This is a genomic window from Flagellimonas yonaguniensis (genome assembly GCF_029193885.1).
Taxonomy (GTDB): domain Bacteria; phylum Bacteroidota; class Bacteroidia; order Flavobacteriales; family Flavobacteriaceae; genus Flagellimonas; species Flagellimonas yonaguniensis.
Map to the genome: position 1 here is coordinate 57,672 of NZ_JARFVB010000007.1, position 57,671 is coordinate 115,342.

Here is a 57,671-nt window from a genome sequence, read left to right on the forward strand (position 1 = left end):
TTGCCCGTTTTCACTCCCCTATCCTTAAGACTCAAATGCAGGTTAAGATTCTGGCCAATGGTATTGGCCAATCGAAAGGAAGCTTCCGTATGCCTTCCCCTACCCTTGGATACATACATTTCAATGCCTTGGGCTCCCTTCCTTTGGGCCTGGTTGCAATGGAGGGAAATATAGGCATCTGCTTTCAAGGCTTTGGCCAATCCGGTCCTATCTTTAAGAGAAACCAGGGTATCTGTATATCGGGTAAGATAAAGCTCCAAGGTACCGCAATGGATGTCCTGGTTCAACCGGACCATTTCCTGGGCCACCTTTAGTACAATGTCCTTTTCCAGGACCCCTTGGGTCCCGATGGCCCCGGAATCGGTGCCCCCGTGTCCGGGATCGATGGAGACTATGGGCAAATTATGGGTGCTTTGCCCGTAACATAGTGGTGGGTATACTGTAAATAGCAGAAATAGGATCCGTAGTGCGGTTTTCATTGCAATGGGTTTTGGATTTCCATTGCACAATTTTTACCGAATCCTCCATTTCGCTTTAAATCCTCCAAATTTTAACGCTCCGATTTGTTAATTTTTATGGGCTTTCCATGGAACCTTTCCAAACGCTGGAAATTCCGTATCGGAAATCAAACATTCATTAATAACCGGCCCTCATTCCCGAAGCATCGGGACGGGCAGTCAAAAAACGAACAGTCATGAAAAACCAAAAAAGAGCATTATTGCTTTGGGCCTGCCTCTTGGCGTCCCTGCCCATCTACCCTCAGATTGGGGGCATCGAGGATTCCGTCAACGACATCTCGGACACGATCCGGACCATCTTTCCCATCATCCTTGGGGTCATCTTCCTGATCGGGTTCCTGTTCAATGCGGGGCATTTCTTCGGGGAGAACGCCGACCTGAAAAAGGGGATTACCCGTGTCTTGGTCTTTGTATTGATCGCAGGGGCGGTGGTGGGCATCTTTACCTATCTGATCGGCATCGTGGTCTAACGCACACCGAGCGCTTTGGCATCAAATCCTTATGTAGCCGTATGAAACAGTATGAAGTCTATCGCCATATCCGTGGGCGTGCCCTGATCTTTGGGTTGCCCGTGGCCTTTTTTGCCCTACAGATGCTGGCCGTCATCGGCTCCCTGATGGCGGTCATCTTCTCCTTTGACCTGGTTTTGCTCTTTGGGGCAATGATGGCCAATGGGATACTCTATGGTTTCCTCCTCAAATGGGCCCAACGACCTGAATTGTTACCAATGGGGAATGTATTTCCCCAGATGATCTCCAACAAAAAAATCACCTTCAATGAAACATACGATGAACTTGCATGAGCGGTATCCCATCGTGGATGTGGACCAAAACAGGATCTTGGCCAACAATGGAAATCTGGCCTATGCCTACCGTTTGGAACTGCCCGAGATCCACTCGCTGTCCGAGCAGGATTTCGAACAGCTCCACGGCCTGTGGTGCCAAGCACTAAAGTCCCTTCCGGTGGGTACCTTGGTCCATAAACAGGATATCTACCGAAAAACGGCCTTTGATACCAAGGGCTTGCCGGACGATACTTTTTTGGCCCAAGCCACCTGTAAACATTTTCAGGGTCGGGAGCACCTGTCCCATGAATCCCTGCTCTTCTTTGTCTGGCCGAAGAACAGGGCAGTGAACAGTTCCAATCTGGTCAATCCCTTTGCCCATATCCCCAAAAAGCTGCCGGAGAGCCTTGGGGAAAAGGCGGAGGAGTTCGGTAAAGCGGTACGGGATGCGGTGGGCTTTTTGAACAATGGCCCCCACCTTTCCCTATTACCGTTCAACCAGGCTTCCATCATCCAATACACGGATGCCTATTTCAATGGGTTCAACGAGGGCTTTGACACGGATATGGTCTTGGGCAGGGACAAGGTCAAGATCGGGGACCATTTTTTCGGCGCCATGGCCGTGAACAACGAGGCCTGTTTCGGGGATATGGTGAAGACCAGTAGGCCCAATGAAAAGTACACCGCTGATGGGTTCCTGTTCCATCAGGGCTTTATCGATGGGCTTGGACTTACCTTTCCGGGGAACCACATCGTCAACCAGATCATCCATCTGGATGACCGGCACAAGTGGCGAAAACTGTTGGAAAAACGTCTGGAGGAACTCTCCAAGAGCAGCAATTTTGGGACGTGGAACAAGGTGCTGTACGACAGGGTATCGGACACCTTGGATAAGATCAACAACGATGATTCCGCCCGGATCGTACGGGGCCAATTGAATGTGGTCCATTGGTCCAGGGATGAAAAAGGATTGGACCATACGGTCTCGGAACTGGTGGCCCGGTTCAAGGAACTGGACATCCAGCCGTACCGGCCCGAGGGGCAGGCCCGCATCCATTACCTGCTGAACAGCTTTCCGTTGTTCTCTTCCAATTTCTCGGACAGCGACCTCTACGTGACCGATCTGAAGCATGCCCTTTGCCTGATGGTCAACACCACCAACTACCGCTCTGATGGCGAAGGGATCCTTTTCAATGATCGCTTGGACAACATCCCGGTGCTGAAGGATGTATGGGACGAGAGAAAAAAGCGCATCAAGGCTAGGAACTTTGCCATTTTTGCCCCTACAGGGGAGGGCAAGTCCTTTTTGGCCAACAACATCCTGCGGCAATATTTTGAGCAGGGGGTCCGCTTGGTGATCATCGATTTGGGGGGCAGTTATGCCAAGTTTGCCCAACTCTATCCGGACCAGCACATCATCCTCAAATACGAACAAGGCAAAAACCTCGGTATCAATCCTTTCTATTTACCAAAACCCCACGATGTGGGGGCGGAATGGTTGGAGGATCTGACGGTCTTTTTGATGGAGCTCTATGGGTCCCATCAAAACGTGACCAAGGCCCAGGAAGTGGCCTTGAAGAAAATATTGCGCCATTATTATGGAACGGTCCAGGAGGGCCACAGTCTTGATGGACTGTATGCCTTTATTACCGATAACAAAGATTCTCTGTTAAGGGAACTGGGCATCGACCCAAGCTATTTCAACCTGACCCATTTCCTGCACATCCTTTCCGAATATGTGGGCAATGGCCTCTACAGCTTTCTCTTCAAGGTCGGGGAAGACCGATCCCACCGTCTGGAGGACAAACGCCTTATCGTCTTTGAACTGGACGAGGTCAGGGACAACAAGGAATTATTGTCCGTAATGCTGAAGCTCATCAAGTCGGCCATCCAACGGACCATCTGGCGGAACCGTTCGGAGCGGGGCATTATCCTCTTCGATGAGTTCGCCAAGCAGCTCAAGTTCGACAATGTGTTGGAGAGCGTAGAGTTCTATTACCAGGCCATCCGCAAACAGAACGGGGCCATCGGCATCGTTCTACAGTCCATCAACCAATTGCCCGAGAACCATACCTCGGCCACCATTTTGGAGAACACCCAGGTCATCTACAGCCTGCGTAACGAAAAGGGGTACGATGCACTCCAACAGCGGCTCAACCTGAGCGCCCACGACCTGAACCAACTCCGTTCGATCCAAAACGACCTGAAGGGCGAGCGCAAGTATACGGAGATCTTTATCAAGATAGGTTCGGAGAGCAACGTCTACCGCTTGGAAGTGCCCCCGGAGGCCTATGCGGCCTACTTGACCGACGGTACCGAAAATGAGGCCATTATGGCCCTTTATGAAAAAAACCAAGATATGGAGCAGGCCATCAAGGAATTTATCGCTACAACCCAAAAATCATCCATCAAAAATCATGAATCATGAGGAAAAAACTCACCAAAACACTCATCATCGCTCTGTTCATCCTAATACCAAAAGGCCACTGTGTGGCCCAGGGGATGCCTGTGTATGACAATACCAATTTTATTTCCCTTGGGAAACAACTGATCGAATCCGCCAAGCAGACTGCGGAACTGTTAAAAATGGTGGACGAGCTGGGTGCCGTCCGGGAAAAGATCGAGAAGGTCAACAATGCCGTCAAGCAGTACCAGGCCGTCCGGGACATCACCCGCAACAACGAACAACTCTTCGAGATGGTCCGGGATGACCTGAGGGAAATCTTGGACTCCCCCTATATCCATGGCGATGAAGTGGAGGCCATAAGCAATGCCTTCAATGGTATCATCGAACATTCCCTGGACCAACTTGATTTTATGGGCCAGGTGCTCAGCAGCGACATCTTGAACTTGACCGATGCGGAACGCCTGGAAATCTTGGAGGCCCAACGGGAGGCATCCCAAGCGATGGTGGCCGACATCCAACTAAAAAAGCGGCGGTATGATAGGATCATTTCGTTCCGGAAAATGCAGGCCCTTATCAAGGACCGGAAATTAAACTATTAAAGGTAAGTTATGGGACTCGAATATGTGGACGCGGTCTTCCAGACCATCAAGGACAGCAGTTTTGCCACCTACACCATCGGGGGCATGAAGGCCCTGGCCGTACTGTTCTTTTTGGTCAACATCCTCAAAAAATACTATGAGGGCGGGGCGACCCGTACAGGACTTACTTGGGGGCTGACCCCCACCGATCTGATCAAGAACTTTGCGGTGGTGTTGGTGGTACTGTTCTCCACGGAGGTACTGGCGGCCTTTGATGGTATTTTGGTGGCCATTGAGGGGCAGTACCGGGACACGGCCCCCGATCTCTTGCCCTTGGGCCTACAGGAGGTCGAAATCGAGGAGGAAACGGGCCTCTTTGATGCGGCGACCAAGGCCATGGCCCTGCTGTACGAATGGCTGGCGACCCCATTTTTGGGACTGCGTACCCTGGCCTGGGGCGGGGCGTTGGTCCTCTGGGTCCTGGACCTCTTCATCTATCCGCTCTTTTTGGCTGAACGTTATTTTATCCTGGGGGTGATGCAGGCCTTTTTTCCGCTGGTGATCAGCATGGCGGTCTTTGAAAAATTCCGGGAAATGGGCTATCGCTTTTTTAGGCTCTATGCGGCGGTGTACATGATTGTGCCGGCTTTCTTTCTGGTCAACGTCTTTGTCAATGCGCTGTACCAGGAGGTGACGGAAAACTTTTGGCCCAACCTGTTCGGGACGGACTATGGGAGCGAGCTGTTCGAGCCCTTGATCGAACTGGCGGGGATCGGTTTTATCGTACTGTTGAAGTTCAAGCTCTACCAACGGGCGACCTCGTTCACCTTCCGCCTCTTCAGTGGTGCATAATGCACATTAATTTATTTAAATGGAGTTATATGAAAACAACTTATAAGAACATCACCGACATCCTCCGTCTTAACCGCTTTATCGTTTTGGCGGTGGTCAGTCTCTGTCTGTTGACAAGTGGGCTTTCCCTAGGATTGCTCTACCATTATCAGGAAAAACTGTTGAACGCTGCCTTTGCCATCCAAAGCGATGGCACGGTCCTGCCCTTGGAACTGGTGGACCAACGGGAAAACCGGGAAGTGGAGGCCCTGGCCCATATCGAGCGCTTCCACCGGCTCTTTTATGGGATCGACGGGACCAATTATCGCGCGCGGTTGGAAAAGGCGCTTTGGCTGGGGGATGCCTCGGTGGATGCGGTCTATCGACAAAAACGCTCGGATGGGGTCTATAACCGCCTCTTGCAGTTTTCGCTCCGACAGGAAGTGGTGCAGGTGGACATTGAACTGAACCTGGACCAAGAACCCTATAGCTTTCGGGCCAGGACGGTATTCGAAGTGAACCGGGGCACGGTCACGGACCGTTACCAGTTGGACACTTCCGGGGAACTGGTGCCCGTGGACCGGAACTTTCCGCACAACGCCCACGGGCTATTGATCACCAACTTCTTTGAGGATGCCTTGCGCAAACTGGAACCACAACCGTAAAAGCTGTTATCATGAAACCTGAAAAGAACAAGATCGTATTCATTGGATTATTATTGGCCATTGCCATCTTTATCGTCCTCTATGCCATTTCCCTGAACAAGGAAGATGAGCAGCCTAAACTGAAGCAGCCCAAGGTACCGGAATTGAAGGATGTGCCCGAGGAGTACGGTTCCAAACTGGAGGCGGTGGATGCCATCAAGGAACAGCGGGAGATCCCCAAGCCCAGCCTGTACGGGGAAGGCCGGATTGATTCCACCGGGACCTATGATCCCCTATTGGGGGAAAAGGAGCGGCAGCGCATCGTGGACAGCATCTATCGGGAGGGCCGCATCGATTATGGGGAGGGCACCTACCGAAAACCCCAAAGAATGATCAGGAAAAATGAAGATACCATTCCCAAAAGGTCCGATCCACCTATAGAACAGGAGCCCGAACTTGTCGATTTTTCAGAGGCCCATCGGGACTTCTTTGGCCATACCAAAACGGATACCCATACCGAACCGCCCATGGCGGTGGCGGTGGCCATGGTCAATGGGGAGCAGACGGTCCGGGCCAACAACCGTTTGGAACTGCGGCTAAGGGAAGCTGTGGAACTGGAGGGAAAGCGATTTGAGCGGAACACCCTGCTCTATGGCTTTGTCAGTTTTCGGGCTAATCGGGTCTTTGTGGCCATCGACCATATCGGTCCCAACCCTGTTTCCCTGAAAGCCTATGATTTTTTGGACGGTGGGGAGGGCATCTATGTGGAGCACAGTTATCGGGAAGAGGCCACGCGGGAGGTGCTGGACGATGCCGTGCAGGATGTGAACCTGCCCGGGGTGCCACAGCTGAGTGGGATCCAACAAGTGTTCCGCCGTTCCAACCGCACCGTCAAGGTGACCGTCCATGACCAGTACCAATTGATACTCAAACCATAACATTCCATCCTATGAGAACTTTCCCTTTATTCCTATTTAGTCTTTTGTCCTATTTGACTCTACGGGCCCAAACGGACACCCTGTATGTCAACGATACCCATACCTTGGCCCTGGTATTACCCAACCCCATCACAAGGGCGGTTACCGGACATCCCCATTACCAATTCGGATATGATACCAACTCCCCAGGGAGGCTTGGGCTTTTACAGGGGCATCCCGGTACGGACAGCAACCTGTTGGTTTTGACCGAGGATGGCCGGGCCTATTCCTTTGCGCTGGCCTACCGGAAAGAATTGCAAGAAAGCTACCGTTTTGTGCATGTGGACAAAAGCATTGGAAATGTCCGGCCTGTGAAACCTATGGATTCATTGGTCCAAAACCCCATGCCCTCGTTGGGGTCGAACAGTCTCCAGTACCGAAAGGCCAGCACCTATTTTTTGGAAAAGGCCCAAACGGTACTGCGATCCAAACGGAAGGATGGGATTATCCTTCGGCTTCGGGACGTTGCCTATTATGGTACGAGTACCTATCTCGTTATGGAAATCGAGAACCGTTCAGATATTGATTTTGAGGTGGACTTTGTCCAGGTCTTCAAGGCCCATGGGAACCCTCGGAAAAAGTCTTCGTACCAGAAACTGCCTTTGGAACCCGTTTACAAACATCGTATGCCGACTATCGTCACAGTAGGACAAAAACAACGCTTTGCCTTTGTGGTGCCCAAGTTCACTTTGGGGGATAGGGAAAAACTGATGGTGGAGCTTCGGGAGAAAAGGGGGAGCCGGAGAGTGATGTTAAACTGGGATTGAAATTCCGTGCTTTGTTGCACAGATGACTATTAGACTTTTCAAAGTGTATGTGGAAACGATTTGATCAAAAGCGTCTCCGACGGTATTTTGTCCTTTTTTTGGCCAACATTTGATTTGCCCTCCGGTTTAGGGCCATCTGGTTTCTTTTTCGAACGTAGTTCTGATATTCATAGATCAAGAGAGTGATATTTCCTGTCACCTCTTCCAAAGAACCATTGACACAAATATCAATGAAATAATCCCGGGCTATACGAACCACATAGGCCCTGTCCATGGTTGACTTCGGAATCAAAAACCATAATCTCTCCTGTTCCCCGAAATCAAAGAAAACGGGCATGTCACAGTTGACCCATTCCTTTAGGATTCGGGATTCTTCAGGGAAATCCGTGTAAGATATTCTTATGTTCTTAAGCGGTAATGTGGAACCCTCTTGGATAACTTTGATAAAACGGGATTTGTCCTTAGTTCGTCTTGTACCGTCAACGACCCAGGCAATCTTAGGATAAAACGTATTACGGGAACGACGTTCTTCCGGATTCAGGTAGGAATGCTGGAATTCCAGTACCAAACCAGTTTCTGTTTTGACATCCGCGATATGCTTTTCACCTTTTTCATCGAACTGTACCACTTCTTGCCATTCCTTAGGAAAGTGTCGCTTCCATGCACGGTGCCATTCCGTTTCATTTTCCCACCACTGGTCACAAATCCTGTTCCCCTTATGTGCCCAATGGTGGGTCTTAAACTCCCCGCATTTCGCTATTAACAGCGCGCTACAGCTTGGACAAAATCCGCGTCCTCCTTTAAAGGCTTCTGTTTTCTGACCGTTAACTAGGGCAAATTTCATTTATGATGGTTTCGAGTTTTATTTGCTGGCCAAGGCCAATTTCAGCAATTTTAATTCAGGTTAATAATGTGACTGAGTAAATCTCATTTATTTAAAATCCCTTCAAAGAACTCGCGATAAGGCATGTACAATCTATCCAGTCCATTGAATAAAACTACACAAACTTTTACAATTTGGATGCCCCTGTGTTCCGCAACGGGTATTTTTAAGAATTTTTCCGCAATGTAGGTTTCCTTGCCATCCATTCTTACTTGTTTGCCAATCAAAGGTTTATTCTTCTCACAAAAAGTATCAAATTCACTTTCCGGCATATTGGAATGGATAAAATTGATTTTGGCCATGTCGGGTTCGCCCAAGTCCTCCCACATATAGGGATTGTCTATTTGGCATTCGGCTACAAAAGCGGTGCTTTCATCTACGAACTTCTCAGCAAATTCTTTTTCGGTAATCTTCCCATCCGCAAGCTCCTGCTCCAATCTCCCTTTTATTTCCGTCAAAACAATGTGGAACCTCATGTCGAAGTCCCTGTCCACCTTTCTTTCGAACAACTGGTTTGCCATTTTGGCAAAATCCACTTCCCTTCCACTTCCTTTCTTCAAGACAAGGGATAGTGCTGAAGTGTCAAGTTCAACTGTCCCGGTCAGTTTCTCGCCGGTAATCGCATCTTGGTAATATTGAAATTGTAGGGGGTCCCCTGAATAATCGCTCCCAAGTACCAATAGAGCACAGACCACATTAAAGAGCTCAATATAACAGTAAATCGTACCGTCTTCCGACCACAATTGGACCAAATGGGTTATTTCGGCTGACTGAATTTCACGGACGGGCTTTTCTGGATCACAGTAGAAAACATTTTGGGATGATTCATCCAGATCTCTGATTTTTAGCGCAAGTTGACCGATTCCCGGTGTATGTATTTTGTTGAAGGCTGCATATTCAATGGCAATCTTGTTCAAGAGCAGGGCCAACTTGGGAGACGATTTAAATTCGGCCTTAATTCTTAGGGGTTCGATACCGTATTGGCCTCTCGTCTTTGAAGCCAACACTTTGCCTCCCCTTTTTTCCAATTTTTCCACCCTTTTTTTAAAAAGCTTCATGGTGTTCTTGACATCGCCCTTAATTGAAATAAGCGTTCTCCCTTGTATCTTGATTTCTTTCATCTTGGGCCTCCTTTGAACTACCTGGTTATCCTTTCTCAAAAGGTAATCATCTTCACCTTCAAGGTTTTCGGCAATCATTCCCGATGCATTCTTGAGCCCTAGGACCAGTAAAATAGGATTAAAGAATTCCTTTGCAACTGTATCCAATTGAAGGCCAAAAAAATTGTTGCATGCCGAGCATATGATCTGTTTTGAGTGCAGTCTGCCATTTAATGACTTTAGGATGATGTGCTCATCGGAACCATCCAATTCATTTGAACAAAAAAAACATTTCATGGAATAGGTTTTAATTTCAGGCCATGGGGCCATCTCACTTTTTCTTTCGTTTTGATAAATGCGAGGTAACGGTACAATTGCCTTTGGTCAAATTGAAAATCATGTTTTGTTTGCTTTTCCGGACCTGGTCACCCTTTGACATTTGCATCTCCCGAAAAAAATCAAAGATTTCATCCACCTTGGGGTCATAGAGGATTTTCCCTTTCTCCATATTGAAGGCCTCTGTCCCGAATGAAGCCATTACGCTATCGGTGGGGACATCGCTGGACATTGGTGAGGCTTCTTTATAGTCCTCCAGCATAAACCGTGTTTCCACACCGATCAAATCGTATTTATCGAAAACAAGGTCATTTCTCAATGCAAAATTATGTCCATATTTTTTCCTTTTAACGCTAGGATAAATTATGGCCTCAATATTCTTATCAGAGGGAACGGGATAAAAAAGCAGTTCGGAGGAGAGCAAAGAGCTGAACAAATAATCCCTTGGGCGATTCCAATCGACCTCTAGGCTATAGACATCTATGAAAAACTCTTCCAATAAATAGAAGACTTCCTTGAAATGGTTCGACGGATCTGGGTTTTCCATTTTGTCATGGGCGATCAACGAACAATTTGCCTTAGCCCCTTCCTTTTTCCGATAATGGGAAATCGTAATGACATCCCCTAATTGTGGCTTGGTTTCCCAGAATGCAGAAGCCATATCCACCGCACAGTACAGCACTTGCTGCTCCGGTAGGTTACAGCGACCAAACTTACAGAACTCTATCGGTGGGGCAAGCAGTTGGGAAATATCGGTCAGGTAACTGAGTGCCTTCCCCTGCCCTGCAAGAATGCGGTTATTGTTCGAGATCCTGACCAACCTTTCAGGAATATCATTTCTTAATTTAACGGGCTTGACATTGAAGAACTTTTTGATTTCAGCGGTGAGGTTGACAAACTCCTGTTCGGATAAGTTATGTATTCTTCCAAAAAGAGCCCTAAAATGATTAAGTTTTTCAAGGATGAGATGGGGAGGGTTCAATCGAAGGGGCTCCGTATTATACTTATTGTTAGCAACCTTTTCTATCATACCATTAATTCTTTGGTTCTTTAAATGCTTTGGAACCCCATGCCTGCCATTTCATAGTGGGAAAGCTATCATCATCCATCAAATATCGAAATTCTTCAACAATTTGCTGTACCGTACCACTATCTGAAATACGAATCCGGGTTTCATGGTTGTTTTCCGTCCCGCCCAAAGTAAAGTTGAGTGACCCTAGATAAGCGATATGCTCATCTATGATATACATCTTGCTGTGCAGATAGGTGGCTCTTTGCCCAAAGGAATTGTTTGGTTTGATGACCTTTAATGGAAAGATGGGCTCATACGAATAGGAAAACACTCTTTTTTTTTCGAAGGGCAAAGCGCAATAGCAAAAACACTACTACCAAAAATGCCATTACGGCCAGGGTATGCAGTAGTTCAGGAACCTTTTCTTGGCTAAAGAAAAGCCAAGCCACCAGAACGCCGGTGCCCAAAGATATACCACATCCCAAAAGTATATGTTTTAGGCGTTTTCGTTGATGATGTGCTCTCCAATCTACATGGACCCTTTGTATGATAAGTTTATGGTGAAATCCATTATTTTTAAGCTCCGACTCCGTGGTAATAAGTTCAACTTCGACACCTTTATGGTATAAATGAACCAGTCCCTCAACCAATTTTGCAGAAAGGAATGGGGATACGATTCTTATGGATTCTCGAGCCTGAGCTATCTCCTTCATTAATTTCTTCCCAGCCCCAGTGCCGATATAGACATCACATTGGGAGTTGTTAAAGTACATGGGCACTCATTTTTGAATTGATTTTTAAAGTTATCCCTTCCCAAAACCTTGGGCAACTCGATTCTGTACGCAACGGATTAGTTATTAACAAATTTCGAAGGAATTTGATGGAATCATGCAAGGGGCTTTAGAAAGGTCCCGTTCCCTAGGGCTCTGAATTCCTAGCATTTTTCCCTATGCTTTTGGATGCGCTCCTTGGTACGCTTGATCAGTTTTCTGGCAATCTGCCGTTGCTCCTTTTCGATGTCCGCAATGGGCATGGTGGGAAAGATTTCGACCAGTTTCTTATTGCTACAACCTAATAGAACTAAGGCTACACTTATGAAAAATACTTTTTTTAAGAAAAAGCAAAAGTCTCAAACCATCGTCCATTATTGAAATTTGATGTAAAAATCAATGTTCAGTTACGCAGGAAACATTTGCTTTTTTAATAGCCAAGCGCAATATTATTTAAGCTTATGCCTCATATGTACATATAGCCTTGATGTATTGATTTTATTTTTAAGAATTTTTTTATCGACACCCATCTCCACCAAAAATGCGACTGCCATAATAACTTTAAGATATTCTGAAAATTTATGTGTTTTCAAATATTTTTTGCCTCGGGATGTCAAGGGATTGGAATGGGTAAAATCATTCCTGAAGTTTTTAATATTCTTTGCAAAAATTGGAATACTGACAATCTTTAATGTAGGATTATATATCCTGGAATTGGATTTAACGACTTTTTTGCATCTATCTACAAAACTTACATGGGAACCATTGATGAAATCCCTGTGATATGCTTCAAGCGATCGAGATAAGTTTAAAAATTTATCGGAGATATATAAAAAGGGAGCATAGAAAACGGAAGTGTATGGGTGCAGACTGGTTTCTAATTGTTCACGGAATCCAAACCATTTTTTGATAATTGTTTCAAAGTCATCTTTTATTTCACGATAAGGCAGTATCATATCGAAAGGGAAAAGTTCTTCTTTTTGCTGTGGGATGTGTGTCAACTGAAAATAAACTTTAGCCTCATGTCTCTTAGAATCTCCCTTTACTTTAAAAAACATCGAAAGCTCTTTTATGAATATGGGATGTTGTGTGGCTACGGTCAGAAAATTTTGAAAATGAAATATTCGTTTTAGATATTCATCATAATGGGTCTTTCTCTTGGTTTCAAAGACCATATAAATCTTTTGTACAATTGATGCATCCTTTTGTATGAGCCTTCTGGACGGACCTTTGGCAGTTGGGTTTATGGTAAGGCTAAATGAATCCTCAACTTGAATTTTCTTAAATTGGGGAAGAACATACTCTATCTGTGTTCTGAACTCGGTGTAATCATGTTTGATATTGAATCCGCTTGAAATGTTCAGCCAATCATCAAGGTGAGCATAACTGACCTTTGCCTTATTGAACATGAGGTCACTCTTTCCGTCAAACCAACCTCCTATGAAACAGACATTGGAGAGGTAGGTGCTCATTTCCATCTCTGACAGCATGAACTCCTGTTTTATGATGAATGAATTGTAAAGTGTGACTGCCTTTCCCGACCCGATTACACCATATATTATTTCAATCTCGTCCTCTCCTTCAAACTTCCCGATAAGCTCTAGGGTAAGTCCCTTGTTCGGTCGATATTTTAGAATTCCGGCTACGGCTTCCTCCTCGTCTTGGTGAGGCAGGAACCATTTTCCCTTATATTCGAAAGGTTTGTCCATTGGTCTCGTTTTATTAAACAACCGGATGGTTCAAAGGAAGTAAGATATACTTTTTCAAGTCTTTTCAACTAAGATAACCAATTTGGGGGAAGCTTTTCCCTATGACCTAGTTTAATATTTCAGAGGGGATGTATCCTTTCAATTTCTTTGGCGGTTATTACAACGGTAGTTTTTTTGAGTCGTTTGTAGGTCTGTTCAGCCTTGTATTTGCACCGATCATCATTCGTTACAAAATAATCACAATGTGCTCCATAAAATGTGTGGAGAGAATCATCGAACATACTACTAAAATTACTGTCAGATTTATACCCTTTTAGGTCGTATTTATAGAATGTCTCAACGACCTTTGAATAGTCTTCATTCTCACTGGTTTTGCTTTTTGGGCCATATATCTCGGAAAGTTCGAAAATGTCCAAGTGTTTTGGCAAATCTTGAAAATTTTCCTTGATTACTTTCAAGACCTCCCTGTTTTTCTTTAGTTTGTTCATACCCTTGATTATGTTGGCCCTTAAGGACCTGTATAGGCTGTAGTCTGACCTCAATCTACTTTGAAAATTAAGAATGTCCTCCACTAAAGCCCCCAACGTGTTTTCCATTTTTGATTTGGGGTACATTATGTCAAACATGGGATCATGTTTATATGCCAATTTCCACTCGTTGGGTAGAGGTATCATTCTTAGAAGTTGTAGTGGATTAGGCATGTCCATATCGGAATCGAAAAGTTCCTCAATGGAACTCGGTTCAAATTCCCACTCCTTGCATTTTTCATCAAAGAAGTCATGGATGGGACGATAATGCCAAACAGCATGCTTATTTCCCCAATATTGGCAAATACATAAGTTTTTGGTCAATCTTTCAATATTGTACAAATGGCCGCTGATATAATTTGGATCTTTCTGAAAGCCCCGAAACAAATCATTCAAATGGGCATTGGAATAGGGAACCGTTATGGTATTGTCAAGAATGAGTTTTTCCCATTTGGAATAGAGTGCACAATCTTCTACGGAAAGCTTCTCCTTTTTTTCAATTCGATCAAAAATGTTGGTATCCAAATAGATATACAAAGGTTCTCCTGAATTTTCCACAGTTATGCCGGATATTGGTATGGAACAAAATTTACGAAATAATTCATGACGGACCCGTCAAAATCTAATTTAAAGCGCCCTATCATCGAGAGGGATTTTGGACTGAGTTATTAGGGATTCTTCTTTCCATGGTTCAATTGTTTTAAAATAGCTTCTTCCAGTCCAGGATTTAAGTCTACATTGAGTTTATCAAGGTTCAGAGGGGTAAATTCAAACCTAATTTTGATATCGGTCATATTCAGATATTTTTTAATAAAAAAATCTGTCATGGGAGTAAAAGGTTTTTCGAAATTCAAGACAACAATCAAAAATAGGATTAGGTGAATATGCTTATCCTCTGAATGGATATGCATGAATGCGGCCTCATCAAACATAAGTTTTTGAACCTCGTCCAAATTGTTATAGTAGTGTGTATGTTTAAAAAACGGGCAATAAAAGAGAACACCCTTGTCAATGGAAAAAATCAAGTCCGGTAATTCGTCTATTTTTAACTCTTTGTTTTCAACCTTTTTTCTCAGGTGTTCAATAATTTTAGGAAAATCTGCAGATTTCTGGGAAAATATTGCCGCCGGAATTTTGTTGAAATAGTCAGGTTTTGGATTTGTCTTACCGATTTTGGTTTCAATTTTGGAAATTTTTCGTTTCAGGTTCTTTACAGTTTTGATTTGATTCAACCCTCTGGAAAATTCCGACTTCTTGGCCAGTGATGAAATATCCGGTTTGACCTCAATAGCGCAAAAGACACCTTCTGCCAAGATAATTTCTCTAATAGGGGTCATTAAACTAGGATGGTTTGGTGCTAATACGACACAATCTATATTGGCACTTTCACTTTCCAAGGAATAAATTTTACCTTTTTTGACTTTGTAATCATTAGTCAGATAGCTTTGAACAAAATCATTGACCGTATATTCCTTTGCATCTCCAGTATTTGTTCTATCTCCTTTGAATATTTCAAGGGTCGGTTCATAGACAATTTTTATGGTGCGTAAATTCTCTACGATACTTCCTATTACAGCATTCATTTTATAGGGTGATTTTTTGTTAGGATAAAATAAAGTTTTTTCTTCTGATGCCCAACAGATTAAACCTATTCAAAAATTGATTGGAAAGTTCCAAATTAGGTATGTTTCCAAAATTGTCAAACGAAATTTCAATTATTACGGTCACTCAAAAGGTAAAAAGTGGAGAATTTAATCTCATTTGATGGAATCCAATACTTATACAATTTTGATCAAAAAGTCATCTTAAAACTTTCAACCCGACCATTATCCTTTGAATAGTATGCTTGGTAAAAATCAAACCCTTCCCTAGCATTCTTTTTGCATTTTGCATCTATGATCTTGATGATTTGCAGTTTGGCGGAATTTGGTGTTTTAATGCCAAAAGTTATGGACTCCAAATCATTGAAATCATACCTTAATTTTCTGCTGTCCTTAGTGGAATAATCAATAAAATCCCCGTGGACCACCAATCGATATTCATTTTCATAGGACCATTCCTTTAGTTTGATTTTTAGACTGTCGTTGAAATTTTTCCAGTAATTCTCCCGCCATTCCTTTTCTTTTTCTGGCGAATCAAAATGAGAAGCACAGGCACTTCGGTTTCCCTTGGAATCTGAATACCATAATTTATCCAGTTCAATTTTGCTCAACCTTCCCATGGATCTGAAAAAATCGATTTCAACGTGCTTGTTATGGTACTCTATTTTTCGAAAGCTATGGGGTCTCATCCCAACAATAGGTCCTGAACTATATCCAGGTTCCGTTTTTAAATTCAATATCAAATGACCGTCGTTCAATAAGGTCTTGAATTTTAGGCAAACCCCTCTATGATTATCCCCATAATGCCCCCAAACAGCAGAATTTTCATTGCTTTCAAGGAAGGAGGCAGAATACCAATCCGGATAAATCCCGTTTTCCAGTTTCGTGACAAACCTGTTTGGAAATTCCAAAGCCAAATAAAGAGCATTTGATTTACTTTCCCCTTCCCAGTGTCTGAACTCGGTATGTAGTTTATTGGAATGGATAAAGAGCCCAATGGTGTTGAAAAAAACATCTCTTTGGCCCTCTTTATTCTCTTCTTCCAACTTATTGAACAATTCGTGTAAAAAACCCGATTTCTCGATGACCCTTTCAAATTGACCAAGGTCTTGATGGAATTGCAATTTGTAGGTCAACTTGTGTTTATAATAGATTTCTGAGATGCTGTTCAGGAAAAAGGGATGGATGGTTTGCAGGTAGGACAAAAGTTCGGAGCGTCGAATCGGTGTTTGTCTTTTGGACAATCTAATAGGCAATTCCCGGATAAATTTGGTCTTAAAGGTTTGATCGATAATTTCCTTTACCAAAAATTCCCTTTGCGGGGAGGCGTAGCGTAATAATCCGTGCGAAACAACCAGATCATCGTCAGTGATACTTTTGCTATCGTTCAATAGTATGGTCAGGGCAAATATCCTTTCCAAACTTTTTAGATAGTTAATGATCAAATTTTTCCAAACAATCTCGTCCCCATTCCAGAAAACATCCCGCAAACCTTCCATTGGATCGTTCAATTCTTCTGGTGAAGCAAAATATATTTCCTGGTTTTCCAGTTCATTATACTTGTCCAGTAAACTTTCTATGGTCCTAAATCGAAACATATAAATGTTGGTTCCTGTTGATGAATTGTAGGGAGCACCATATCTGGTCAGTTCAGCATCTCCTAGCTCAATTTAAGTGTATTTTAAATAATGGTCCATAAATTTTTCCTTGCTTATGGTTTTATTTTCAGAATAATAATACAATTCGCTTTCCTCTACTCCCTCTAGGTGATCTATAAACACCGGGAATTCCATTTCATCTATAAACTTCTTCCAATATTTTTTGACCAAGTTCAATTCAATAACCGTTTCACGCATGGAACCATACTCGATGACAATCTGTTTACGAAATCTTTCAAGCATTTGTTGACCATACAGTTTTTCATAGGCACAAGCTATATAGTACTTGTATTGGGCTTGTATCAAAGAAAAGTTCTTGATTTGATCATCGGTAAACTTGAAGGTCAAGGTGTTTTCATTTATGAGCTCGAAAAGGGTTTCTCCGGATTTTAGGCGTTCAATTTCGTAGTCGTTTTCTATCTCTTCCAAAAGTTCCTTAAAATCATATTCCCGAACAGGGCCTAAGGATTTTGGGATGGAAATAGACAGCATGAACCGAAATACTAAAACATCTTTTTTGAGCATGGAATTCTTGGCCAAGGTATCCCCATTCAAAATCCAGATCAGATTGTTCCTACCGTAGAACCGTTCTCTTTTTCTCACCTCCATAAGCTTCAACGGTGAATTTTGGACTTCAATGACCAGCCCATTGTCCAACAAAATATCGGCTCTATGCGATATCCCATCTTTCATAATAGTAACCTCCCTATTCTTCGCGGGAAATAGATTTTGCCAAGTCAAATGCCATTCCGAAATGGGTTCATGCCAATCATCACAATCAATCCTCTTTGCTTCATGATGGTACCAGTGCTTAATCCGTTGTTCCCCTTTTCGGCCTTTGACGTTGACCTTACAGATTTCGCATACTGCCACTTCCCCGGAAAAACTGACCTCTATCTTTTCATTTTTATCATTTATGGCATACCTCATGGGTTTTCAAGATAGCTAACTTTAATAAGCTGAACACTAAAAATTGGCATGAGTTCTACCATTTCCGGGTCTCAAAAAGTTCCCGCACCTTCAAATGGATGGTTTTGTAATTGGCTTGGATTGCTGGATCGTCATACTGGTAAAGGCGGTTGGGCAATTCCCTAATAATTTCAGGTCTTGGAAATCGAATCTTTTTATCCAAGCCATCCCCGAAGGCAATAAACTCCCCTTGCTTTAGCCGAAAAAAAAGGTCTGCTCTGAGTTTGCTCACCTCCTTCTCCCCTTTCGTCACGCGGGTATCAAACTTCCAGTTACTGCTCTTGCTTACGCTCCGGGTGGGGCGTTTGACAATCTCAAAAAAACGCTCATAGTATTTAGCGGTCTCTGGATCGTTGGCCTTTCCGAAGAACTGGTAGGACAGGTTGCTTAGGATAGCCCTGCTCCCCTTTTCCCCATACATCATATCGTTCTGTATCTTGTCCTGGAGAATGTAAATGGTGGTGATATCATAGCTCCGCAAAGTTGCCGGGATGCGATGCATGTTGAGCAACCGGATGGTCGGGGCTTCTTCCATCAACAAAAAAGAGGGCATTCGACCCCGCACGCTCATCTGTTTGGTGATGGTGTGCAGGATGGTCGCGATCACCGGGGAGTAGGCCGTCTCATATTTGGGATTGTTCACGATGGCAATCACTGCGGGATTCTTGGGATTGTTGATGTCCAAGGGCACCTCATCGGCAGACAGGGCCATGAAAATGCGTTCGGTACTGATCTTTTTCAGGGCATTGGCCAGAGTGCTCATCACCCCTGCCGTTTGCCGTTCGGAGTCAATTCCAGATAGGAAGGCATCGGCCATGGCCTTGGAAGTAAAATCCGATTCCAAAAAAGCCATCAATTGGTCCCGCTTCAGGTATTGGAAGGTGGCCATCAGGTGTGGCAACGTACACTGTTCTGGAAACTCCGTCTTCAGTTTCCAGATAAGTCCACCCAACAATCCTTCCACCGCATCATTGAAGAACTTGGAGGAGCCATGGGCCACTGACTCCCGTTGTTCGAGCAGGTTTTCCAGAAGGACCCGTGAGATTTCGTTGACACTCTCCGCATCGGGCAGGTACCGGGGCGCAATGGGATTGACCCTTTTGTGGATGTCGTCAAAGGAGACCACATGGAAGGGAATGTTACTGTCCTTGAACATGGGATAGGCCATTTCGGTGATCTCAAAATGCTTGTAGTCATGGATGACCCCTGGGAACTGGTATTTGTTCAGGTGTTTCAGCAAGCCGTATACCACAGATTCGGTCTTCCCACTGCCCGAGGAACCAATAATGGACACGCCCCGTTGGAGGTTTTGAATGGTAAAGCTGCCCAACCGGACCTTATATTGCTTGGGGATGGAATTGGATTGGAACCCGTCCCAAACCAGGTAAACCAATAAATCGATGACCGTTAAGGGCAGGATATAATAGAGCATGACTTGAAGGAGGGTATCCCAACCAAAACCTATATACACTATCAGTCCAATATAGATCCATAAACCCATGAGCAGTCCAAAGGCATATCGACTATACCGGTACACCACTAGGGTGGTCCCGATGGCCGCCACATAAAACAGTACCATTTCAGCTAAGGGTTCCATCAGATTTCGATATTGCTGGCGGTGCGGGCCACCCGTATGGCCTTTTTGAATTCCTTGATGGTCTTTAGGGCCAGCTTCACCTTGGACTTGGGAATGCCCAATTTGGGAATATGAACCCCTGCCTTGCCCAGTATCTTAAAGGCAGCACTCCGCTCACTGGTCGGCAGCCCCATCAGTTTGGCAAAATAGCCATAGGGATTGGTATTGAACTCCTTTCGGGCCTGGTAGGTCTCCACATAATTGCGGTTGTATTTAAATAGGGCATCAAAGCGTTTTTCCGCTTGGTCATAGAACTGGTTCCGGTTGAACCCCCTTTTGACAAGCTGACCATTGAGGGAAGCCTCGGATTCGATATACCGGCTCCCAGGGGACAGGCTCAGTTTGTTTTCGGCATCCTTGCGGCTGACGATGATATGGATGTGGGTCTGGAGTCCCGGTTTCTGCATCCCCTGTTTGATGGGTACTCCATTAATCTTATGGGGAGCATCCCAGATGAGCTGTTTGATCTCGTTTTGGATGGCCTTGGCATTGCCGATGATCTCTCCCCGCTTCAGTTTCCGAAGGTCGTTCTCCAGTTTGGCAATCCGGGCCCTGTAGGGTTGGTTTTCCTTGACCTGTCGGTCAAAGCCCTTGAAGCGGCGCTCGTGCTCAATCTTGGCAAAATACTTGATATCGTCCACGGTCACCTGCCGGTCCCGATGAAAGGCCGCCGCATAATCCTTCATTACCTCGCGGACATACTCTCGGAGCTTATCGGGGTCGTTCCCGATATGGCGTAGCTCCCGTTGGCTCGGGTTGATGGTCAGGGCATAAAACTTAGGTTCCCTTTTTTTGAGCTTGGCCGTATTCTTATCGATTTCCTCGACTACCCGCTCCGGGGAAACTTGGTCGTTGTTCTGATCAAAGAACTGTTCCCGGTCCTCCGGTGACCTGTCCTCGTTCTCCTTTTCGAGATAGGACACATAGTCTCCTGCGCTTTGGGAAAAATGGTTGCCAAGATGCTGTCGTGTGATGGTGATGTACATGGCTATTGGGTTGTATAGGTTTTCTGTAGGCGTTCCAATTCTTCCTTGGACAGCTCCAAAATGATCTTGGACTTCCCAAGGCCACGGGTGGAGACCTTGACATTGTTCAGGAGCAGTTCCATATCATTTTTAATGCGCTCCAGTTCCTGTTGGAGCTGGGTGTTCTCCCGTTCCAGTTCAATACCGCGTTGGGCGGTGGCAAAGAAGTTGTCGTTCCTCCGGGTCTGTGACTCCCCATGGGCAGGATGTCGCGGTGTCGGTCTGGGAGCCTGCTCAAAGAGGAGCTGCATCATGGCGGTGGTGGGACCGGTCTGGTGCTTTTCGATGTTCTTGACAATGGCAATCAGGGCATTGATGCGTTTGTTGAGATTCACCTCCAAGCCCTGTAGATCCTTACCCAAATCCCCAAAGGGATTGATCTTGTACTGCACAAAGAAGTCCATCATGGCCTCCAGGGTCTCGGTGTGGGTGTGGTCCAGTTCCTTGGAGAATTTCCGGAACCGGTTGATGGTTTCCACCCTGAATTGAATACGTGCAAAAATGACGGTCATAGCGGTTTTTGGTGTTAAATGGGACAGTGATTTTCCCTGTTTATGGGGTTTTTGGGAGGCCACTGTCCCAGGGATTCGACTTTTTGTGTTGGAAAGGAACTGCACCTGGTTCGGCTAAAGCCCAGAAAAAACAAGGAATACCAAAGGGCCTCTGGCCCCACAACGTCGCGAAAGCGCGTTGTCGTCTTGCTCTTCCGATTTGTGCGCTGGGCCAAAAATTTGGTCCGATGCGCCTGGGGTCGTTCCGTTTCCTTATCGAAATTATACCCGTGTCGGGCGGGTCAATCTGGAAATCTATTTTTTAAGATTTGGGCTGGGACACTTTTGGGGATTTTTCAGGAAAAAGGGAAAAACACCGTTAATCCCCAAAGGAAGGGACACTAAAAAACCCCTGATTTCTCAAGGGTTGCGTTGCTATTGGGATGGATTCATAGGATGCCTTCGTCCGCAAAACTGTAGTGGCTCCCATCGGGCACCAATAGGATATGGTCAAGCAAACGGATGTCCAAAATGGCACCTGCCTTTCTGATCTTTTCGGTGATCTGTCTATCGGCTTGGCTCGGATTGAGGGTACCGCTCGGATGGTTGTGTGCTAGGATAATGGCTGTCCCAGCGACCTTTAGCACAATCCCGAAAAGCAAGCGTACATCGACGATGGCGCCTGTCATACCCCCATGGGACAGTTCCATAATGGCCTTGACCCGATTGCCATTGTTCAAGATGACCACTTTAAAGGTTTCATAGAGGGCGATGGTATCGCGGTCCCATGTCTGGTGGAGCAGTGTTGCAGCCTCCCGTGAATGTTCTATTTTGGGCCATTCTTTGGCAGGGATGCGCTGTTTGTAGCTCACTTTTATTTCATTGACTTTCATGTCCTTTTTCTTTATGATGGTTAGAGGATAATCCTGCCTGCGGTAGACAGGCAAATAACAACAGGGGTGTCTTTGTCCAAGGGGACACCCCTTGTTGGTTTCAGTATTCGGAGGGCAATAAGAGGGTATTGTCCACAAAATAGAGTCTAAGTTCGTCCAAGGGAAAATCGGTGATTTGGTAGTGCTGTTGGGTCAACGCGTTCCCATTGCCATCGCTGTAGGTGATGGTGGCATCGTACCCGATTTTTTCCTTTTCGGCTGCGGTGGAGCGTTTAAAGTCCACGGTGATAAAGTAGCTCTTGTCCATCAGGCTCTTGCCCATGACGGACGCATCGGTCAACAACCAATAGGCCTTGGCGGTTTTGGCGAGGTATCGGATGCCATCGGTGTAGAGCGTTCCACAAATGGGCAGTTGGTAGAGGGTTCCCGTAGCCTGAAAATGGGCAAGGGTTTCCGAAAGCTCCCGTGCTGTGGGAGCCTCGGATTCCTTGTGGGATGCATCCCTATTCATCACTATTGGATTTACCGCCCAACAATAGAATCTCATCAATGACAATGTCCGTTACCCTGCGCTCATCACCATCATCGGTGGTGAAGGTATTGGTCTTCAGTTTGCCCGATACGGCCACCTGCTTGCCCTTGCCGACATGCTTTTCGATGATCTCGGCGGTCTTGCCCCAGGCCTTGATGTAGTGCCAATCGGTGGACTGCACTTTTTCACCTTGCTTGTTGCGATAGTGTTCATTGGTGGCCATGGGAAAACGTGCCACGACCTTGCCATCCTCGAGATGGGTCACTTTGGGGTCATCCCCCACATTTCCGATTAACATTACTTGATTTCTGATCGTACTCATACTAGAAAGGATTTATGGTCTGCCCTATGGGACAGCCCTGTTAAACAATGATTTTTAAAAATTGACTTACTTATTATATCTGGAGCATTTTCCTTTTTTTGATGGCCTTGTGCCGTTGCGATCATTTGTTGTGGATTTGATTTCATGTTGTACTGTTTTCGACTTACTTCCCATAGCGCCATCGCATTCCCTTTTTTTGATGCCCTGGACCTTCAACAGCCAGGCTTGCAGTGGGCGTATAAAAAGCGAAGCGGCTTTATGCCGCCCGCAAGGATGGGTGTTGTTATTTTGCCATCGAAAAAAAGGGAGTGGTACTAGGGCCGAGGGCAAGTCAGGAACTTACCCCATGAAGAGCGTCCAAGGACAACGCAACGGCACAAAAAGGAAAGGGAAAGAAGGTGGTGTCAAGTAGCATACTGGAATCACCGATTCCAAGGTCCTAAGGTTTGACCTCCATCCATAACAAGGGATGTTCACTGGCGGCATGGCCCGCTTTACCAAGGGTGGGATAAATGGGCCATTTTCCTTGGTTTCCGGGCCAGATGCCCTTACGGTGCAGTCCTGCCCCAATGGTCCTTTTCCAAAGGGACGGGGAGACCAAAAGATAATCCTGTTGTTTGAGGTTGACCCCTTTTCGGTACGCGGTCATACTGTGGTAATGTGCATGGCCGTCCAGATCATAGTCGGCCATGAATTCCGGGTGCCTGGATGCGGAATGTAGATCCGTCTCCCTGAGAAGTGGGGCCAAGGTATCGGCAAAGGACGGGTCATAAAAGGTGCCACTGACCACAATGTCCTCGTATCCATGCCCTTTTAAACCTGTATAGATGTCGGCGATGGCTTGGGCCTGATCCTTCCTAATGTGTTCATCGGACTTTGAAAATTGGACCAAAAGGACCACCAACCGCTCCCCGGATGGCGATACGATATGGTATTCCTGACAGTCCAAGGGAAAGAGCAGTCGCCCTTTAGCCCCCCTCACATACCTGTGGGTGACAAACCCCTCCAAGCGATACCCATTGCGCAAAAGGATTCCAAAGTTTCTTCCCTTGGCCTCATTACCCTCAAAGACATGGATCTCGGGTTCGACCAAGGCATCGGACGGTTTAAGGAACCTATCATGGAACTCCACCACCGAAGCCCCATCCTCCACTTCCTGGACAAAGAGAATATCCGGTCCGACATCAAGAATGGTCTTGGCCTTGTGCTGTTGTGCCCTTAAAGGCACGGGGATGGTCTGCAAGGCCAACCACCCGTTCCAGAGATCATTGCTCCCTGCCTTAGGTTCCCTGCCCTGTACGCCCTGTTTGAGATATAGTTCCCCATTTCGGGAGCGCAAGGTCCCATATTGGTGCATGTTCACTTGGTCAAAGCCCAAAAGGAAGGATAGTTCACGGACCCTATCCAAATCATTCGGGGATTTATCGGCCCTTACCATCAGGTCATCCAGTTCTGCCACCCATTGTTCGACATTATGAGAAAGGGTGTGGTCCCGAAACGATTTGTGTCTATGGAAAAGGTTTTGGATGTTGTACGTTGCAATTTTCATAAGGTTGTATTTAGAGGTTAATGGGTGTTATTTTCGTTTATCCTTGGTTTGGGCATCAAAGGCAATGAGGTTGAACAGTTGCCGCATCCGGCTCCTGACCCGGTTTCCGTAGCGCTCTTCCAGTTCCTGCGCATTCAGATTGGTCGTGGCATGGGTGCGTATGCCAGTTTCCATGAACAGGTCATAGCGGGATAGCAGGATCTCCCCCATCACATTACAGTCCTTTCCGAAATGCCGTCCCTCCGGTTCCACCCCGAGGTCATCGAAGCAGTAGAAGCGTCCATTGCCATAATCCTCGATAATGCTGAAACCGATATGGTTGAACCCAAAGGTGATGTTACGGGAAGGAATGATCTCGTAGGGCCTAAAGTGTGGGGTGATGTATCGGATAAGCTTCATGAGACTGGTCTTTCCACAACCCACCGGGCCTGTTAGCAAAATTCCCTTATCGGGATTGAGACCCATTTTTCGGCAAGTGCCAAAATCCCGAATGGCATAGTTGCTGAGTTTGTAGAGGACTTCCCGATCCTCTTCATAGATCTTGAATTCCCTACCGAAAAGCAATTTCCCCTTGGCCTCCAGATAGATCAAAATCTTTTCAAAATCATAGAGGATCTTGTTTCCCTGGAGCTTGCCCAACGGATATTGCACAGCTCCTTCGACAATGATATGTGGCGTGTGGTTTCTCAAAGCGGTTCGTTATAATCTTTCTCCTTGGTGCTCCTTAAGTTGTCCCGGTATGGGACAGCTCCTACAGGTTTGTCCTGGAACCCATGACCATGAAAATTTTCATTTTCCCGTTTTACATGGTTTTCCCTGGTTTGTATATGTTTTATTTTAGATACCACCGCTTGTCCATCAGCTGTCCCATTTTTGGAACGGTCCGGGTACAGGTCCTGTCCAGGGCTTGTCCCAAAATCGAACATCCTTACCCGACTCCCCTTAAAGGGATTATGGGAAGGGATGTACAGGATGTACCCCCAATGGCTGAGCTCCTTGATGCAGCGATGGTAGGTGGATTTAGATCCAATCTTGGAGCAGAGCATCACTTCCCCGCGATCTATGTGGAACTCCTCCCTGAAAAACTGGTGGTTCCACAATTGGAACAGGCCCATATAGAGACTGATATGGGTGGGATTCAACCGGCCATCCTTTAGGAACAGCTCCAATACCCCATTGAGGTGTTTGATATAGTTGATGGATTCCGGTCGGCTCATCGGGAATCCCTGTTGACGGTGTTCTCATCCAAAAGCTCCATGATCTGCACATGGTCATAGTACAGGAGGCCGCCGATCTTGGAATAGGTCAATGTTCCGTTGAGGCGAAGGTTCTGGAGGGTTCCAGGGGCTATGCCCAGCAATTCCCGGACCTCACCCGATTTGATCCATTTTCGGGATATCGTGTCCTGCCGTTCTTTCAATAATTTTCGGATATCCTCCAACAGTTCGATTTTGAACTCCTGAAGGTCCTCAGTGGTGATGATGGTTGCCCCCATATGAAATCGGTTTAATGGACGGCGGCCCCATGGGGTTGTACCATGGTATGCCGCTTTTGTCCGTTGATATGGACACAAAACTGAAAAAGCTTTTTGAAAAAACTTCCCAAGGTGGGCCCCACCTTGGGAAAGATTTTTACAACATAAAATTTGGTGGCAAATGGAGGGATTTGATATATGGCGATCAATTCTACTACCCAATAGGATAAAAAAATGGGCCTGATTCTAGCTCAAAACCAAGATTCCCAAGGTGGGTCCCACCTTGGGAAAAATCAGCGCACGGAAAAGTTGAAAAATAGGCAGTGTATGGCCATTCAAAACAAGGTGTTCATCATCTTTCTTCCAGAAGGCACCGAAAACCTGTCATTCGGCTACAAGAACCTGAAATTCGGTTAAACACAAAAACGGAAGTATGCGCAATTTTGACCTTGTGAATCCCTTTAAACAGAAATCATGAAAATTACCATTACAGGATCATTGGGCCATATCGGAAAACCATTGACAAAGAAGCTCATCGATCAAGGACACGAGGTCACTGTGGTCAGCAGCAATCCCTCAAGAGGGGCATCCATCCAAAAAATGGGAGCGGTTCCCTCAATCGGAAATCTTGAAGATTCCAGTTTTTTGACCGATAGCTTTATGGGAGCCGATGCGATTTTCACCATGGTTCCGCCCAATAATTATTTTGACCAGGGTTTGGACCTTATTGCCTATTATGCAGGATTGGGGAAAAACTATGCAATTGCCATTTCCAAGGCAAATATCAAACGGGTCGTCAATCTCAGTACTATCGGAGGCCATTTGGAGAAGGGCAACGGAATCCTCAAAGGAGCATATTATGTGGAACAGACCTTGAACACGTTACCCACGGAAGTGGCGATCACCCATATACGCCCCACTTCGTTTTATTACAACCTCTTTGGGTATATGGAAACCATAAAATCAGAAGGGAAAATCTTTGCCAATCACGGGAGCAAGCCAATCCCATGGGTGTCTCCGTTGGATATTGCTCAATCTGTAGCAGAGGAGCTCACCCATATCAATGCTGACACACGGGTTCGTTATGTGGTCAGCGAGGAACTCACCGGAGCTGAAACTGCCCAGATATTGGGGCAAGCCCTTGGAATCCCCGATCTATCATGGCAGATCGTATCGGACGATATGGTATCGGACCATCTGAAATCCATTGGCATGAACCCTAATATTGCCGAGGGGCTAACGGAAATGTACGCTGCATTGCAAACTGGCCTTTTGACCGAACACTACCAGAAAAATAAACCTGAACCAGGGAAGGTCAAGCTTACGGATTTCGCTCAGGAATTTGTACAGGTTTACCGAAATAACCATTAAATTGGGGCATGGAGAAGAAGACACCCCATGAGTTTCACAGCATCGGGGCATATCATCAATTCAGGGGCCTACCGGCCCCTGATCACCCTTTGATCAGCGTGATCAATTTTGATGCTATCCACCTCAGGGCGGACGAACCCGATCGTATTGTATCGCGTTTCTACACCATTGCCCTAAAGCGCCATCCCGGGGCCCGGTTGATATATGGCCAACAAGAATACGATTTTAACGAGGGGGTCATGCTCTTCATGGCACCTGGACAGGTCTTTGGAATTCGTGGGACAAACAACGAAAGGCCTTCGGGCTGGCTATTGATGGTCCATCCCGATTTTCTATGGAACACCCATTTGGCCCAGACCCTAAAGCACTATGAATTTTTTGACTATGCAGCAAATGAGGCACTTTTTCTCTCTAAAAAAGAGGAAGAATCGATCATTGATATCCTTAAAGGCATGGAACAGGAATATCATGGCAACATGGACAATTTTAGCCATGACATCATTATTGCGCAATTGGAACTGCTGCTATCCTATTCACAACGGTATTACAACAGGCAGTTCATCACACGGAGGATCACCAACCACAAAATGGTCGAACGGATGGAAAAATTGTTGAACGAGCACTTTACTGAAGGCACCTACCAGGTCCAAGGCATTCCCACGGTCGAGCAAGTGGCGGAATGGCTGCATGTATCCCCTAAATACCTCAGTGGTCTTTTAAAAAATATCACGGGACAAACCACCCAACAGCATATCCAGAACAAGCTCATTGAGAAGGCCAAGGAAAAACTATCGACAACGGCATTGTCCATCAGTGAAATTGCCTATGAACTGGGCTTTGAGCACCCACAGAGTTTCAGTAAGTTGTTCAAGGCCAAAACTGAGCAATCCCCTAGGGCATTTCGCTCCCGTTTCAACTAGCCGTGTTGGTGTCCCTCTCTGATAATCCCCAGAACTGGTGTACTACTTGGAGCCAACCTCGTCCTTCCATTGCTGAACCCCGACAAGGGGGATCTATTCATCCAGGGATTCCATGCGCTGGTTAAGCAGTTCAATGAGCTTTTCCAAAAACCTTGTTTTACTGGTCTTCCGTGATCTGATCTCGATGAAGGTATGGTAGTAATTGCCCAAGTCGATATTGTAAAAATGTTCAAAATGGGAGGCCAATTCCTTGATATCGACAGTGCCGCCATTGATAGACTCACTGGCATGTAGCGCATATAACAGTTCGATCAGGTCGGTCTTGCTCCCTGTCCAGAATAATTTTGAAGGTTTTTCCATAGGTGTGTTTTTTGTAGGTTCGAGGGTATTGTTCAAGTCATCCACTTCTTTTCTCAGGTACACGATCAGCATATCATAGGCCATGATGGTGGCCACCGTACCATCTTGACAGGTGGAGAACTGGTCATCGATCAAGAAATGGAAGGATTCCAAGGGGAGTCGCAGGTCCCGGTTTCCGCGGACAAAGTATTGTTCATCCAAGGACATGGCACCACGTCGGTAATAATTATAGAATTCCAAATTGTCATTAAAGAAGGCCTGTAACTTGTCAATTTGATGCTGAAGGTATTTGATTTGGGCAGCATTGTTGCCACGGGGACGCTTACTCTCGATACTGAAGAGTCTAGCGTAGTAGATGAGCTTGCTAAAGATTTGGGGCTTGACATGTTTGAAAAAATAAATCTCATCGGCTTGTGTGGCAAAGGTTTTTCCAGTAATCTGTTTTTGAAGCTTTCGGATACACTTCTCCACAATCGCAATCCCCTTTTCGGCCTTAAAGAGTACATCTCCGTTTCCGCTTTCCAAGGTATCCAATTGGCCTTCAAATTCCGAAAGTAACTTTTGGTATTTCATATGGTTCTGTCATTCCCTTTTATAAAAACGGCATGGGTTTAGGCTATCCCTATTACGGACTCTCAACACTATTTTACAGGGCCCGCCAGGACAAAAATTCGATTTCAGTACCGTATAATCGAAGCTTAAACTAGTGAAAATGTATAATGCTCTGTATATCAGAACATAGCCGAACTTAAAATAATCCCTTACAGATACATCATTTTCTATTTTAGAGCCATTTCTGTTAAAAAAGCAGAATTTTCCTATTAAAAGTTATCATTGAAATTATTACTTTCATCCTTCTTTAGAATGATTATAAATGAAAAAGCATGTCGAAAACGATATGGCCTCCATGTGGTTGGAAAATGAGATCCTTTTCTTTTCCTGGAAGAAAGAGGTGGACCTTGACCTTTCCATTGCCCAAAGGATCGTTGGCGACCGGCTACAATTACAACAGGGTAAAGACTACCCCGTATTGTGCAACTTGAACGGCCTCAGAAGTGTCGAAAAAGATGCTTGGTGCTATTTGGTGAGGGAAGGTTCCGAACTTATCAAGGCTATTGCCTTGGTGTACTCTACCCCTTTGGAATATGCATTATCACAATACTTCAAGAAGCGAATGTCATCCATTCCGACCCAAGTATTCGGAGAGCAGTCGCAAGCAAAGGAGTTCCTTTTGCACAGCAACTGAACTATAGGAAGATTTCATATCCAAAGATTCCCCCGCCACAAAAGAATCTTGACATGGATAGACCTGAAAACAAGAAAAGGTTTGAAAAGCTATTCGCGCAACTGTTGGAGTTGTCGAACGGGAATTTCTCATACCGGATCGAGCGAACCGAAAAAAAAGATGTTTTGGAGGCTTTGATCTTTTTGGTCAATAGTGCCACAGAGGAGATCAGCGATGCATTCGTGCACCAAGGGTTTGTCAATCGACGTGGTTCCCGTACCGTCCTCGTACAACTGTTTTTCGAACTCGACATAAAGGGTTTTGTACGGAAAACCAATAAAATGGCGGGTACGCTCTTGCAATATGGGGAGGACGACCTGAACCATGTACCTTTTGCCTCATTATTGTCCCCTGAATCGCATAAAGCATGGGCCAAAATTATCAAAGCCATGGAAATTACCTCTCCATGGGAAATTACCTTCCCATTGGTTTTTATCACCAAACAGGGATTGCTTTTCCCTGCACATTGCCATATCATCCATTTCCCTGACGAGGGAAGGACCGTCGTGACTTCCTTTGATATGATACAGACCAAGGAAATGAGGGAAAGACAATTACAACGGAAAATTGAAAAGCAACTACGTTCCCATAAGCCTTTGCCCCAAGAAACGAAAAGGGATTCCACTGTTCTCCATACTTCGGACATTGAAAAGTTACGGGTTGCCGAGAAATACATCAAGGACCATTTGGCAGAGCCACTGCCTTCTTTAAAAGAGATCGCCAGTTTTTGTGGCACCAATGAGTTCAAACTCAAGAAGGGCTTTAGGGAGCTCTATGGCATGACGGCCTTCCAATACCAAAAAAACGAACGACTGCAAAAGGCCCATGTGCTCATTGAACATACCCATAAAAAGGTATCGACCATTGCCAAAATGATAGGGTTCAAAAAGGGCAACCATTTGGCCAGGGAATTCAGGAAACGATATGGTTATAGCCCCACCGAACTTCGGAAGCTTTCAAAATAATCCGTTTCAGAGCCTAAATAATCCCTTATAGAGCCATTTCCCTATCTAACTTTATCATTGTATATCAAATGGTTACAAATGATATGAAATGGAACGAAAAATATAGAAACCTTACCGTAGAGACCATCAGCCTCTTGTTTGTTATACTATTTGTGTATGCAGCAACCAGCAAGCTTTGGGATTTGCAACAGTTCAAGGTACAATTGGGGCAGTCCCCCATTTTGACGGCCTATGCGGGTTGGCTGGCTTGGTTAGTCCCGCTAACTGAATATATCCTAGCCATCCTCCTTCTATGGAGATCAAGACGTCTTTCGGCCCTTTACGCAGCATTCGGGCTCATGGTTATGTTCACCACCTATATCATACTGGTACTGAACTTCAGTGACTATATCCCCTGCTCTTGTGGTGGTGTCCTGGAGGACTTGGGATGGACGGACCACATTGTCTTTAACCTATTTTTTGTTGTTCTGGCCGTCATTGGAATTATTCAATTGGAAGCATATCGAACCCTAAAACCAAGTGTATCATGAGAAAAGGAAAAACGGCAATGAAACTTTTGGGGGCCACAAGTCTTGGTATGGGGCTTGTCATCATCTTATTCCTGTCTTCGGAGAGTCAGGTGCACCGCAACAATGCTTTTATTCGTAGATATCCTCCACATCCAGTCATTAAACAGTATGACCTTGATCTAGGATTCAATTCTTATTACTTCGCAGGGTTTGACCAAAATATATTGTACTTGGGAAACTACTTGGCACCATGGCATGTACTCGAAATCAATTTGAACACCAAAGACACCTTCCATATAAAGTTGGTTCCCACAAACAAAAAACTTCAATTTCGATCTTTAATGGTCAAGGTCAAGCCTCCCTATTTCTTCATAATGGATGGTACTGTGCCTTTCATCCTTCGCGGTAAAATAGGGGAATGGAAAGCATTTCCATGGATGGAGGAAGAGGCCTTTTTCACCAAAGCCCTTCCCTTGGATAGTAATAAAATCTATGTGAGGACTCAGAGCGCCTCCACACAAAAATCGACCTTGGGTATCATCAAAAAAACATCTGAATTCCAAGTGCTCTTGGATACTACCATACTCCAACAACAAGTGGACGGAATTTTTGATGTGGACGGGATTATGGTGAAAAGCCCAGATGGCCAACACACGGGTTACGTATACTACTATAGAAACGAATTCATGCTCATGGATTCCGAATTGGGGCAACTTAACCGACAAAGGACCATTGATACCGTGCAATCGGCCCAGATACAGGTGGCCAAGGAAAATCGAAAAGGGATGGTCCAAATGAAATCTCCCTCCTTATTGGTCAATAAAGCAGCCTGTTTATCCGAAGACCTTATGCTGATTGAATCTGATCGATTGGGCAAGAACGACAATCTGGACGGACTGGAACAATCTACTATTATCGATGTATATAACCACAAAAAAAGAACCTATGAGTTCAGCCTCCATCTTGATCATATCAAAAAGGAAAAGGTCAAAGAATTTTCTCTTTACCATGGACAATTAATGGCTCTTATTGGAAATCAATTGAGCGTTTACAAAACGGTCGACCACTATTTTAAAAAAGAAAACAACACACACGTTAAAAATACTACTGGCCAGTAGCGGGACAACGATCGAAAACCCGTAAACAGAGTAGATCATAACTTAATATTATTCACTATGAAAACAAAAGCAATCAAATTTGTAATTCCGGCACTGGCTGTTCTATTTGCCATTGCCACAAGTGCCTTTACTGCTTTGGACAATCCAAATGCAGCTGAAAAGATGGCCATGAATGGGTATATTCCCACCGGGAATTTCCAAAACCCCTGTGAACTGATCCAAGATGTGGATTGTAATCTCACCGGCTCACAGTTATGTACATATGGTGGAGCCCCGGTCTATGAAAAGATCCAAGGGACATCATGCGTCAATCAATTGAGGAGAGACCCTCAATAAAAATGAGTAGAGGCCGTCTAAAAACATTTAGGCGGTCTTTTTATTTAGGGATGATTTGTGGGTGGCTGCCTTAATGTTGCGTTTTTTCGATTTATTTCCCTCGGTCAAGATCGGGCCGGAGGGCCCCTATGCCGTTAAAGTTGCCTTTTTAAGGTTGTGTGCCATGGCAATGAGCCCTATTTCGGTCTCGACCTTGTCGATGCCCCTTAACAGGAACCGTTTGAAGCCCATGTTCTGTTTGATGTTGCCGAAAACGGCCTCGACGTCCCAGCACCTTCGCTTGCGATGGGCGATCCCCTCTTCGCCCAGCAGTCTTTCCCTGGCCGTGTCCCTTAGCCTTGCCAGGTTGTGGTTGCGCTCAACGGTCCTGTTGCCTTTTCCTTGATGGCACGCCCCGCGCATGGGGCATCCCGAACAGTTCCGTGCCCGGTAGCGGTCGATGGTCTGCAGGTATCCCGTTTTGGTTTCCCGTTGGTAACTGTCCACGTGCTCCATGGCCTGCCCCATGGGGCAGAAGTACCGGTCCCCCTGGCTGTCGTAATATAGTTTGTCGGCCGCAAACGGGCTTTTAGAGGTCCCCCTTTTTTCGTCCAGTCGTTCCTTGTGGAAGTGGCCGTACTTCACGAAGGCCTCGATGCCCTTGCTTTCCAGATGGGCGTAGTTCTCCTCGCTGCCATAACCGGCATCGGCGGTAAGTTTTTCGGGCGCCCGGCCGTAACCCTCGATGAACCCCTCCACATGGCCGATCAGTGCGGTGGTGTCCGAGGTGGTCTGGGCAAGGCTATAATTGACGATGAACTGGTTGTTGGTGCCGGCCTGTAGGTTGTACCCCGGTTTTAACTGTCCGTTCTGCATGTGGTCCTCCTTCATGCGCATGAAGGTGGCATCGGGATCGGTCCTGCTCATACTGTTCCTGCCGCCCATTTGCCCCTCTTGACGGTCGTACCTCTCCAGGTTCTTGGGCCAGTTCTTTTTGGCGTAGTTCAGCTTTTGCCTTACTTTTTTGTCGATCGGCCTGTCCTCCAAAGCTTGGTTGATCTGGTCTATCGTCTCGGATACCTTCTTCGGGTCTATCGCCCCAAAGTCGGGCATATTGGGGGTCTGTTCCTCATCTTGGTACACTTTCTCCACATAGCCCCAGAGTTCCTTTAACTGCTTTTGGATACGCTCGCGCGAGGTCTTTATGCCCTTTGCCCACACAAAGGTATACCTGTTGGCGTTGGCCTCGATCTTGGTGCCATCCAGGTAAATGTCCTTCAAGCTCAAGTGGCCCTGTTCGGCCAACAGTACCACCACTTGATTGAATATTTTTTTAAAGTGGCCCTTTAACCTTCCCGATCGAAAGTTGCTGATGGTATTGTGGTCGGGCCTGGCCGTGCCGGCCAACCACATAAAATGGAGGTTCTCCCCAAGGGCCTCCTCTATCTTGCGGGAGGAATACAGGTTGCGCAGATAGGCATAGACCAATATCTTGAGCAATACCTTCGGGTGATAGCTGGAGGTGCCCCCTCCCTTATAGGTCCTTTCCAATATCTCCAGATCTATGCCATCCAAAATTGAATTCACGATCCGGACAGGATGGTTCTTGGGTACCAGGTCATCATAACTGGGCGGAAGAAGGCTCAACTGGTCCTGGTCATTGGTCTTCCATACTACTTTTCGGCTCATAACTAAAGTTACGATCCATTACTGTTTTAAACAAAAAAAGAGACTGCCTTTTTAGACAGCCTCTTTTTATTCCTTCACTCGTAGATTTTGCTAAGTAACATTTCATAGCATAGGCTCAAATGACCTTTTGTTATGGGGTCTTGGCAATGCTTCATTGCCTTTGTCAACGAAACCAGGAGCTCCTTTAATTCAACTTCCAAGGCACTTTTGGTATACTGACTGTAAAGGTTGCTATTATAACCAGCCAAATCATTGGTGACATGGATCCTTGGTTGTTGGGCCAATCCGGCTTCAATCAAAGCTAGATATGTTCTTTGCAGGTTTTGCCTTCTGCGGTCCACCACCACACCATGACCATCCAACTCCTTAAATATTCCTTTCTGGATTTGTGACAAGAGATTCCTACCTAATTCCCCATGACCATGGATATCCTCCATAAATTCCAATCGTTTCCAACGATAGGGAGCCATTAATTCCTTGAGCAACTGGACTTGGTATAACAAAAGCCTGTCCCGGTCGGCAGCATTGTGAAGCCTTCCCAAATAAGGAGGATGGGTCAACCAAGGAGGTGGGGCAAAGGCATTGTCCAAAAGGAACTGTACTGCCTGTTCCTGCTTTACCGGGGAGATTGGTGTATATACAAGTCCTGTTTGATCCCCATTTTTGTACTGTATGTCATAACCACCGACCATAGATAGGACATGGGACATTTGGTGGAACCAGAATTCCAGTGTTCTACCATGAAGGATCTCAAGAAGCCCATCATCCCGCTTCCCTTTACTGACCGAGGGTAACAAGGTCACAACACGTTCAAGATTCTTCAAACCCAAGGCCATACTCGCAATGGGGTCATCATTGTCAGCTACTTCTTCGTCATCACCAGGGCCGAGGGATGGATTTCGTGCCAAGGTAAAGCGATACCAAGGCACACTGTCCTGTTGCCGCGCCAAGGCATTAAGGAAAGGTAGCTCGGCATCCGGGCTTACAGCATCGGGTATGGGCATATACCCCCATTTGATCTGGTACCTATCCATGGGTCCCACACCCTGAATCAAAAGGGAGGGAGGAATACCGTCCTCGGGCTGAGCAATATGGTGGTGACGAGAATAGCTCATGATACTGGGCACATGTCCCATACTCTTCAACCATTCGATATCCCTTATCCTTTCGAAGGGGTAGGCATATTCCCCATAATTACCATCCTTAAGACCAAAGGCATGCCCCGCCTCATGGGCAGTGACATATTGAATCAATTCCCCCATAAGGTCATCAGGAAATGGAAACTGTTGGGCCCTTTCATCCAAGGGCGAACACCGGACAAAATAGCTATAGGCCAATTCCATAGGATCGGCAATGATAATGTTGGCACTCAAAATCTCACCTGTTCTATAGTCACTGATTATTTCACAGGTCGACCCCCCCAATCCCCGGCCTCTTATTTCTTCTGTCACAGCCCACTGGACAACGGAACGACCTACACTCGGTTTCATTTCCCCCATTTCATCCCTGTTCCATTCCCGTACTTCCAATGCTCCGGTAAAACCGGCTGCCTCAAAAGCAGGTAACCATGACTCAATGCCTGCCTTGACATACGCTTTCCATTTTTTGGGAATCTTTGTATCCAAATAAAAAACAATGGGGTTTACTGGGGGTGACAGTGGCAGCTCAACATCCCTTTTCTCCAAACGCCAACGTTGGATACTGCCTTTCTCGGATTTGGTGGACCACCCCAAGTTGCTATAGGTTCCCTCCGAATGATATCCCATGCGATGGTCAAACAACCGAACTTTCATGGGCTCTGGCAATTTATAAAAACTAAAGTCCACTGCGATGGTCCGGTCATTCCCTTTGTAATCGACCGTCTGATGGGTTCTGACTATGACTTCGTTTTTAAGGTTGACCACACTGCCCACATAGTTGAGACCACTTTTACCCAATGCCGTGTTCCGGCTCCATCGGATATCCGTTTTAAAAAACAAATCTGTAATATCAATGAACAGGTGTTCTTTCAAACTTCGGTTTTGGATAATGGGATATCTCCCCAAAAGTTGATTGTATACCCGCTGGTTTTTTGGCAATGGAGGTATCAACACCCCAGCCCCTGAAGGTATCAAGGAAAGCTCCATAAAAACAACATCTTCCTTTTTTGACCAAGTAACCTGATGCTGGCCAGCTCCATGGCGGACTAAAAGCATTGGGACCTGTAGGGTTTTACTATCCAATTCCAAGGTCACCCTGCCATCTTCAAAATGGCCCTTGACCCCAAAATTGGCCTGCCCCCATATGGGACAGGCCGCTAACCAAATAATAAAAAATAAATGAAAATTGGGGTTTACTATAACTGGGATTACCGTATTATAAAACTGCCTTTTAATAGCCTTCATTTTGTGGCAGGAGATTAGGGTTACTCAACAATTCATCTTCTGGAAGTGGCAACAAAACATCCGTAGTGTCCCAATATGGTTTTGACAAGGACAGTACTTCATCGATTTTCCCTGTTCGTTTCAAATCAAAAAAACGATGCCCTTGTTCAGAGAAGAACTCGATGTTTCTTTCCTGTGCTATGGAAGCCAATAAGAATGCACTATCGTTCCCGTCCAAGGGGTTTAGGGAGCATCGATTCCTAATAGCATTCAGAAAATAAAGGGCATCCGTGGCTTGTCCCATATGAGCCGCAGCTTCGGCCGCAGTCAAGTACATTTCGGCTAACCTAAAGAGTATTGAACATTCCATGGTAGTCTCCGTCGGGCCATTGTGTTTGTATTTAAAGGGATAGTACCAAGTTTGTTCTGAATCGGATATGGCCCCGACCCATTCCGTCCATCTCGCATCCCCTTCCTCGAAGCTGTCTACTAATTTCTGTGTAAGTGATGTATTTGTCGGTGGAGCACTCATGGCAATAAACATAAACCCTTCATAGGTGTTGGTCCCCGCTGTCCCGTTATCCAGTTGCCAGAGGGTTTCTCGACTCTGTTTGAGAAAAACGTTCTCCAATTCGGGCTCCAAGACAAAAGGACCGTCCGAAATCACACGTTCTGCTTCCTGCTTGGCCAGCTCCCATTCCCCCCTATAGAGATGGACTCGGGCCAAAAAGGCAGTTGCCGTCCAATAATTAGGACGGAACACATTGGATTCCCCTGCCGTTTCAAGCAAATATTCCTTTGCCTTTTGGGCATCCTCCAAAACCTTATCATACACGGCGTCACCATCCATGCGCCCCACTTCCGCATTGATTTTGTAATCCATGGTATCCACATATGGAATGTCCCCGAACAGATTGACCATATTAAAGTGTATGAAGGCCCTGATAAAATAGGCCTCGCCCATAAACCGATTCTTATCCGCTTTGGCCAGGGAACCGGATGCTTGCACCCCATCCATAATCCTATTACAATTATAAATGAGGTTATAAGCAGTATTCCAGAATTTAGCCACGTCGGAACTCGTGGGCAGCACACTATTAAGATAAAAGTCCCGTGTGGAATCCTGATTTTCACTGACAAGGAATAGCTCATCGGTATAATGTCCCATAAGATAGGAAAGGCCAGAAGCAGATCCTGTGGTAAAGGCACTCTCCCGTAAGGTAGCATGGATATGGGCAAATGCGCCATCCACTGTGGCTGCCTCCTCAAAAACATGTGTCCCTACCAACTGATTCTTAGGGGAATCAATTTCTAGATATTGTTCGCAGGATACCACCAAGGGCAGCATCAATAGTAATTTTTTCAAATATGTTTTCATAACGCTTGTGATTTGTTCATTTGACATCTTTATTTTTGATGCTTAAAAGGTTAGTCGGGTGCCCAAAGTCACCATCCGTAAGGAGGGTACCGCCAAAGGGTTCCTAGTTTCCGGATCCAACCCCAGATAATTGGTCCATGTGATCAAATTCTGTCCTCGAAGGAACAACAGACAGGAAAAACCTTGGTTTTGTTTTTCGGTCAACAGATAGGTTATGGAAACATTCTTAAGTCTTATAAAGGAAGCATCGGAAATTGAGGCATCACTTCTACCAAAATTCTGAAAGGCTGCATTGGCCTCAGGTGTACCAGTGGAATACCGTTGAAAGGAAACATCGTCCCCAAGCTGTTGCCAACGCTGTAAAACGTTCCGAGGTTGATTGGCCATTTCTCCGGGCAGTGAACTTCGTGACCAAAGGTTCTCCCCCAATTGTTTTGTAAACTGAAACAACAGGTCCACCCCCAACCGTCCTATATTAACCTGATTGCTAAGACCTCCATAATATTTTGGGTTCAAGTCCAATAGCACACCCCTATCACCTGCTGAGGTCAAAAGCCCGTCCCCATTGAAATCCTCAAAGGAGTAGAGTCCCGTATCGGAATCCACCCCGTTCAACTGAAACCTCTGGGCTATGTTCAAAGGTTCCCCGATGACCAATTGGTTGGCATAGGTAGAACCTTCGAGGTTGGGAAAGGCAATCAAGCGGTTCTTAGGCAACGTAATATTGAACCCCGTATCCCATCGAAACTTATTGGTCCGTACAATAATGGTATTCACAGTGAATTCCCAACCGGTATTCTCGACCTCGGCATCCAAGTTCCCATTTATGGAAGCAAACCCGGTCGTTGCCGGAAGCGGAATCCCAACCAGCTGGTTCGATGATCTATTTTTGTAATAGCTTCCATTAAAGACAATACGGTCGTTGAACAGCCCTAGATCCAAGGCAAACTCCAATTTCCGATTTTGTTCCCAACTGTAAAAAGGGTTGAACAGTCGAGTGGGATAAAGCCCACTGACACCTTGATATTGAAGACTACCAAAGGAATAAGTGTCGAGATATTGATAATCGCCAATCTGATCGTTCCCAGAGGTACCATAAGTGGTCCTCAGCTTTCCAAAGCTCAAAAGGGAAACCCCTTTTAAAAAGTTCTCTTCCGAAAATACCCATGCTGCTCCTATCGCCCCAAAACCGGCAAAGCGCCTATCCGGCCCAAACCGGCTGGATCCATCCCTTCGCCCTGATAAGTTCAAAAAATAACGTTCCTTAAACCCTAAGTTCACCCTTCCATAAATAGCATGGTATCGATATGTTTGATTTTCGTCAGAACCGGGATAGATGGAGGATGCCGCCGATAGGTTTTCAATTAGTTTATTACTGGCAAATCCATAGGCATACTGTGACATGCGCTCGCTCTTCTGTTCTTGAAACGTAAGACCGGCCAAAGCACTCAACCTAAGATCCCCCAAATCCTTTTGAAAATCCAATTGAGGCTCCACAATCCAAGAATTCCTCTTACCATTGTTGAACAGCGCACTTGAATATTGGGGACCAGCCCCATATACAGGATCATAAATGGTGGATGGCGTGGTATTTATCTCATACAAGTGGGATTCCGTATATCCAAGGTTGGCCTTCAAGGTCAACCCACCCCAAAGCTTGTAGGCCAAACTTAGGTTCCCTATCAAGGTAGAAGCCTTGGATCTATAGTCCCGTTCCAAGACAGACAAGGGATTTACCCATGTGGAATTTTCCCAGTTTAAAGATCCGTCCCCATTGTACAGTTCTGGGGCGTTTGGAGCTAAATAATAGGATTGTAGTACCAAAAGTCCGTCCCCGGGCAAATCGTTATTGTTAGAGGTATAGGTGGAAGACAATTGCAATGTCAACCTATTATCCATGCTTCGATGGCCCACATTGGCCAAAACGGAAACTTTATCATTTTTATAGTCCCCGGGAAAAACACTGGTCTGTTTGTGATAATTCCCACTGACCAAAAAATTGGTCCGACCATCTCCACCAGACACGGAGACCTGTACATTGTTGAGATAGGAGGTCCTTCCGAAGAGTTCCTTTTGCCAATTGGTTTCCCGTGTCTGGTCCCACGTACCGTTAACGTCATAGGAGGCCGAAGGATACTCTGTGATTCCATCATTGGCGTAGGCTTCCCTCCGCATCTCAAGATATTCTGCTGTTCCCATCAGATCAAGGTTACTACTTGTCCGGCCCAGCCCCGTCAACAGGCTCACTTCAACCTTGGTATCGGTATCTCCTCCTTTCTTGGTTGTGATCAATACTACACCATTTGCTCCACGTGACCCATATATGGCGGTAGCATCCGCATCCTTTAATATTTCGATACTTTCGATATCGGTGGGATTGATATTGTTCAAGGGACTGATGCCCTCACCAGGCAAGGCGACCGACGCCTGTATCTCTCCAAGACTGGCGGACGAATAGGGTACCCCATCCACAATATATAGGGGTTCGTTGCCATCGGAACGGATACTATTTCGACCTCTGATTCTGATATTGAAATTGGAACCTGCCAGTCCGGAGGTTTGTACAATCTCCACCCCTGCTGCCCTTCCCTGAAGACCTGCCAAGGGATTGGAAATTGGCTGTTTTTCGATGTCCACCGAAGTAACTTTGGCTATACTCCCGGTACGTTCCTTCTCTGAAACCGTGTAATATCCGGCGTTCAATACCACTTCCCCTAGTACCGTCACATCCTCTTCCAATTGTATGGATATCTCTCCCCTACCGGCAACGGGTATAGTAAGGGATTTAAAGCCCACCATGGAAAAGGCCAACTTATCATCAGGCCCGGCCTGAATACTATAAGAACCATCCATATCGGAAATGGTTCCCTTATTGGAGGAATCCACGACAACATTTACCCCGGCCAAAGGAAATCCGTCAGTATCTGTAATGATTCCAGAAATTGTTGCCTGCCAAGGGTATAAGCTATTGGCAGCTACAAGTTCTTGGCCGAGCCATGGAGACAAAAAGATATATAGGAGCAGGAACCATGATGTCCTGCAAAAGCATTGTGGTGATTTCTTCATAATGTTGAGTTCGTTTAATTAAAGCGTTAGTTATTCTTTCATTCCCTACAGTACAATCACTTGACTGTCCATAGGTTTTTATCCACACTGCCCAAAAAGTCATGACAAAGCCGTAACTTCCAAAAGGCATTAAGGTTTGGACATAGGCCACCCTGTCCAAGTAGCAAAAGCTCTTGGAAATAGGATTCCTAAATGGAAAAAGACTATGGAAATGTACTAAGGCCGGATGCCCAAAAAAGTGTAAACGTAAACAATGGGACAAAAGGATTTCGTTAACCGGAAAAATGTTGCAGCTATCCCATAGTTATAGCCTTAGGGTTAGACAGGATTCTTGGGCTTTTTCTTAAAGAGAATCTCAAATAGGGTTAGGCCCGCTCCAGAATTGTAACCGACCGATACTAAATGATTTACTAAAAAAACAAGCCTTTTGTTTCCCATGACCCTTAGGTTGGGCGACACCCCGAAAGACCAAAAGAAATCAAACGCTAAGAAAAAGTTGGGCGTGAAACTCAACTTATCGGTTTGGGGTACTGGTATACCTTGCAACAATAAGAGAGCCCACGCCCGGGTCGTGAGCCATCTGCTTATTGTCTTGTTGCATAAAAATTACCAGTTTTCAAACCAAGACTCTAAGCGAAAGCTTCAAATATGTTCTAAACGAAGAATCGCAAATTATGTATTTCTTGGGCAATATACCAAATTACCTTATTCGATACAAATTTGTATCGAATAAATACTGCGTTTTTCTCAAATTTTACTAAATGCGAAAGTACAGCAGTATAGAAATAGAATTAATTAATATTCAGATTGGGTGTTTATTAAGATTGGCCAGATTGAGAAAGGGTCTTTCTCAGCTTGATTTAGGACACCAAATAGATTCAAATTCAATGCTCGTTGGCAGAATTGAAAGAGGGAAAGGAAAATCCAGTTGGGAAAAAATTTTCATGCTAAGTAAGCAAATGGATACTAATTTTTGTGAACTTTTTGAATTAAGGAGTAAAGATGACCTATTATTAATTGTTGAGGAGGCTTTACAATACGAGAACAAACTAACCAAGGATAAAAGGGAATTCTACGATTCTCTTAAAAGAAAAATTGAAGAAACGTATAGTTCATTTAATCAAGAACAAAATTCAAATTAACCACCTCGACTTTTCCTCGATATCCTTTTCTAGAAAATTCTTACATTTAGTCATTACTCCCCCGAAAACTTTATTGAACGACAAGAAAGCTATGCTTAAATAGCATGGTGAAAATTGGGAATACCCCTCTTATTTGATAGTGTATACTTAATAAAATGGGTAAATAAACAAGTTGGCTGTAATTAGAAAAAAGATATGACGGATAATGATATTATGGAAGAAATATCTAAAGGTTATTTAGAATTAATAGCCAGTAGAAATGGATATTTTAATTCCATACACCGTGATTATGGAACGGATTTAAGTATCAGAAAAGCAAAATTATGTCCTATTAGAAAAAGATATTTGACAACTGGAAAGGCAATTGACATACAGGTTAAAGCTGTTTCCGAAAAATATGTTCGTGACTACAGCGATAATTCTAAAACATTTGTAAAATATGACCTTGAAGTTAAGAATTATAATGATTTAATTGACCGAGCTAATGAAAATGGCTCGTTCATTCCTTTAATTTTAGCTGTATTTATAATGCCTGAATTTAAAAATGATTGGCTCAATGTTAAACCAGAAGAATTGATTTTAAAAAAATGTGCTTTTTGGTTTCAAATTCCTTCAGGTTCGTCACATTCTGTTAATAAATCTACAGTAACAATTGATATTCCAAAAGCTAATCGCATAGCGATGGATTTTTATGACGTTCAATTTTCAGCACTAGACTAATGAGCAGATATAAAGAAATATTAATAAAAAATTATTTTATCTCTAGAGGTTGGAATCTTAAACGAGAAGGAAATCTATTTGTTTATTTTTCACCACCTGAAAACATTGGTTTACCACAAGATTATTTGTTAGAATTACCCAAAATGTCAGCAAATGAGAAAGGCTTTGATAATTATATAGAACGATTAATTGAAGATTTAATCTTTGCACTACCATCAGAATCAAATAAGGAAGATTTAAAAATATTATTTAGTAAAGAGAATTCAATTTTAAAATATAAAATTTTTGATGCCGACTCTTCTGATGGTACAATTTCATTTCAGAAGCATATTGATTCTTTAGATAACTTTAAAAAAGCTCTATCCCAAGCAGTAATATTTACAGCAACAAATAAGCCAATTTTTGGAGATGCCAAATATGAGGTGGAAAGCTACCTAAATCGTTGTCGAGCTTTACAAACAGAAAAAGGGAGTTATGTGACAAGGCTTGAAATACCCAATGATACAATCTATACTGCTTTCTCAAAAATTGAATCAGAAGATATAAATCATAAACTTTTTGACACACTGGAATATATAGAAGAAAATATATTCAACGCAAAAAGTAAAATGGATATTACAGAAAATTATCTTCAAGATATTTCACCTATTTTAAATTACGAATTGTTCAATTCTATAAAAAACATTTATACCAAATCACATATTAATAATTTAGAATATCAACTATCATCACACAATCAAATAAGAAGAATAGAAACTGAACGAGTGCAAAAAAGCATCCCCTACTTTACTAAGTATTTAAGAGACGTTAAAAAACTTTTATTAGATGTAGTTCCTTTAGAAGCAATAGGATATATCAAAAAACTTTCATCATTAGCACCTTTACATTCAACAAGAAATGAAGTTACTATCGATGCAGAAATTTCCGGAAATACAGAAACAATAAAAATTATACTTCGAAGTGATGAATATATCGAAGCTATAGAAGCACATAAAAATGAATGGCCAATTCGCATAAAAGGAAAAGCTCAACAAAACAAAACTATGCTGACTATTAAGGAAATTGAGGAATTTGCTATTATTAAAAAATAACTGCCGCGAACACGGGTTAACCGTTCTCCCTTCGGCGGACAGGTAAACAAGCCCTTGAACATCTGAAAAATACATGTTTTAAGCACTTTTTAGGGGATTTTTGTTTTGAGCAAGTGTTCGTTTCTTAGATTTTTGGCACCAAAATGTCTATGTTCTATCTACTGGGTCCAAATTTTACCGGTTACAGGTTTTCTGGAAATTTCTTACATTTAGAATTCTCCCCCAAGATTTATTGAATATCATGAAAGCAATGCATTGCATTCAATTGCAAAACCTAAGCATAACAGTCAATAATGGTGGCATATGACTTAGAAAGCTGGGGATATAAGTTAGTTGTAATTAATTTGACCAACATTAATTATGAAATTGATATTTGACTCAAATGTTTTCGATGATTTGATAACTGAGAAATTGGATTTAAGAATTGTGAAAAATAAAAGTCACGAAGTTTATATAACTCATATACAAGTTGACGAAATAAACGAATGCTACGACAAAGAAAAAAGAGCGCGACTTTTTAACTCAATGACAGAAGTTAGACCAGAAAAAATTACAACCGAATCTTTTATTATCGGAACATCAAGAATCGGTTCTGCTAAAATTGGTAACGGAAATTTATTTGAGCAATTGAGAATGGGAAACTATAAAAAGACAAACGATGCGCTAATTGGAGAAACAGCAATAAAAAATAATCTGACTTTAATTACAAACGATAAAAAATTTAAAAATAAGGTAATCGAACTCGGAGGAAACGCATTGACTGTGGAAGAATTAATAAACGAATAAAAACTACTTACAGCTATAATTCATTACGGTCTTTCGGCTACGGCAAAAAGAATCCTGTGGATTTCTCCGTAACGAAACCATAGCCGTTATGCATAAATTTGAGAGAACATTGAAAAAATAAGAAAATATGGCAATTTTTGGAGTAGGTGCATACTATGACCACGATGTAAGTGAAGATTTTATTCGGCAAAATCTTGTTGGAGTTGGATGGAGTGATCAAGATGCACCTGAATTAAGAGAATATTTTACATCTTTAAAAGTTGGTGATATAGTTTATATAAAGGCTGCATTTGGAGGAAATGATATAACAGTAAAGGGAATTGGGATTATAACAGACCACTTTGTCATCCGAAATAACGGACTTGTATCCACGGGTAGAAATGTAAAATGGCTTTCCACAGAAAGATTTGTAATTCCCAGACCTAATGAAAAGAATAATGTCAGGTCAAATACAGTATATGAAGAGTTTCATCCTGTTGTTTTAAACGAAATCATTTCAAAAATAAATTGAAAAGTATGGAACTAAAAACATTCATAATTTAAGTTGGCTATAAGTGATTGCTTGTTCTCACTTACTTCTGAAAATCCTCGCGGATTTTCAGTTTGGTGTGTACTTGCAAATTAAAATACTAAGCCTTTCAACTATTAACTTTCAGGTATGGAAAAGATATTTTGGGAACTCTACAATGCAGATTATGAATCTGATGTAGAAAAATTTATAAAAAATCATCAGATTTTTCAGGATAATGAAAATTGGAAGCCATATGGAGGAAATAAAGGAAATTTTGGAACTTTTGAGAGTCAACAAAATCATCCAGTACCTGCATTAATTGAAAAAATAACCAATTCAATTGATGCTACTTTAATTAAAGAATGTAAACTAATTGGGTTAGACCCAAAATCAAGTGAAGCACCTAAATCCATGAATGAAGCAGTTGAGCTTTTTTATGGTGTAAAAAATGGAGAGATTGGAGAGTTAACAAACACAGAGAGACGAGAATTAGCGGAAAATATTCAAGTAATAGCAACCGGTGACAAACAACAACCAAGTATCACAATTTTTGATATGGGAGAAGGTCAGCTTCCCAATGAATTTGAAAATACATTTTTATCACTTCACCAGAATAATAAAGCAAGTATTCAGTTTGTTCAAGGAAAGTATAATATGGGCTCAACCGGTGCTGTTGTTTTCTGTGGAGAAAAAAAATATCAATTAATTGCCTCCAAAAAAAATAAACATTTAAATAATGGAATTGAAAGTGAAATTGGTTTCACTTTAGTTAGGAGACATCCACTTTCTCTCAATTCCGACAATGGAAATTTTAAAGCTACATGGTATGAATATTTTTGTCCTATTGGAAAAATACCAAGCTTTAAATCTAAAAATTTAGACTTAGGGCTTTACAACAAGGAATTTGAATATGGCTCAATTGTAAAACTATATTCCTATCAATTGCCTCGTGGTTCAAGGTCAGATTTCACCCTTGATTTATGGAGAGATTTAAATCAATATATGTATCACCTTCCTTTACCAATTAGTGTCTATGAAAAAAGAGATTATGCTGGTAAAACACCTAGTAAACCGGTTCTTGGAAATAGAACTAGAATTATTATTGATAGTCGAGATAAAGTTGAGAAAATTATTGAGTTTTCAATCCCCAAAGAATCTGGTCTTGGCGATATCTCCATACAAGTCATAATTTTTAAAAATGAAGTGCCACATAATGACTTTATTAAGAACAAGTCAATCATATTTACACAAAATGGTCAAGTGCACGGTTCGGAAGGTCAATCATTTGTTTCTCAAAGTCTTGGCTTTTCATTAATAAAACAACATACTTTAATTCACGTTGATTGCACAAACATTCCAACCGAAATAAGACAGGACTTGTTTATGTCTAACAGAACCCATCTAAAACAAGGTCCAAAAACTGAAAAATTACTGGATGAAATAATTTCACTATTAAAAGGGAACAAAGAATTAAAGAAATTAAATAATGAACGTAAAAATTCATTATTGCGAGATTCAACTTCTGACAAGGATTTGTTGGAAAATTTTCTTTCAAAATTACCAGTAGATAAAGACGTACTAAATCTATTAAAGAAAAATGGCTCTTTAAATTTTCTAAAATCCAAAGGAACACAGTTTAATGGGAAAAATGCAAACAAGGATAAAAATGGAAAAAAACTCAATCGTTTTCCGGGTGTATTCAATGTGAATTTAAAGGAAAACAAAGAAGGTAAATTGTATAGGACAATTCCATTAAACTCAAATGGAATTGTAACTATTGAAACTGATGTTGAAGATGATTACTTATTTCGTCCTATTGAAAAAGGAGAGTTTCAAATAGAGGTGCTTCAAAAACAAAGTCAAACCGATATACCGGTTAACCCACATCCTAACCCAAACCCAAATGTAACATCAGATGTTTTGACTGTTAATAGAGTTGGTCCTTCTGATGGAACAATTAAATTATTGATTAAACCAAATGAAAAGGCAAAAGTTGGTGATTTAATTGAGGTCAGAGCAAAACTAACTTCACCAGGCAAAGATTTTAGTTGTGTATTTGACGTAAAAGTTGATGAGAAAATTAGCAAACCGAAAGAAAATGATAGAAAACCAACAGAATCTTTTCCAAATCTTCCTATACCCAAAAAAGCATTTAAAGAACCTATCAACGAAAATGATACAGCTTGGGATAATCCAAATTTAAAATGGACAGGAGAAGATATTGTTAAAGTAATGCCAGAAACAAATGAAGATGGGGAACTTTTGGTTGAGGCTATAATTATCAATATGGATTCTTATAGTTTATTAAATTTCTTATCCAAAAATCAAATAAAGACAGAGAAAGAAATTAAGTATATCAAAGACAAATATTTCTTATCAATATATTTACACAGTTTGTTTCTTTTCAGCATAATGCAAAAAATGCGGAAAGATGATGAGCATTTGAAACCAATTGATATTGAGGAATTCATTTCAAAAATGATTAAGCCTTATGCTAGTTTCTTGCTATACGAAAACTATCATATTGAAAAATTTGCATTTGCGGAATAAAAGTCAATATCAAATGTTTAGGAAGATTGCTGCCTCAATATTAACCCCTGCGTGCCTTTGCTTCCTACCCTCCCTGTAAAATATAGATTGTGCTGCGTCAAGGCATTGTAATCTACTACCATCTGAAAAAAACCGGAATGCACCGCCTCTTTAAATTAAGGTATATGTTTCACTGGGTGGGAAAAGCAGCTCAATTCCTTTAGGTTTTATCTTGAACAACGGTCCTTTTTCAACCACCTTTCCTTTGGAATTTCGCTTGATCAAATGATCTAAAGTGATGATTCCTTGATCAATCAAAAGGTCAAATTGTGAGGTGATTGGCTTTTTGGTATGTTCCACCAATTTGTACTGAAAATGTTCCTTCCCATCCCTATGGATACTATCTGCTTCCACCCAAAAAGTCTCTTTGTGCTTTTCCCTTAATCGATTATGAAGCTTGTCCAAGGTCCATACTACAAAATCACCAATATCAGGAATGTTGGAATTCTCAACCAATTGATCGATGTCCGAATCCAATTTAAGGCTCAGGCCTTGGGAGTTTTGTGTTATTGCCGAAACGGTACAATATAGTTTGAAATCATCCCCACGATTGTATCCAAATGCATCGAGAATCTCTTGGGAACTCTTGAACTTGCTCAACTTCCAGTCAGGTACTTGGGCAAACAGGTTTTTTCTATTGTTTCTTTTGCCACGAAAAGATTTGAGTTCAATTCCTTTATAGTCCGGCTGTTTCGAAGAGTTAATATCGATTCCAAGTGCTGTTTCCAGTGTCCGGCCCACTGATGTATCCGCATCCACCAAGGAAGGTATTGGGCCCGTTCCCGCTATTTTTCTCAGCATGGCCAATAGCTCAAAGGCCACTTCATTTTCCGTAGTGTTGATTTCAAGTATCAATTCCTGAAGCGGATTTCCAATGGAAGAGCTTATGAGTCCTTCCACATCCATTTTTGTCAGGTTAAAAATCTGGAACCTATCATCATAATAGATAATGGCAACAATATCATTGGGCTCTGCAAAATTGGACAGTCCATAGAACCAGATTCTGGGATCTCCATTTTTTGTTAAAGGGCGATAAAGAGAAGCTGTAGATTTTATAACCTTTAATCCCTCATAAATCACGGTTGGCATCAATACTTTATTCTTCGGTCCTTGCAGCTGTGATTCATAATGATGGATATTCTCCTCTTCCAAAAAACTGCGTACTGTTCCCGTGGCGTCCATTATGGACTTTTTCAACCCAGTTTCGGTCGGCTCTATCAAGGTGAATGGGACTTGATATTTTGTTAAGATCTTTATCTTATCCTGTTCGGCGTTAGAAAGTTTCCTCATGTTTTAAAGCATTGAGTGACAACTTCTTTCAATAAGGGTTCTGCAAATTCAACGATGAACTCTTCGTCATGCTTATCCATTATATACTCTCCAAACTTATTGTGAGCAATTGAGGATCTAACGCGATAAATCCAATATGCACAAATAGACGTTATTAATTCCTCATATCTGAAATTTCCTATCCTATCAAAGGATTCCTTATCAAATAAATTAGCACTATTCAAAATAGTCACAAAATGCTGTTTTTTTAGAGGATTACTTTGTCTTCCATATTCATAGAATATTGTATCTGCTTTGTTTTCAAAACCTTTTACAATATTCATTTTAAGCACTAAATCATCAATCTGTTTACAACGCTCAAAAACAATAGATTGTAATCTTTTTATCTCTTCTTTTGTGTACTCTTTAAGTTTTGTACTTATTTCTCTTTCTTTATTTCCTTGTTCAACTAAATCCTTGATTTTTTCTGCAGTGTGTAGATCAAATTGTAATTCCAATAAATGATACAACTTTAAAAATCTATTAAACGGGTTAGGTTCGTTAATGGACAAAAGCAGATTATCCTTATATACACTATTAGATATTTTCAGGTCTTTACGGATTATAATTTTGGAAATAGTTTTCTTTTTTTCAAACTTAATCTCTGGTTTATCTTCGACGTGAAAATAACCTCCCCAAAGTGGTGATGTGCTCTTATATTTTCTGCGGTAAGTCGTAAAATATTTTGCTTCAATTAACAAATAATCATATCTAAATGTGTGGATTGGGTCTACAATAACCTCTTCTTGATAATCAATGTAGAAACAAATTCTTTCGTCATCAGGCAAGCTTGTGTAATCTCTTTTTGAGCCTTTCAAAAACTTAATCACTCCAATGGACAACCCTTTGCGAGTTGTTGGTTCATACTCAATTATTATCTCATTCTTTCTATCAAATGAATAGGAACATAAAATTGGCAAGGCTATTTTATTATTTATACTAACTCGATGAAATTCTTCTCTAACATCTTTATCTTCTAAAAAATCGTCTGACTCTTTTAGGGCGATAATATGTTCTAATTCCATTTTAATCCTTTTTCAGGTTAATTGATGACTCTATCCAACATTCATATAAAGTCCTATCACCCTCGTCGCGAAAATATTCGTCAAATGATTTAGATAATAATAATCGAGTAGCAAATCCAACATTATACCTTTTTGGATCTGCAACTTCTTCTCTAATCTTTTTATATTCATTTAGTTTGATTACGTCTTCTCCTTTTTGAGCGGATTTGAGTTTTTCGATTAAAACATTAATAGCCTTTTCAATCCTTTTGGCTTTTGTTTCGTGTAGCTTTCCTATTGAAGAAAAAAAAGAGTTTATGACATTCGCATCGGCGAACCAATTTCTAAAAGATTTTAATTCTGTATTATTACAAATTCTAAAAAGCCCCTCATCCAATTCACAATATTTTTTAAGATAGCCTTTAAATGAATTAAAGCTATCTGACAAATATTCCTCAGATTCATCCATAATTTTTTCCTCTACAATTTTTTGGGAAACAATTGTAGATTTGTCCACTTCTGGCGATTTTGTAAGGAAACTGTAATACGCTGTGACAAGTCTTTCAAAGGGAAATTGAGAGGCCTTTGTTCTCTTGTCCTCTTTATTTTCAACTAAAATTTCTAAAGTTGGTATGTCCTTTATCAAAGTTGTTCTCATTGTGGTAAATAACAACTCAATTTGATGCCTCATTGACATAGGCTTTTGCCCAGAATTTAATACAATCAGCCTATACACCAAATGAGAAATTTCAGGCTCCACCCATATTTCAAGAAGAAGCTTCTGTTCGGCCTTGAACTCAATTTTAGAGTCTATTAGCTCCTTTATTTTATGAGTTCTTTGAAGTCCGTCAAGAATATATATACTATCCTTTGTAGATTCTAATTGTAACGAAATTTTGTCCGTATCCCTTTTTTCTATTAAAGGTATAAATGCTTTGGCCTTACTCGGTTCAATAGCCAATGTAATGCCCGGCAATAAAGCACCTTCTTCTAAATCTTCTTTTAATCTCTTATATCCTCTATGGATTTCTTTTTTCCTTTGAAGCTGAAATTTGTTATAATTTTCGCCAATTAAATCAAAATATTCATTTACTAATATTTGTGCATAAATAACATTAGTATCAGTTCGATAATCTTTTGTGAAACCAATAATTTCAAGTGACTCCATTTGAATTATTTAATGTTTTTTAAAATTTCCATAGCAACCGCTCGTGCCAACAAAGGTGGAACGGCATTCCCAACCAAGGTATATTGGGGCAGTTCTGATTTCCTATTGTTTCCCCCTGTGGAGCGCTTACCCTGAAAGACAAAGGAGTCATCGAAAGATTGCAACCTTGCCATTTCCCGAACTGTTAGGGCCCTAGGTGTATTATAGTGGATGTAATCGTCGGGAATGGTCATGACCGTGGGGCTTTGACTTTCCGGTTTTAGCACATTATAGTTCCTCTTGTTCGAGGCAAGACCACATTTATTCAGCTTCTCCTGTGCGTTCTTGTAATCCCCTTCTTTAAGGATAATATCCAATCTTTTTATCACATCCTCCCCTTGCTTGCTGGTCTTATGGTTGTGCAAGACGGCATAATCCTTTTGATTATTATCCAGTGCTTCTGCATTCCTGACGTAAAAGGGGTTAGTGGTATTTGTAAACCTACCGTTGAGACGACCCGACCGGCTCCATTCGGCAAAGGTCTTTCCTTTTTTGGCCAAAGGCTTTCCTTCAATGGAGCGAGTTTTGAGCAAGCCCTTCATTTTGTTGGCCGTACCATTGTATTGTTTTGATATGTCGATAAGCTGATAGTGGTGTGCCTCTTCATCATTCCCTATGAAGTCAAGATCGTACAAGGCTTCGAATACCGAAACTTTCTCCTCTTCGGTTACGGTGGCGGGTATTTCAGAAATAAACTTCTGATCCTTTCTGCAACCAATGAAAAGGACCCGTTCCCTATTCTGTGGCACACCATAATTTGAGGAATTTGCAACGAACGGTGCTTCGATCCTGTACAGCCTGATCTCTTCAATTATCTTTTGAAGTTCAGTGACTTGTCGTTTGTTGCAAAAGGTCTTGATAATGGACAGGCAGTCATCAATATTAAGGACATAGATCTTCAATGCATGTATTATATCCTCACATTGTTTTCGGAACTTTTTCTCAACCTTTAGTTCTTTGAACGCCTGTTGAATTTTATCTATGATCTCCTGCGAATCCAGATGGGTCAAAAATTGGGTAAAAGTATCCACAAAAGCATCATTATCGATGTTGCAGAAATCCTTTTCCCGAATGATGTCCCTTTTGAGCTTTTCCCATTCCTTGTTCCGTATCAGCAGATTAAAGCCATGTCTGATGGTACTGATTCGGGTATCAGTCTTACTGGTCCGGTAATCAACAATATTCGGGGTCAATTTTTTAAATCGGGAATCAACGGTCCTGATATAATTTTCCTTTTCCACTTCAGCCTTGGCATCAGTGAACTGTTCCATCTCGATCCGCTTTACCAAACAATCCAGAATAAAGTTGTCCTCTGGATTGGCCTTCTTCAATGCATTGACAAAGGCGGAAAGCTTCGGTACTTCGTTGATATCCACGATGGAATTGATCTCCGTCAATATGAGCTCCTTTATCTTCCCGCGTTCCTTGGTCAGGATCCCCTTGACATTTTCCATCACAAAGTATTTGGGCTGCAATACTTTGATGACCTCCAGATAATGGGCAAAAAGATCATCCTTTTTATCGAACTTTTTTCGTTTTCCCGCTAAACTGAAACTTTGGCAAGGCGGCCCCCCACAGACCACATCCACCTGCTTTCCCTTAAGCTTGGCCAACAAGTTGTCCAAAAAATCGGGTTCCGTGATATCCTGACACAAAAATTCCGCATCCAACCCCAATTGGTAGTTATAGCGAACCAAATGGGTCAATTCAGAATTGTCATTGATGTCATTGGCCAACAAAAACTCAAAATATTTGTTGTTGCTCCCTGCTTGTAAAAATCCCTCGCTGAACCCCCCTGCCCCAGCGAACAGATCCACGAAGGTAAATGCCTCTCCATTTGGGATATTGGGCTTCTTTACAATATTGATATCATGTCCTTCTTTATAGGCATTGACAAAATCAGTGAGTTTGTCCTTTATTTCATCATCTGTATATTTCTTTTTGAGGGAATTGTTGAAAAGCTCTTCGGCCCTATCCCTTAAATATCCCAAATAATGATTTATCTCGATTGCCCTTTCCGCAGTGTCGATTACTGATTGTGTCTCTTTATCAAATTCTTCCGGTCTAATTTTCTCTTTGGTTGAGACCTTTACTTGTTTAGAATTACAATTGATCCTGAGATGGATAGGGGCAAAACCTTTTCTGTCGGTCTTATCAAGATAAAAATTGAATGTTGCCATGATGTATTGCGGACGATTTTACGGACACGGACAAATCTACGGACAGTTGAACAATTATCCAATTCTTTTTCGGATAGGTTTAGTATGTAAAATTATCCCGCCTTATTGTTCAATTGAAAATCACCTTTTTGGTAAGAATAAAACATGTAGGTCAGGAACCCCGCTAAATACAATTGTTCAAAATTCACAATCTAGAGTTCATATCACTCCACAACAATCAACAAACCAATCCATTAGCGCGGTTTGCCGACTATATCCACAATTCTTTTAATTATGCAAAAGACTAGGATCACACAATTCCCCCAAGTATATGATAAGGGAAAAATTTAACTATTCTGGTGCCATTAATGTGTGTCAATTCCCCACTCCACACCCTTTGATATAATTGCTTTAAATCTTTTCGATCGTTATCTGTCATTATTGATTCCTTCCCGTAATTCATTATGGTGAAAGGATTTTGATGACCAAATTTAATAGATGGGTAAGCTGATTCCTTTAACTCGGCAAAAAAATGTCTCAAACCAAATATATGACCAAGTTCATGTGCAATGGTTTCTATTTGCTCTTGTTCTGATTGCTCAAAAAGTTTTGGGTAAATCACCAATTGATGTCGTCCTCCATCTGGAAAAAAAGCACTTGCCAATGAACATCCCATCGGATTACAGTTATCTTGCTTTACAACAATTTCAAAATCCCATCCATCACTCTTTTCACTAAATCTTACAGGTGCCGCATCCTCCCACAACAAAATACCCTTTGCAAAAATGTTTCTTATTCCATTCATGGCAGCATCTGGGTTGTTAAAAACATTATACAAGCTAGGGCTAAAACGCCATCTTAAAATAACATCTTTTTCCCATAACGGAATGAAACCTTCTGAAGCATCAACCACAATCTCAAAGAGGCTTCGATTCTTTGGCGTTTGATATCCTTTGGAATCTGTTTCGCAAATAATCTTCGTTTTACTCACATAATAGTTATGAATAGCAGCGTCGCCATGGACATTTTTATTTTGTGATGAACGCATTTCATAAATGTTCATTTCATTTTTTTCTATTGTATTTGTTTTCATCGTACTCGAATCAGGAGATTTATTGGATTTTTTAATACTTGCTTTCGGACCGAAACTGATCCACTGTTCTAAAAATTACCCTATTGGGTTAAAGAGATATACCAACACAAACACAGCAATGGCACCAGATGCAGTAATAGCAGGCTCTTTTTCGGCCAAATTAGCAGGTTCTGGATCACCACTTGAATTTGTGAGCATGTGCATCCCATTTTGGTTATTCTGATACCGTATCTGTAACATTCCAGGGATTGAAATGCTGATGGCAGAGGCAGCCAACGCTATAAGCACACGAAACACCCATAAGGCAAAATCTCCTTCCGGGAATTGAACACGATTAACAATTAGTGTGACTATCCCAAAGGCCAATATGCCAAAGAGAAACATGATTCTTGCATTTGAATTCTTCATGATAAGAAATTTTAGTTGTTAGTTGACTCTGGCTTACTCAAATTGAAAGTAACACCCACAAAAAATGCCGGGCGATACACTTTATCGTAATTGATGTTTGTATTATCCTCAGATATGAAAGTCCTGATACCATTGCTGACATCGGACAGGTTTGCTGTATTGAGTTTGTCAATCTTTGTCATGGACACTCCAGCGGTAAGCACAAACCGGTTTGATTCTGTAAAAAGTGCAGATAACCCTAAATAAAAACCTAAATCAGCATCATCTTCCACACTTAATCCTGCCGAAATACCAGGTTGTATATCTTTAAAGCCTCTTGGGTAAACATGGACCAAAGCCCCCAATGCATGGGTCATTTTATCTTTGTTATTAGCCTTAATGGACGTAGCAGAGGAATCGCTGGCACGGAAACTGGAATAACTCTCATTCCCCTTAAAACTCAGCATATAGCCACTACTAAAATTGACCTTGACCCCGCCTTTTGTCTTTAGGGTTATGGGCTTGTAGGTGTGAAGGGTATCCCCTTTTGCATTTTTGAGAGCAATCTTGGCGGTAAAGACATCCCCAGTGGCATGACCGGCATCCCCATAAATGGTGAAACATGCATCATCTATTTTCTGATACAAACGAATCCCTGCATTTACCTTATTCTCCAGATTTTGCTTGTTCTCCTTCTTGTGCAGCTCTTCATAGGCTTTCTTGACAAAATCATATTCTGTTTTAAACTTTGGTTGACTCAAATCAACCACGGACATGTCTTCGATGTTTCTTTTTTCTCCACTTTTAAATCGCAATGAGACCGACATGGTCCCTATTTCCTTCTTCTCGTTTATCTCCTCATACAATCTTTTAAGTTGAAAATATGCTACTTCCAAGGTGTTCAACGCTTGTGGAAGTTTGCGGTAAAGTATGGGTATACTGTCCTCGTCAAAATAGGATTGGACAATACTCCCAGCATGTTCTTTGAAGCCTTTGGCGTTCTGGATAAAAAGATTGTCATTCAATAAAGCCACTAATTGACCGTCCAATTTGGAATAGCCATCAATCTTGCGATATTCATTGATAAAGATTCTCAGTAGCGATGAAAAGATTTGGTGTTTTGTAACATTTATATCTATATCATCAAGCGCACCTGGTTCATACATTTCTGCTATATTGCCCAAATCAATTTTCTCAGGGCCCTCTAATGCACCAGAGATAATGTCTGGGATTTCAAAATCAATGTTTGTAGATTTACTTTCACTAACACCTTCCACCAATATATTGTTCACGTTATCTATTCGATATTTCACCCAAGCTTTATACTGAATAAATTTTGGGATCTGATTTTCTCCAAAAGGGTTCAAAACAATGGCCGTTGAATCTTTTTTAAGGCATTTCTCATTATTAGAATTTTGGGCACTTAGCAGTCCAACATTTAAAATCATTAGAAAAAGAAGTACATAAGTTTTCATGGCTATACCTATTAGTTGATAGTCCAAACCTATCGAACTTAAGTATTCGAGAAAATCCCCATTCATAGGGATTTTTACACTAACTCACTAAAAACAAGAAATTTAAAATTCGTATTTCTTCTCCACCGCATAGCGCAACAACTCCCCTGCCCCACTCAATCCCAATTTTCGGATCATATTTTTACGATGGGTGTCCACGGTACTTTTTCCGATAAAGAGTTCATCGGCAATTTGGTGAGAGGTCCTGCCCTTGGCTATCAATTGTAGAATTTCCCGCTCCCGAGAGGATAATATGCTTTGGGAGCTGTTTTTTTCGGCACTGGGCTGGTGAATTTTTTTGTCATAGTAGGTGTTGCCCGAAGCCACCGCACGAATGGCCTCCAAAACCACTTCCAAGCTACTGTTTTTAAGAATATACCCATGCGCTCCGGCTTCCAGCATTTGTTTTACGGCTTCCTCTTGGTCGAACATGGTAAACGCAACAACTTTGGTATGGGGCAGCTCCTTGAGGATGATCTTAGTGGCCTCAATACCATCCAATTTGGGCATACGAATATCGCAGAGTACTACTTTGGGTTGTTTCAGTCGCACTAATTTGAGTAATTCTTCCCCATTGTTGGCATGACCAATTACTGAAATATCATCTTCATACCTCACATAGGATCGAATGCCATCAATCAGAGCTTGATGGTCTTCGGCTATGGCCACGGTAATCATACGGGGATATCGATTAGAATGGAAGTTCCTTTGCCCAACACGCTATCCACGGTAAAGTTGCCTTCCAAATGTTCCACTCGTTTTTCAATGTTGGTCAGTCCCATTCCCGATTTTTCTTTGTCCAATTTA

The 57,671-nt window shown here is 42.8% G+C and carries 57 protein-coding genes (2 of these 57 cut by a window edge); 22 read left to right on the forward strand and 35 right to left on the reverse strand.

Annotated features, from left to right (window positions below; genetic code table 11):
* On the reverse strand, positions 1–479 hold the 5' portion of the coding sequence (locus PY092_RS12370; protein ID WP_275616119.1) for an N-acetylmuramoyl-L-alanine amidase family protein. The gene continues 175 nt to the left of window position 1, outside the view; 479 of the gene's 654 nt are visible here — the first part of the coding sequence; it begins with the start codon at positions 477–479; its stop codon lies off the left edge, out of view.
* A 215-nt stretch (positions 480–694) separates the two neighbouring features.
* Between PY092_RS12370 and PY092_RS12375 the strand changes: the two genes are divergently transcribed.
* From PY092_RS12375 to PY092_RS12410, 8 genes are read left to right on the forward strand one after another with little or no spacing between them, the layout of a single operon-like run.
* On the forward strand, positions 695–988 hold the full coding sequence (locus tag PY092_RS12375; RefSeq protein WP_129655986.1) for a hypothetical protein: 294 nt from the start codon (positions 695–697) through the stop codon (positions 986–988).
* A 41-nt stretch (positions 989–1,029) separates the two neighbouring features.
* Positions 1,030–1,320, forward strand: coding sequence for a hypothetical protein (locus tag PY092_RS12380; protein ID WP_275616120.1), 291 nt, complete (start codon positions 1,030–1,032; stop codon positions 1,318–1,320).
* On the forward strand, positions 1,295–3,730 hold the full coding sequence (locus tag PY092_RS12385) for a TraG family conjugative transposon ATPase (RefSeq protein ID WP_275616121.1): 2,436 nt from the start codon (positions 1,295–1,297) through the stop codon (positions 3,728–3,730). Before PY092_RS12380 ends, PY092_RS12385 begins: the two co-directional genes overlap by 26 nt.
* A complete protein-coding gene (locus PY092_RS12390; protein ID WP_275616122.1) occupies positions 3,727–4,308 on the forward strand; it encodes a conjugal transfer protein in 582 nt (193 codons plus the stop codon). Before PY092_RS12385 ends, PY092_RS12390 begins: the two co-directional genes overlap by 4 nt.
* 9 nt (positions 4,309–4,317) lie before the next feature.
* The gene (locus tag PY092_RS12395; protein WP_275616123.1) at positions 4,318–5,139 is read left to right on the forward strand and encodes a hypothetical protein; all 822 of its coding nucleotides are present in this window, start codon (positions 4,318–4,320) and stop codon (positions 5,137–5,139) included.
* Positions 5,140–5,168: 29 nt separating this feature from the next.
* The gene (locus tag PY092_RS12400; protein WP_275616124.1) at positions 5,169–5,783 is read left to right on the forward strand and encodes a conjugal transfer protein TraK; all 615 of its coding nucleotides are present in this window, start codon (positions 5,169–5,171) and stop codon (positions 5,781–5,783) included.
* Between the two features lie 11 nt (positions 5,784–5,794).
* Positions 5,795–6,700 (forward strand): conjugative transposon protein TraM, encoded by a 906-nt coding sequence (gene traM, locus PY092_RS12405; protein ID WP_275616125.1) that lies wholly within the window; start codon positions 5,795–5,797, stop codon positions 6,698–6,700.
* A gap of 11 nt (positions 6,701–6,711) precedes the next feature.
* Entirely contained in the window at positions 6,712–7,506 is a 795-nt protein-coding gene (locus PY092_RS12410) for a DUF4138 domain-containing protein (RefSeq protein WP_275616126.1), read from the forward strand.
* A gap of 64 nt (positions 7,507–7,570) precedes the next feature.
* Here PY092_RS12410 and PY092_RS12415 read toward each other — a convergent pair whose 3' ends face one another.
* The 20 genes from PY092_RS12415 to PY092_RS12510 form a co-directional block, all read right to left on the reverse strand.
* Positions 7,571–8,350 (reverse strand): competence protein CoiA, encoded by a 780-nt coding sequence (locus tag PY092_RS12415; RefSeq protein WP_275616127.1) that lies wholly within the window; start codon positions 8,348–8,350, stop codon positions 7,571–7,573.
* Positions 8,351–8,433: 83 nt separating this feature from the next.
* On the reverse strand, positions 8,434–9,786 hold the full coding sequence (locus PY092_RS12420) for an HNH endonuclease (protein ID WP_275616128.1): 1,353 nt from the start codon (positions 9,784–9,786) through the stop codon (positions 8,434–8,436).
* A 34-nt stretch (positions 9,787–9,820) separates the two neighbouring features.
* Positions 9,821–10,855 carry an RES domain-containing protein gene (locus tag PY092_RS12425; protein WP_275616129.1) on the reverse strand — a complete coding sequence of 345 codons (1,035 nt, stop codon included), beginning with the start codon at positions 10,853–10,855 and terminating at the stop codon, positions 9,821–9,823.
* A gap of 4 nt (positions 10,856–10,859) precedes the next feature.
* Positions 10,860–11,168, reverse strand: coding sequence for a phospholipase D family protein (locus tag PY092_RS12430; RefSeq protein WP_275616130.1), 309 nt, complete (start codon positions 11,166–11,168; stop codon positions 10,860–10,862).
* Entirely contained in the window at positions 11,149–11,610 is a 462-nt protein-coding gene (locus PY092_RS12435; RefSeq protein ID WP_275616131.1) for a phospholipase D-like domain-containing protein, read from the reverse strand. The genes PY092_RS12430 and PY092_RS12435 overlap by 20 nt, the downstream gene beginning before the upstream one ends.
* A gap of 446 nt (positions 11,611–12,056) precedes the next feature.
* On the reverse strand, positions 12,057–13,316 hold the full coding sequence (locus PY092_RS12440) for an ApeA N-terminal domain 1-containing protein (RefSeq protein ID WP_275616132.1): 1,260 nt from the start codon (positions 13,314–13,316) through the stop codon (positions 12,057–12,059).
* Positions 13,317–13,435: 119 nt separating this feature from the next.
* Positions 13,436–14,401 carry a hypothetical protein gene (locus PY092_RS12445; protein WP_275616133.1) on the reverse strand — a complete coding sequence of 322 codons (966 nt, stop codon included), beginning with the start codon at positions 14,399–14,401 and terminating at the stop codon, positions 13,436–13,438.
* Between the two features lie 110 nt (positions 14,402–14,511).
* Entirely contained in the window at positions 14,512–15,426 is a 915-nt protein-coding gene (locus PY092_RS12450) for a DUF6602 domain-containing protein (protein WP_275616134.1), read from the reverse strand.
* A 209-nt stretch (positions 15,427–15,635) separates the two neighbouring features.
* Positions 15,636–17,042: a DUF2971 domain-containing protein gene (locus PY092_RS12455; RefSeq protein WP_275616135.1), complete on the reverse strand. Its 1,407-nt coding sequence runs from the start codon at positions 17,040–17,042 to the stop codon at positions 15,636–15,638.
* A 72-nt stretch (positions 17,043–17,114) separates the two neighbouring features.
* Complete coding sequence (locus PY092_RS12460; protein WP_275616136.1) at positions 17,115–18,032, reverse strand: competence protein CoiA family protein; 918 nt, start codon at positions 18,030–18,032, stop codon at positions 17,115–17,117.
* Between the two features lie 55 nt (positions 18,033–18,087).
* Positions 18,088–19,668 carry a type IV secretory system conjugative DNA transfer family protein gene (locus PY092_RS12465; RefSeq protein ID WP_275616137.1) on the reverse strand — a complete coding sequence of 527 codons (1,581 nt, stop codon included), beginning with the start codon at positions 19,666–19,668 and terminating at the stop codon, positions 18,088–18,090.
* Positions 19,668–20,693: a MobB family relaxase gene (gene mobB, locus PY092_RS12470; protein ID WP_275616138.1), complete on the reverse strand. Its 1,026-nt coding sequence runs from the start codon at positions 20,691–20,693 to the stop codon at positions 19,668–19,670. The genes PY092_RS12465 and mobB overlap by 1 nt, the downstream gene beginning before the upstream one ends.
* Before the next feature lie 2 nt (positions 20,694–20,695).
* A complete protein-coding gene (locus PY092_RS12475; protein WP_275616139.1) occupies positions 20,696–21,244 on the reverse strand; it encodes a BfmA/BtgA family mobilization protein in 549 nt (182 codons plus the stop codon).
* A gap of 428 nt (positions 21,245–21,672) precedes the next feature.
* Complete coding sequence (locus PY092_RS12480) at positions 21,673–22,116, reverse strand: JAB domain-containing protein (RefSeq protein ID WP_275616140.1); 444 nt, start codon at positions 22,114–22,116, stop codon at positions 21,673–21,675.
* A gap of 100 nt (positions 22,117–22,216) precedes the next feature.
* Positions 22,217–22,627, reverse strand: coding sequence for a DUF6876 family protein (locus PY092_RS12485; protein ID WP_275616141.1), 411 nt, complete (start codon positions 22,625–22,627; stop codon positions 22,217–22,219).
* Complete coding sequence (locus tag PY092_RS12490) at positions 22,620–22,970, reverse strand: single-stranded DNA-binding protein (RefSeq protein ID WP_275616142.1); 351 nt, start codon at positions 22,968–22,970, stop codon at positions 22,620–22,622. The genes PY092_RS12485 and PY092_RS12490 overlap by 8 nt, the downstream gene beginning before the upstream one ends.
* Before the next feature lie 439 nt (positions 22,971–23,409).
* Entirely contained in the window at positions 23,410–24,519 is a 1,110-nt protein-coding gene (locus PY092_RS12495; protein ID WP_275616143.1) for a hypothetical protein, read from the reverse strand.
* 27 nt (positions 24,520–24,546) lie between these two features.
* Positions 24,547–25,209 carry a P-loop NTPase and SpoVK domain-containing protein gene (locus PY092_RS12500; RefSeq protein WP_275616144.1) on the reverse strand — a complete coding sequence of 221 codons (663 nt, stop codon included), beginning with the start codon at positions 25,207–25,209 and terminating at the stop codon, positions 24,547–24,549.
* On the reverse strand, positions 25,206–25,736 hold the full coding sequence (locus tag PY092_RS12505; RefSeq protein WP_275616145.1) for a hypothetical protein: 531 nt from the start codon (positions 25,734–25,736) through the stop codon (positions 25,206–25,208). Before PY092_RS12505 ends, PY092_RS12500 begins: the two co-directional genes overlap by 4 nt.
* Positions 25,733–26,014 (reverse strand): helix-turn-helix domain-containing protein, encoded by a 282-nt coding sequence (locus PY092_RS12510; RefSeq protein ID WP_275616146.1) that lies wholly within the window; start codon positions 26,012–26,014, stop codon positions 25,733–25,735. Before PY092_RS12510 ends, PY092_RS12505 begins: the two co-directional genes overlap by 4 nt.
* 213 nt (positions 26,015–26,227) lie before the next feature.
* On the opposite strand from PY092_RS12510, the gene PY092_RS12515 reads away from it, so the two are divergent.
* From PY092_RS12515 to PY092_RS12525, 3 genes are read left to right on the forward strand one after another with little or no spacing between them, the layout of a single operon-like run.
* Entirely contained in the window at positions 26,228–26,410 is a 183-nt protein-coding gene (locus PY092_RS12515) for a hypothetical protein (protein WP_275616147.1), read from the forward strand.
* Positions 26,411–26,467: 57 nt separating this feature from the next.
* Positions 26,468–27,364 (forward strand): NmrA family NAD(P)-binding protein, encoded by an 897-nt coding sequence (locus PY092_RS12520; RefSeq protein WP_275616148.1) that lies wholly within the window; start codon positions 26,468–26,470, stop codon positions 27,362–27,364.
* An 8-nt stretch (positions 27,365–27,372) separates the two neighbouring features.
* Positions 27,373–28,284, forward strand: a complete 912-nt coding sequence (locus PY092_RS12525; protein ID WP_275616149.1) for a helix-turn-helix domain-containing protein — start codon at positions 27,373–27,375, stop codon at positions 28,282–28,284.
* 93 nt (positions 28,285–28,377) lie between these two features.
* Here PY092_RS12525 and PY092_RS12530 read toward each other — a convergent pair whose 3' ends face one another.
* The gene (locus PY092_RS12530; protein ID WP_275616150.1) at positions 28,378–29,217 is read right to left on the reverse strand and encodes an RteC domain-containing protein; all 840 of its coding nucleotides are present in this window, start codon (positions 29,215–29,217) and stop codon (positions 28,378–28,380) included.
* Between the two features lie 301 nt (positions 29,218–29,518).
* Between PY092_RS12530 and PY092_RS12535 the strand changes: the two genes are divergently transcribed.
* The 5 genes from PY092_RS12535 (at position 29,519) to PY092_RS12555 (ending at position 32,857) form a co-directional block, all read left to right on the forward strand.
* Positions 29,519–29,890, forward strand: coding sequence for a DUF7793 family protein (locus tag PY092_RS12535; protein WP_275616151.1), 372 nt, complete (start codon positions 29,519–29,521; stop codon positions 29,888–29,890).
* Positions 29,891–29,943: 53 nt separating this feature from the next.
* Entirely contained in the window at positions 29,944–30,894 is a 951-nt protein-coding gene (locus PY092_RS12540; RefSeq protein WP_275616152.1) for a helix-turn-helix domain-containing protein, read from the forward strand.
* A gap of 83 nt (positions 30,895–30,977) precedes the next feature.
* Positions 30,978–31,424, forward strand: coding sequence for a MauE/DoxX family redox-associated membrane protein (locus PY092_RS12545; RefSeq protein ID WP_275616153.1), 447 nt, complete (start codon positions 30,978–30,980; stop codon positions 31,422–31,424).
* A complete protein-coding gene (locus PY092_RS12550) occupies positions 31,421–32,521 on the forward strand; it encodes a hypothetical protein (protein ID WP_275616154.1) in 1,101 nt (366 codons plus the stop codon). The genes PY092_RS12545 and PY092_RS12550 overlap by 4 nt, the downstream gene beginning before the upstream one ends.
* 57 nt (positions 32,522–32,578) lie before the next feature.
* Positions 32,579–32,857, forward strand: coding sequence for a DUF6520 family protein (locus PY092_RS12555; protein WP_275616155.1), 279 nt, complete (start codon positions 32,579–32,581; stop codon positions 32,855–32,857).
* 126 nt (positions 32,858–32,983) lie between these two features.
* On the opposite strand, the gene PY092_RS12560 is transcribed toward PY092_RS12555, so the two are convergent.
* From PY092_RS12560 to PY092_RS12575, 4 genes are all read right to left on the reverse strand, one after another.
* Entirely contained in the window at positions 32,984–34,525 is a 1,542-nt protein-coding gene (locus PY092_RS12560) for an IS1182 family transposase (protein ID WP_275616156.1), read from the reverse strand.
* 74 nt (positions 34,526–34,599) lie between these two features.
* The gene (locus PY092_RS12565) at positions 34,600–36,909 is read right to left on the reverse strand and encodes a zinc-dependent metalloprotease (protein ID WP_275616157.1); all 2,310 of its coding nucleotides are present in this window, start codon (positions 36,907–36,909) and stop codon (positions 34,600–34,602) included.
* On the reverse strand, positions 36,896–38,266 hold the full coding sequence (locus tag PY092_RS12570; RefSeq protein WP_275616158.1) for a RagB/SusD family nutrient uptake outer membrane protein: 1,371 nt from the start codon (positions 38,264–38,266) through the stop codon (positions 36,896–36,898). Before PY092_RS12570 ends, PY092_RS12565 begins: the two co-directional genes overlap by 14 nt.
* Before the next feature lie 42 nt (positions 38,267–38,308).
* Positions 38,309–41,332 (reverse strand): SusC/RagA family TonB-linked outer membrane protein, encoded by a 3,024-nt coding sequence (locus PY092_RS12575; protein ID WP_275616159.1) that lies wholly within the window; start codon positions 41,330–41,332, stop codon positions 38,309–38,311.
* A 761-nt stretch (positions 41,333–42,093) separates the two neighbouring features.
* Between PY092_RS12575 and PY092_RS12580 the strand changes: the two genes are divergently transcribed.
* From PY092_RS12580 to PY092_RS12605, 6 genes are all read left to right on the forward strand, one after another.
* Positions 42,094–42,474 carry a helix-turn-helix transcriptional regulator gene (locus PY092_RS12580; protein WP_275616160.1) on the forward strand — a complete coding sequence of 127 codons (381 nt, stop codon included), beginning with the start codon at positions 42,094–42,096 and terminating at the stop codon, positions 42,472–42,474.
* Positions 42,475–42,669: 195 nt separating this feature from the next.
* Positions 42,670–43,194 carry a DUF4365 domain-containing protein gene (locus PY092_RS12585; RefSeq protein ID WP_275616161.1) on the forward strand — a complete coding sequence of 175 codons (525 nt, stop codon included), beginning with the start codon at positions 42,670–42,672 and terminating at the stop codon, positions 43,192–43,194.
* Entirely contained in the window at positions 43,194–44,285 is a 1,092-nt protein-coding gene (locus PY092_RS12590; RefSeq protein ID WP_275616162.1) for a hypothetical protein, read from the forward strand. Before PY092_RS12585 ends, PY092_RS12590 begins: the two co-directional genes overlap by 1 nt.
* Before the next feature lie 360 nt (positions 44,286–44,645).
* Complete coding sequence (locus PY092_RS12595) at positions 44,646–45,071, forward strand: type II toxin-antitoxin system VapC family toxin (RefSeq protein ID WP_275616163.1); 426 nt, start codon at positions 44,646–44,648, stop codon at positions 45,069–45,071.
* 127 nt (positions 45,072–45,198) lie between these two features.
* Positions 45,199–45,582, forward strand: a complete 384-nt coding sequence (locus PY092_RS12600) for a hypothetical protein (RefSeq protein ID WP_275616164.1) — start codon at positions 45,199–45,201, stop codon at positions 45,580–45,582.
* A 147-nt stretch (positions 45,583–45,729) separates the two neighbouring features.
* Positions 45,730–48,132, forward strand: coding sequence for a hypothetical protein (locus tag PY092_RS12605; RefSeq protein WP_275616165.1), 2,403 nt, complete (start codon positions 45,730–45,732; stop codon positions 48,130–48,132).
* 150 nt (positions 48,133–48,282) lie between these two features.
* On the opposite strand, the gene PY092_RS12610 is transcribed toward PY092_RS12605, so the two are convergent.
* From PY092_RS12610 to PY092_RS12650, 9 genes are all read right to left on the reverse strand, one after another.
* On the reverse strand, positions 48,283–49,461 hold the full coding sequence (locus PY092_RS12610; protein ID WP_275616166.1) for an MvaI/BcnI restriction endonuclease family protein: 1,179 nt from the start codon (positions 49,459–49,461) through the stop codon (positions 48,283–48,285).
* The gene (locus PY092_RS12615) at positions 49,458–50,525 is read right to left on the reverse strand and encodes a hypothetical protein (protein ID WP_275616167.1); all 1,068 of its coding nucleotides are present in this window, start codon (positions 50,523–50,525) and stop codon (positions 49,458–49,460) included. Before PY092_RS12615 ends, PY092_RS12610 begins: the two co-directional genes overlap by 4 nt.
* A 1-nt stretch (position 50,526) precedes the next feature.
* A complete protein-coding gene (locus PY092_RS12620) occupies positions 50,527–51,672 on the reverse strand; it encodes a hypothetical protein (protein WP_275616168.1) in 1,146 nt (381 codons plus the stop codon).
* Positions 51,673–51,677: 5 nt separating this feature from the next.
* Positions 51,678–53,891 carry a DNA cytosine methyltransferase gene (locus PY092_RS12625; protein ID WP_275616169.1) on the reverse strand — a complete coding sequence of 738 codons (2,214 nt, stop codon included), beginning with the start codon at positions 53,889–53,891 and terminating at the stop codon, positions 51,678–51,680.
* A 289-nt stretch (positions 53,892–54,180) separates the two neighbouring features.
* Positions 54,181–54,963: a matrixin family metalloprotease gene (locus tag PY092_RS12630; RefSeq protein WP_275616170.1), complete on the reverse strand. Its 783-nt coding sequence runs from the start codon at positions 54,961–54,963 to the stop codon at positions 54,181–54,183.
* A gap of 75 nt (positions 54,964–55,038) precedes the next feature.
* A complete protein-coding gene (locus tag PY092_RS12635; RefSeq protein ID WP_275616171.1) occupies positions 55,039–55,371 on the reverse strand; it encodes a hypothetical protein in 333 nt (110 codons plus the stop codon).
* 11 nt (positions 55,372–55,382) lie between these two features.
* Complete coding sequence (locus PY092_RS12640) at positions 55,383–56,825, reverse strand: hypothetical protein (RefSeq protein ID WP_275616172.1); 1,443 nt, start codon at positions 56,823–56,825, stop codon at positions 55,383–55,385.
* Positions 56,826–56,927: 102 nt separating this feature from the next.
* Positions 56,928–57,542, reverse strand: coding sequence for a response regulator (locus PY092_RS12645; RefSeq protein WP_275616173.1), 615 nt, complete (start codon positions 57,540–57,542; stop codon positions 56,928–56,930).
* Positions 57,539–57,671, reverse strand: partial view of an ATP-binding protein gene (locus PY092_RS12650; protein WP_275616174.1) — the final stretch only. The gene runs 1,628 nt beyond the window's last position; the window shows 133 of its 1,761 coding nt (coding positions 1,629–1,761); the start codon falls outside the window, past its right edge; its stop codon occupies positions 57,539–57,541. Before PY092_RS12650 ends, PY092_RS12645 begins: the two co-directional genes overlap by 4 nt.

Excerpts from the sequence above, each read along its gene's own strand:
- PY092_RS12375 (WP_129655986.1), top strand. The coding sequence starts at position 695 with ATGAAAAACCAAAAAAGAGCATTATTGCTTTGGGCCTGCCTCTTGGCG.
- PY092_RS12380 (WP_275616120.1), top strand. The coding sequence starts at position 1,030 with ATGAAACAGTATGAAGTCTATCGCCATATCCGTGGGCGTGCCCTGATC.
- PY092_RS12385 (WP_275616121.1), top strand. The coding sequence starts at position 1,295 with ATGAAACATACGATGAACTTGCATGAGCGGTATCCCATCGTGGATGTG.
- PY092_RS12390 (WP_275616122.1), top strand. The coding sequence starts at position 3,727 with ATGAGGAAAAAACTCACCAAAACACTCATCATCGCTCTGTTCATCCTA.
- PY092_RS12395 (WP_275616123.1), top strand. The coding sequence starts at position 4,318 with ATGGGACTCGAATATGTGGACGCGGTCTTCCAGACCATCAAGGACAGC.
- PY092_RS12400 (WP_275616124.1), top strand. The coding sequence starts at position 5,169 with ATGAAAACAACTTATAAGAACATCACCGACATCCTCCGTCTTAACCGC.
- traM (WP_275616125.1), top strand. The coding sequence starts at position 5,795 with ATGAAACCTGAAAAGAACAAGATCGTATTCATTGGATTATTATTGGCC.
- PY092_RS12410 (WP_275616126.1), top strand. The coding sequence starts at position 6,712 with ATGAGAACTTTCCCTTTATTCCTATTTAGTCTTTTGTCCTATTTGACT.
- PY092_RS12415 (WP_275616127.1), bottom strand. The coding sequence starts at position 8,350 with ATGAAATTTGCCCTAGTTAACGGTCAGAAAACAGAAGCCTTTAAAGGA.
- PY092_RS12420 (WP_275616128.1), bottom strand. The coding sequence starts at position 9,786 with ATGAAATGTTTTTTTTGTTCAAATGAATTGGATGGTTCCGATGAGCAC.
- PY092_RS12425 (WP_275616129.1), bottom strand. The coding sequence starts at position 10,855 with ATGATAGAAAAGGTTGCTAACAATAAGTATAATACGGAGCCCCTTCGA.
- PY092_RS12435 (WP_275616131.1), bottom strand. The coding sequence starts at position 11,610 with ATGTACTTTAACAACTCCCAATGTGATGTCTATATCGGCACTGGGGCT.
- PY092_RS12440 (WP_275616132.1), bottom strand. The coding sequence starts at position 13,316 with ATGGACAAACCTTTCGAATATAAGGGAAAATGGTTCCTGCCTCACCAA.
- PY092_RS12450 (WP_275616134.1), bottom strand. The coding sequence starts at position 15,426 with ATGAATGCTGTAATAGGAAGTATCGTAGAGAATTTACGCACCATAAAA.
- PY092_RS12455 (WP_275616135.1), bottom strand. The coding sequence starts at position 17,042 with ATGTTTCGATTTAGGACCATAGAAAGTTTACTGGACAAGTATAATGAA.
- PY092_RS12460 (WP_275616136.1), bottom strand. The coding sequence starts at position 18,032 with ATGAGGTATGCCATAAATGATAAAAATGAAAAGATAGAGGTCAGTTTT.
- PY092_RS12465 (WP_275616137.1), bottom strand. The coding sequence starts at position 19,668 with ATGGAACCCTTAGCTGAAATGGTACTGTTTTATGTGGCGGCCATCGGG.
- mobB (WP_275616138.1), bottom strand. The coding sequence starts at position 20,693 with ATGTACATCACCATCACACGACAGCATCTTGGCAACCATTTTTCCCAA.
- PY092_RS12475 (WP_275616139.1), bottom strand. The coding sequence starts at position 21,244 with ATGACCGTCATTTTTGCACGTATTCAATTCAGGGTGGAAACCATCAAC.
- PY092_RS12480 (WP_275616140.1), bottom strand. The coding sequence starts at position 22,116 with ATGAAAGTCAATGAAATAAAAGTGAGCTACAAACAGCGCATCCCTGCC.
- PY092_RS12485 (WP_275616141.1), bottom strand. The coding sequence starts at position 22,627 with ATGAATAGGGATGCATCCCACAAGGAATCCGAGGCTCCCACAGCACGG.
- PY092_RS12490 (WP_275616142.1), bottom strand. The coding sequence starts at position 22,970 with ATGAGTACGATCAGAAATCAAGTAATGTTAATCGGAAATGTGGGGGAT.
- PY092_RS12495 (WP_275616143.1), bottom strand. The coding sequence starts at position 24,519 with ATGAAAATTGCAACGTACAACATCCAAAACCTTTTCCATAGACACAAA.
- PY092_RS12505 (WP_275616145.1), bottom strand. The coding sequence starts at position 25,736 with ATGAGCCGACCGGAATCCATCAACTATATCAAACACCTCAATGGGGTA.
- PY092_RS12510 (WP_275616146.1), bottom strand. The coding sequence starts at position 26,014 with ATGGGGGCAACCATCATCACCACTGAGGACCTTCAGGAGTTCAAAATC.
- PY092_RS12515 (WP_275616147.1), top strand. The coding sequence starts at position 26,228 with ATGGGCCTGATTCTAGCTCAAAACCAAGATTCCCAAGGTGGGTCCCAC.
- PY092_RS12520 (WP_275616148.1), top strand. The coding sequence starts at position 26,468 with ATGAAAATTACCATTACAGGATCATTGGGCCATATCGGAAAACCATTG.
- PY092_RS12525 (WP_275616149.1), top strand. The coding sequence starts at position 27,373 with ATGGAGAAGAAGACACCCCATGAGTTTCACAGCATCGGGGCATATCAT.
- PY092_RS12530 (WP_275616150.1), bottom strand. The coding sequence starts at position 29,217 with ATGAAATACCAAAAGTTACTTTCGGAATTTGAAGGCCAATTGGATACC.
- PY092_RS12535 (WP_275616151.1), top strand. The coding sequence starts at position 29,519 with ATGAAAAAGCATGTCGAAAACGATATGGCCTCCATGTGGTTGGAAAAT.
- PY092_RS12540 (WP_275616152.1), top strand. The coding sequence starts at position 29,944 with ATGGATAGACCTGAAAACAAGAAAAGGTTTGAAAAGCTATTCGCGCAA.
- PY092_RS12545 (WP_275616153.1), top strand. The coding sequence starts at position 30,978 with ATGAAATGGAACGAAAAATATAGAAACCTTACCGTAGAGACCATCAGC.
- PY092_RS12550 (WP_275616154.1), top strand. The coding sequence starts at position 31,421 with ATGAGAAAAGGAAAAACGGCAATGAAACTTTTGGGGGCCACAAGTCTT.
- PY092_RS12555 (WP_275616155.1), top strand. The coding sequence starts at position 32,579 with ATGAAAACAAAAGCAATCAAATTTGTAATTCCGGCACTGGCTGTTCTA.
- PY092_RS12560 (WP_275616156.1), bottom strand. The coding sequence starts at position 34,525 with ATGAGCCGAAAAGTAGTATGGAAGACCAATGACCAGGACCAGTTGAGC.
- PY092_RS12565 (WP_275616157.1), bottom strand. The coding sequence starts at position 36,909 with ATGAAGGCTATTAAAAGGCAGTTTTATAATACGGTAATCCCAGTTATA.
- PY092_RS12570 (WP_275616158.1), bottom strand. The coding sequence starts at position 38,266 with ATGAAAACATATTTGAAAAAATTACTATTGATGCTGCCCTTGGTGGTA.
- PY092_RS12575 (WP_275616159.1), bottom strand. The coding sequence starts at position 41,332 with ATGAAGAAATCACCACAATGCTTTTGCAGGACATCATGGTTCCTGCTC.
- PY092_RS12580 (WP_275616160.1), top strand. The coding sequence starts at position 42,094 with ATGCGAAAGTACAGCAGTATAGAAATAGAATTAATTAATATTCAGATT.
- PY092_RS12585 (WP_275616161.1), top strand. The coding sequence starts at position 42,670 with ATGACGGATAATGATATTATGGAAGAAATATCTAAAGGTTATTTAGAA.
- PY092_RS12590 (WP_275616162.1), top strand. The coding sequence starts at position 43,194 with ATGAGCAGATATAAAGAAATATTAATAAAAAATTATTTTATCTCTAGA.
- PY092_RS12595 (WP_275616163.1), top strand. The coding sequence starts at position 44,646 with ATGAAATTGATATTTGACTCAAATGTTTTCGATGATTTGATAACTGAG.
- PY092_RS12600 (WP_275616164.1), top strand. The coding sequence starts at position 45,199 with ATGGCAATTTTTGGAGTAGGTGCATACTATGACCACGATGTAAGTGAA.
- PY092_RS12605 (WP_275616165.1), top strand. The coding sequence starts at position 45,730 with ATGGAAAAGATATTTTGGGAACTCTACAATGCAGATTATGAATCTGAT.
- PY092_RS12610 (WP_275616166.1), bottom strand. The coding sequence starts at position 49,461 with ATGAGGAAACTTTCTAACGCCGAACAGGATAAGATAAAGATCTTAACA.
- PY092_RS12615 (WP_275616167.1), bottom strand. The coding sequence starts at position 50,525 with ATGGAATTAGAACATATTATCGCCCTAAAAGAGTCAGACGATTTTTTA.
- PY092_RS12620 (WP_275616168.1), bottom strand. The coding sequence starts at position 51,672 with ATGGAGTCACTTGAAATTATTGGTTTCACAAAAGATTATCGAACTGAT.
- PY092_RS12625 (WP_275616169.1), bottom strand. The coding sequence starts at position 53,891 with ATGGCAACATTCAATTTTTATCTTGATAAGACCGACAGAAAAGGTTTT.
- PY092_RS12630 (WP_275616170.1), bottom strand. The coding sequence starts at position 54,963 with ATGAAAACAAATACAATAGAAAAAAATGAAATGAACATTTATGAAATG.
- PY092_RS12635 (WP_275616171.1), bottom strand. The coding sequence starts at position 55,371 with ATGAAGAATTCAAATGCAAGAATCATGTTTCTCTTTGGCATATTGGCC.
- PY092_RS12640 (WP_275616172.1), bottom strand. The coding sequence starts at position 56,825 with ATGAAAACTTATGTACTTCTTTTTCTAATGATTTTAAATGTTGGACTG.
- PY092_RS12645 (WP_275616173.1), bottom strand. The coding sequence starts at position 57,542 with ATGATTACCGTGGCCATAGCCGAAGACCATCAAGCTCTGATTGATGGC.